This is a genomic window from Arthrobacter sp. SX1312 (assembly GCF_002929295.1).
Lineage (GTDB): Bacteria > Actinomycetota > Actinomycetes > Actinomycetales > Micrococcaceae > Arthrobacter_D.
Map to the genome: position 1 here is coordinate 855,643 of NZ_PJIM01000001.1, position 56,575 is coordinate 912,217.

Below are 56,575 nucleotides of genomic sequence, written 5' to 3' on the forward strand. Positions count from 1 at the left end.
AGGTTGATCTCCGCGGCGCTGCTCCAGGGGCCACGGTTTCCGGCCTCGGAGGTCGCGGTCAAACGGATGTACCGGGCGCTCACGGCCGGGAAGTCAACCGTCTTCTCAGCGATGGTGTCCGCCCAGGCGCCGGTGGCGACGACATTCCAGGTGGTCCCGTCGGAACTGGCTTCGATCGAGTACTTCCCGATCCGCCCGTTTCCGAGGTCGGGACGTGGCAGGTAGGCGAGGCCGCCGATGCCGCGCGCGGCCTTCGTGTCGATGGTGATGCTGTGCGGCAATGGCGCCGCCGGCGCCGGCGAGTACCTGCTGTGCCAGATCGTCGCGGTGTTGCCGTCCAGCACATTGGCCGCACCGTTGTTCGCCCGGGCGGTCTCCGCGTCACTGGCCGTAGCCGTCCACCCCGTCCGCGGCAACACCCCGGCGGGTGGGGCCGGTTCACCTCCGAAAAGGTTGATCTCCGCGGCGCTGCTCCAGGGGCCACGGTTTCCGGCCTCGGAGGTCGCGGTCAAACGGATGTACCGGGCGCTCACGGCCGGGAAGTCAACCGTCTTCTCAGCGATGGTGTCCGCCCAGGCGCCGGTGGCGACGACATTCCAGGTGGTCCCGTCGGAACTGGCTTCGATCGAGTACTTCCCGATCCGCCCGTTTCCGAGGTCGGGACGTGGCAGGTAGGCGAGGCCGCCGATGCCGCGCGCGGCCTTCGTGTCGATGGTGATGCTGTGCGGCAATGGCGCCGCCGGCGCCGGCGAGTACCTGCTGTGCCAGATCGTCGCGGTGTTGCCGTCCAGCACATTGGCCGCACCGTTGTTCGCCCGGGCGGTCTCCGCGTCACTGGCCGTAGCCGTCCACCCCGTCCGCGGCAACACCCCGGCGGGTGGGGCCGGTTCACCTCCGAAAAGGTTGATCTCCGCGGCGCTGCTCCAGGGTCCACGGTTTCCGGCCTCGGAGGTCGCCGTCAACCGGACGAACCGGGCGCTGACCGCGGTGAACGCCGCCGTCTTCTCCACGGCGGTGTCCGCCCACGTTCCGTTCGCCACCGGCTGGCTCCAGGTGACGCCGTCGATGCTCACCCGGATCTCGAAGCTCCCGATCCGCCCGTTCCCAAGATCAGTACGCGGAAGATAGCTCAGCCCCGCGATACCCCGCGCCGCCTTCATATCGATCGTGATGCTGTGCGGCAACGGCGCCGCCGGCGCCGGCGAATACCTGCTGTGCCAGATCGTCGCGGTACTACCGTCCAGCACATTAGCGGCACCGTTGTTCGCCCGGGCGGTCTCCGCATCACTGGCCGTAGCCGTCCACCCCGTCCGCGGCAGAGGGGCGGGAGCGGGCTCCACCAACGCAGCCGGAAGCACCGTGCTGTGATGCAAGGAGTTCGATGGTGAGGACTCGTTCGGTCCGGCGAGCACGCCATGATGCACGTGGGAACCGGCAGGACCGGTGCCCGTGGATGGACCCAAGGTTCCGCATCCGACGACGAGCAGAAGCACCATCAGGAGGACCGGCCCTCGACGAACACCGCTCCGTCGGACCGACCCGGCCCCGGAGCCGCCCAGCAGCTGCGTGATCCTGGTGATGTGAGCGGACGTTCGAGACTCCACGTGGTGCCATCCTGTTCCCCGGCAAATGCGACAAAAGACCTGCTTTTGACACTAGGAAGACGGCGAACAGTAATCACGAGTGGGGTCTACTGGAGGTGGGCGAACGGATCACCCGCACTCCTACCTCCGAACGAAGGCACTTACTCGGAAAGGATGGTTGCGGCTACGCAGATGAACGGGGGCACTATCCGGTCGGGTCGGCGCACGTACATCGGAACGAGCTCGGCGGGCTGGCCCGTCGCCCGCACTCCCCGAGGATGTCAGAGACACTAAGTAGACTGATGGTTCACGCTGTTCACGACGAAAGGGAACTCACATGGCAGACACACTGGGAAGTCCGGAATCCGAGCCCGAGGGCGGCTTCGAGCGCGATCCCTCCGACTGGGTCACCGGCGACGAGCCGATGACGGCGGCACAGCGGAGCTACCTCGACACGCTGGCGCGCGAAGCGGGCGAGGAGATCCCCGCCGACATCAACAAGGCCGAGGCCTCCGAGCACATCGACCGTCTGCAGGGCAAGAGCAAGAGGGTCAGCGACTCCTGACCTGATCTGGTCCCACTCCTCGGGTCGGCCGACCGGGAAAGTTCGAATACTCCCGCTCGACCGGTCCGGAGAGTGGGACCAAGCGTTGGACGTCCTCTACCTCACGCCGGCGAAATTGAACTCCGTACAAATGTCCTGACCGAAGACGAAGCGCCGCACGGGTGCCGTCCGTGCCTCGGCGAGCGCGTCGGAGCCGGTGAAGCGGATGCCGGGGACGCCGTCGCCCACGAGCACCGGCGCCGTGGTGAGGTACAGGCGGTCCAGCAGCCCGGCCTCGAGGAAGCGGGACACCGTGTTGCCGCCGCCTTCGATGAGGACCTTCTCGAGTCCGCGCGCCTGCAGGATCCCCAGGATCCGCTGCGGCGCGAAGTCCTCCGCGCCCAACCGCACCACCTCCACGGAGGGCGGCAGTCCGTCGGGGGCCATGGCGTCGGTGCCGATGATCCAAAGGGTGGGCACGCTGTCGTCGGCCAGGACCCGCGCCTCCGCTGCCACCTTCGCCGACGCATCCAGGACCACGCGCACGGGGCTGGTGCCGGGTACGTCGCGCACGGTCAGCGAGCAGTCCTCCGTGAGGACGGTCGACGCTCCGACGACGACGGCGTCGACCAGCGCGCGCAGGCGCTGGAGGTGTCCGTGGTCGCCGCGTTCCGCGTGGAGACCTGAGTCACCGGAGCGTGAGGCGATGAAGCCGTCGAGGCTCTGCCGCAGCTGTCCGACGACGAGCGTCCCGGACGCCGCCGCGAGGTAGCCGTACCGGTGGGTCAGTTCCTCCGCCTCGCCCGGCGCGGGCGCCGGGGGGACGGCGCCGTCGAGCAGGGACCTCCAGGCGTCGGCGGACGGTGGGGTGTCGTGCCGCATCCGGGCGCGCTTCGTCGCGAGGTAGCCGGCGTTCTCCGACCGGTCGGACACGGCGAGGCCGCGGCGCTCGACGACGTCGATCCCGAGGTCCTCCAGTGCCTCCTCCTTGGCGGGGTTGCCGGAGAGCAGGCGGACCGCACGGATGCCGAGGTCCTGGAGGATCTCCGCCGCCTGGTCGTAGCGCCGGGCGTCGACGGGCAGTCCCAGCTCGGTGTTCGCGTCCACGGTGTCCACGCCCTGGTCCTGCAGGGCGTAGGCCTTGAGTTTGGCGAGCAGTCCGATGCCGCGGCCCTCGTGGCCGCGGACGTAGACCAGGACGCCGCGCCCTTCCCCGGCGATGACGGCGAGCGCGGCGTCGAGCTGTTCCCCGCAGTCGCAGCGCCAGGAGCCGAAGGCGTCCCCGGTGAGGCATTCGCTGTGGACGCGGACCAGGGGCGGCGCCTCCACCGTGCCGTGCGCGCCGTCGTCGATCCCCTGAGCGAGCGCCACGTGCTCCGTGCCCGCGCCGTCCCGGTAGCCGATCATGCGGAAGGTCCCGTGCCGCGTGGGCAGCACGGTCTCGACGACCCTCTCCACGGTCGCCGGGACGGGTGCTGATGCGTGGTGTGTGGACTGCAGGGACATGGAACAACCTTAGGAGCGGAGCGTGGTGGCGCGAAAAGCAGGTCTGCTGGAATCAACGGGCTGTGGAGGCGATTTATTGCTGTTCCAGCTGCAGGGAGGAGGGACGGCGCACATCGGCGGCGGCGCGGCCGAGGACCTCGCGGACGGCGAGGACGGCGGGACGGCGGGCACCCGCTCGCCGCGCGGAGGTGAAGATGGAGCGCCGCGGGTCCTCGGCGAGATCGAGCAGCTGCACGGGCACGTCGCGGCCCGTCCAGACCAGTTCCGGCATGAGCGCGACGGCGTTACCTGATTCGATGAGCCGGATCTGCGCCTGCAGGTCCGCCGTCTCGTAGCGGACGTCGGGCTCGAAGCCGGCCCGTCGGCACGCCTGCTCGGCCCAGTGCCGCGACGCCGCTCCCCTGGGTTCCATGACCCAGGCCGCACCGGCCGCCTCCGCCACCGAGGCGATGCCGGCATGGCGGTGGCCCGCCATGGGCACGGCGAGCTGGATGGCGTCCTGCGTCAGCGCCACGTGGTCGAGTTCGGGGTGGCGCGGAGCGGCATGCCCCGGGTACTCCTCCGCGATCACGAGGTCGAAGTCCCGGGCGAACGTCTCGTAGAGGGCGGTCTCCGGCTCGCGCTGCACCATCTCGACGCGCACGTCGGGGTAGTCGAGGGTCATGGCGGTCAGGGCATCCGGCATCAGCGCGAGCGCGGCCGACTGGAACACCGCGACGCGGACCGTCCCGGACACGGTGGTCAGCGAGGCGGCGAGGTCCGCCTCGGCCCGTTCGAGGGTCTCCAGCAGCTCCGCGGTGTGCGCGACGAGGACCTCCGCCTGGGGCGTGAGGACCACGCGGCGTCCGGTCTTCCGCAGCAGCTGGACACCCACCTCCCTCTCGAGCTGGGCGAGCTGCTGCGACACGGAGGACGGGCTGTAGCTCAGGGCCGCAGCGACATCCGCGAGGGTCCCCCGGATCTTCAGTTCACGGAGCAGACGGAGCCTGCGCAGGTCGAGCATCGACTTCCTATTCCTTCGGGCCTACTGACGAATACCGTTCGGTATTCATCGCTTTTCCTAATCGTACGGTGCGGCCGATACTGGGGAGGAAGTAGCTGCTTCACCCTGCGCCCGGCGCGAGCCGTCCGACCGAAAGCCGTTGCCATGACAACCCAGATCCCGCCCCGCGAGGGCACCGCCGGCACCCCGGCGTCCACGGAGCCGTCGATCGCCGACCCGAGCGCCGACGTCGAGCCCGCCTCCTTCTCCGCCGGCCCCGGCGGCACCACGGACATCCCGGCAGCGCTGCCGGATGCTGCGATCGCCCTCGTGCGGCGGTGGCTGACCGATGCGGCGCAGGTCCCGGTCGATTCCTCGGCCAAACAGCTCGCCGGCGTCCTCAAGGACCCGGACGGACTGGCGTTCACGGTCGGCTTCGTCGACGGCGTGATCCGCCCTGAGGACCTCGCGGTCGCGGCCCGGAACCTCGGGGCCATCGCCCCGAAGGTGCCCGCCTTCCTCCCCTGGTACATGCGCTCCGCCGTGAAGGTGGGCGCCGCCGTCGCCCCCGTCCTCCCGCAGGTCGTCATCCCGATCGCCCGCCGCGTGCTGCGCGAGATGGTGGGGCACCTCATCATCGACGCCTCCGACACCCGGCTGGGCCGCTCGATCGGGAAGATCAGGCGCGACGACATCCGCCTGAACATCAACCTGCTGGGCGAGGCCGTCCTCGGCGACCACGAGGCCGACCGCCGCCTCGCCGGCACCGTCCGCCTCCTCGAGCGGCCCGACGTCGACTACGTCTCCATCAAGGTCTCCTCGACGGTCGCCCCGCACCCCGCCTGGGCCTTCGACGAGGCGGTCCGGCACGTCGCCGAGAAGCTCGCCCCCCTGTACACGATCGCGGCGCAGGCCGGGACGCCGAAGTTCATCAACCTGGACATGGAGGAGTACAAGGACCTCGACCTCACGATCGCGGTGTTCATGGACATCCTCGACCGGCCCGAGTTCACGCACCTCGAGGCGGGCATCGTCCTGCAGGCGTACCTCCCCGACTCCCTGGCCGCGATGATCCGGCTGCAGGACTGGGCCGCTGCCCGGCGGGCCCGGGGCGGAGCGGGGATCAAGGTCCGCGTGGTCAAGGGGGCCAACCTCCCGATGGAGCAGGTGGAGGCCTCCCTCCACGACTGGCCGCTGGCCACGTGGGGCTCGAAGCAGGACTCGGACACGCACTACAAGCGCGTGCTGAACTATGCCCTGCAGCCTGGGCGCATCGACAACGTGCGCATCGGCGTCGCCGGCCACAACCTCTTCGACCTCGCCTTCGCCTGGCTGCTGGCCGGCGAGCGCGGCGTCCGCCACGGCATCGAGTTCGAGATGCTCCTGGGCATGGCGCAGGGGCAGGCCGAGGCCGTGAAGCGCGACGTCGGCTCGCTGCTGCTCTACACGCCCGTGGTGCACCCGGGCGAGTTCGACGTCGCCATCGCGTACCTCATCCGCCGCCTGGAGGAGGGCGCCAGCCAGGACAACTTCATGTCCGCGGTCTTCGAGCTCACGGAGAACGAGGCCCTCTTCGAGCGGGAGAAGAACCGTTTCCTGGCCTCCCTGAAGGAGCTCGACACGGCCATCCCGGCGCCGAACCGGCAGCAGGACCGCAGCGTCCCCGCCCCGGCGCACCCCGGGACCGGGTTCTCCAACACCGCAGACACCGATCCCTCGCTCCCGGCGAACCGCGCCTGGGGCCGGGCGATCCTCGACCGGGTGGCCACCTCGGAGCTCGGCAACGACGTCGTCGCCGCGACCACCCTGACCCGCACGGAGGACCTCGAGGACACGATCGCGGGCGCCGTCGCCGCGTCGGCGTCCTGGGGCGCGCTGACCGGGGCCGAGCGCGCCGTGGTCCTGCACCGGGCCGGGGACGCCCTGGAGGCGCGCCGGGCCGATCTCATGGAGGTCATGGCCGCCGAGACCGGCAAGACGCTCGACCAGGCCGATCCGGAGATCTCCGAGGCCGTGGACTTCGCCCACTACTACGCCGAGCGTGCCCGCGAGCTCGACGACGTCGACGGCGCGTCCTTCTCCCCCGTCCGGCTCACCGTCGTGACACCGCCGTGGAACTTCCCCGTCGCGATCCCCGCAGGCTCCACCCTGGCGGCCCTCGCCGCGGGGTCCTCCGTGATCATCAAGCCGGCACCGCAGGCGCGGCGCTCGGGCTCCGTCATGGTCGAGGCCCTGTGGGCCGCGGGCGTGCCGCGCGAGGTCCTGCACCTGGCGCACCTCGACGAGGGGGATCTCGGACGGCAGCTCCTCGCCGATCCCCGCGTGGACCGGGTGATCCTCACCGGCGGGTATGAGACCGCGGAGCTGTTCCGCTCCTTCCGGCCGGACCTGCCGCTGCTCGCGGAGACCTCCGGCAAGAACGCCATCATCGTCACCCCCAGCGCGGACCTCGACCTCGCCGCGAGGGACGTGGCGCAGTCCGCCTTCGGCCATGCCGGCCAGAAGTGCTCCGCGGCCTCCCTGGTCATCCTCGTGGGCAGCGCGGCCACGTCGCAGCGCTTCCGCAACCAGCTGCTCGACGCCGTCGCGTCCCTGTCCGTGGGCTACCCCGCCGACCCGTCCACGCAGATGGGTCCCGTCATCGAGCCCGCCGCGGGCAAGCTCCTGGACGGGTTGACGACGCTCGGCGCGGGCGAGTCCTGGTTCATCGAGCCGCGGCAGCTCGACGACTCGGGCCGCCTGTGGAGTCCCGGCGTCCGCACCGGCGTGCGGCGCGGGTCCACGTACCACCTCACGGAGTACTTCGGCCCGATCCTCGGCATCATGACCGCGGCCACGCTCGAGGAGGCCATCGCACTGCAGAACGACATCGACTACGGTCTCACCTCCGGCATCCACTCCCTCGATGGCGGGGAGATCGCCACCTGGATCGACGGCGTGCAGGCCGGGAACCTCTACGTCAACCGGGGCATCACCGGGGCGATCGTCCAGCGCCAGCCCTTCGGCGGCTGGAAGAAGTCGGCCGTCGGTGCGGGCACCAAGGCGGGAGGCCCCAACTACCTGGTGGGCCTCGGCGCGTGGGCCCCGAGGCAGTCGCAGGCACAGGGCCGGCCGTTGCCCGTCGTCGAGCCCCTGCTCACGGCCGCCCGCGCGGCCGGGCTGCCCGCGGCCGACGTCGCCCGTCTCGAGCGCGCCGCGGCGTCCGATGCGGCAGCATGGACGAGCGAGTTCGGCTGCGTGAAGGACGTCTCGGGGCTCGCGGCGGAGCGGAACCTGTTCCGCTACCTCGCACACCCGGTGACGGTCCGCCTCGCCGCGGGTGCCCCGATCGCCGACCTCGTGCGCGTGCTGCTCGCGGCCCGCGCCGCCGGTGCCCCGGTGACGGTGTCGAGTGCCGTCGACCTTCCCGTCGCGCTCCGATCCGTCGTCCTGGCGCAGGCGGAGGGCGTCACCCTCGAGGACGACGACGCCTGGCTGGCCCGGGCGGCGTCGCTCACGGCGCGTCGCGTCCGGCTGATCGGCGGCGGGGCCTCGGCCCTCGCCGAGGCGACCGGCGGGCGTCCCGACCTCGCGGTGTACGCGCAGCCCGTCACCGAGTCGGGGCGGATCGAGCTGCTGCCGTTCCTGCAGGAGCAGGCGATCAGCATCACGGCGCACCGGTTCGGGACCCCCGACGCGCTGACGGACAGCATCCTCTAGCGCGTCCCTCCGCGGTGGCGGCTCCCGGCGACGGGCGGGCTAGACCGCGGCTTGCCGTGCGACGTCCTCGAGCACCTGTGCTCCCTTGCGTGCCCCCTCGGCGGCCCGGAGTCTCTCACCGATCCGGGCCGCGGCCGCAGCGTAGCGGTCCGTGCTGAGGACGGTCATGAGCGCGTCGGCGACCTGCGCCTCGGAGGACTTGCGGCTCAGGGTCAGGCCGGCGCCCGCCTCCTGGACCACCTTCCCGATCATCGGCTGGTCGAGCATCGGGTGCATGGGCAGGATGAGCATCGGCAGGCCGTGGGCGAGGGACCGCATCGTCGTGGCGTGGCCGCCGTGCCCGACCACCATCGAGCACCGGGGCATCAGTTCGGTGTGCGGGACGTACCGATGGATGGTCACGTTCGCGGGGGCGGACAGCCGGGCCGGGTCGACGGCCGGTCCCGTCGTCACTGTCACGTCGACGGGCAGGTCCGCGACGGCGTCGAGGATCCGCTGCAGCACCTCGGGCTGGCCGGGGAAGGCGATGGTGCTGAGGCTCACGAGAACATGGGGTGTGTCCGGCGGAGTCGCCGGCGCGGTCACGTCCACCGCGGCACCCGCCCACACCGCTGTGCCCGAACGAGGAGTGGAGGCCGCCGGATCGAGGACGGGGTCCGCGCAGACGAGCGTCGCGAGCGCGTGTCGTGTCACCTGTCGCGGCCCCCGTCCCTTCAACCGTGCCAGTAGCGCGACCGGGTCGCGCCGGAAAGGGCCGTCGAAGTAGGCATAGAAGCTGTGCACCAGCGACACGTAGGCGAGTTTCTGTTTCGCGGCGGTCCCGAGGGCACCGAGCAGCAGGCAGTCGATGACCAGCAGATCCGGCGGATCGCGGCGGGCTTCGCTGACCATGTCACGAGCAATGCCCGGGTCCATGATCGTGGAGAACCAGTTGATGATGTCACGCAGGGCGGAGACCTCGACCGTCGGCGTCATCGGGGCGATGGAACGGTATGCCGTGAATTCCGCACCGGTGGCTTCCACTGCCTCCGCCTGCTCCGCGTGCCCCAGGAAGCGGACAGTGTGCCCCTGGCGCATCAACTCGCGACCGATGAGGAGGGCCGGCGGAACATTGCCACCGGCGTCGAGCGTGACGAAGAGGAAAGTCGACATGGTGTCCCCCGGGAACTCGTCGGACCAGGCTGGGGGAAGAGACTACTGCTCCCTCCGCCGTGGAACAATGACCCGAAGCCCCTTCTCCCCTGCCCACCTCCGAAAGCAGCCCCGTCATGCCCCCGATCCGCCGCTCCACCCTCGCGCGGGCACGGACCGGGTCACTGCTGCCGGGGTTGGCCGTGGTCGCCGCAGGGGTGGCCGTCGCCGTCTGGGCCGGATCGGTACAGTCCGTCCTCGGCGCCCTGGTGATCGCCCTGGTGCTCGGTGTCCTGCTCGCCAACTCCTCCCTGTATGCCCCTTCTCTCCGGCCCGGCGTGACGGCGGGCACCAAGAAACTGCTGCGGGCCGGCGTCGTCCTGCTGGGTCTCCAGCTCGCATTGCCCGACATCGTGGCGCTCGGCCTCCCGGTCCTCGGCCTGATCGTCGCCTGCGTGGCACTGAGCTATGTCCTCACGCTCCAGCTGGGCCTTCGCCTCGGGCTCACCCGCGCCGGCGCCACGCTGATGGCCGCCGGCTTCTCGATCTGCGGGGCCTCCGCCATCGCGGGTCTCCAGGGCGTCGTGAAGGCCGACGACGACGAGACCGCCGGCGCCGTCGCGATGGTCACCCTCTACGGCTCGCTCATGATCGTCGTCCTCCCCGTGCTGGGCGGCCTCCTCGGGCTGAGCGAGGACCGGTTCGGGATGTGGGCCGGCCTGGCCGTCCACGAGGTGGCGCAGGTCGTGGCCGTCTCGGGTACCGCAGGAGTCACGGCGCTCGCCGTCGCGACGGTGGTCAAGCTCGGCCGGGTGCTGATGCTGGCACCCGTCGCCGCGGTGGCATCCCTCGGGGAACGACGGCGCAGCGTGGCCCGGGGCGCGGCTGCCGGACCGGAAACCGCACCACGGAGCTCGCCCCGCCCGCCCGTGGTGCCGCTGTTCGTGGTGGGCTTCCTGGTCATGGTAGCGGTGCGGTCACTGGGCGTCCTGCCGGATCACGTGCTGGAGACAGGCCGCACTGTCACCACGATCCTGCTGGCGGCCGGCATGTTCGGGCTCGGTGCGGGCATCGACGTCCGCCGCCTGCTGCGGACCGGAGGACGCTTCGCCGCCGTCGGTGCCATCTCGACGGTCCTGCTCGCGGGAGGCTCACTCCTCGGGGTGCTCCTGCTGGCCTGACCGCCGCGTCAGCGCGCCGTTCCGCCCGCCGGCCCTGCTCACCGGCCCTCCTGACCGGAGACTCAGCGCAGGCCGGTACCCCGCTCGAGCGCGAGCCCGATCAGCTCATCGATCAGCTCGGTGTACCCGAGCCCGGACTTCGCCCACATCTGCGGGTACATGCTGATGGGCGTGAAGCCGGGCATCGTGTTGATCTCGTTGATCACGAGGCGCCCGTCCGGCGTGTAGAAGAAGTCGACGCGGGAGAGCCCCTCCCCGCCGATCGCGTCGAACGCGTCGGCCGCCAGGAGCCGGACGCGGTCGATGACGTCCGCCGGGAGGTCCGCCGGGCAGGTCAGCTCGGCGGCGGCGCCGTCCACGTACTTCGCCTCGAAGTCGTACCAGGCGTGGTCGCCCGGCTGCATGGCGATCTCACCGGGCAGCGAGGTGCGCGGGGCGTCGAGCCCGCGCCCCTGCAGGACCGCCACCTCGATCTCGCGCCCGTGGATCCCGGCTTCGACGATCACCTTCGGGTCGAACACGCGGGCGGCCTCGATCGCCGCCCGGATGCCGTCGACGTCGTCCACCCGCGTGATCCCCATGGACGAGCCGGCGCGGGCCGGCTTCACGAACAGCGGGAACCCGAGCGCCGCGACGCGACGCACGGCGGCCTCGGCGTCGGTGCGCCACTGGCGGTCGGTGACGACGTCGTACGGGCCGACGTCGAGCCCGGCGGCCTCGAACACGACCTTCATGTAGTGCTTGTCCATGCCGACGGCGGAGGCCAGTACACCCGCGCCCACGTAGCGCATGTCGGCCATCTCCAGCATGCCCTGCAGGGTGCCGTCCTCGCCGAACGGGCCGTGCAGGAGCGGCAGGACGACGTCGACACCGCCGAGGCTCTCGGGCACGGACCCGGGAGCGGCGATGAGCAGTTCCTGGCCCGTTCCGCCGTCGACCGCCGAGCCCATGACCACGGCGTGCTCGGTCGCCATGACCTCGGGCAGGACATCGGAGCGCAGGGACCACGAGGCCGGATCCGCGGACACCAGGGACCACTGCCCGGAGCGCGTGATACCCACGGGCACGACGTCGTAGCGGGTGCGGTCGATCGCCTCGAGGACGCCGGCGGCGGTCACGCAGCTGACGGCGTGCTCACTCGAGCGGCCCCCGAAGAGGACGAGGACGCGGGGCTTGCCGGAGCTCGCCGGGGTCTCGGCGGGCACGGTGCTCACGGTGGTCACGAGGTGTGATCGCCTTCCGGCTTGAGGTTGCGGGCCAGCAGGCGCGGCCCGAGGTCGTTGACGGACAGCCGTCCCTGGAGGACGGCCACCACGCTCTCGGTGATGGGCATGTCGACGCCGCGCTGGTTGGCGGCGTCCAGGACGGCCTGCGCGGACTTGATGCCCTCGGCGGTCTGGTTCATCCTCGCCGTCACCTCGTCGAGGCTCAGCCCCTGTCCCAGCAGGTGCCCGGCGGTGTGGTTCCGCGACAGCGCCGACGAACAGGTGGCGATGAGGTCTCCCATCCCGGCCAGGCCTGCCATGGTCTCCCTGCGTCCCCCGAGGGAGACGGCCAGGCGGGTCGTCTCGGCGAGCCCGCGGGTGATGACGGAGGCCTTGGTGTTGTCGCCCATGCGCCGGCCTTCGCAGATGCCGACGGCGAGGGCGATCACGTTCTTCACGATGCCGCCGATCTCCACGCCGATCACATCCGTGGACGTGTAGGGGCGGAAGTAGGAGGCCGTGCAGGCCGCGGCGATCCAGGCGGCCGTGTCGTGGTCGACACAGGCGACGACGGACGCCGTCGGCTCCTCCCGGGCGATCTCCATGGCGAGGTTCGGACCGGACAGCACCGCGATCCGCCGCTCGGGCAGCGCGAGTTCCTCCGCGATCACCTCGCTCATGCGGGCGTCGGTGCCGACCTCGAGGCCCTTCATGAGGGAGACGACGACGGCATCGGGAGCGATGAGGGGACGCCACGCGGGCAGCTGGGCGCGCAGCGACTGGGCCGGCACGGCGAGGACCACGAGGCTGCTGCCGGCCAGGACGGCCCCGACGTCGGCGGACGCCGAGATGTTCGCCGGGAGCCGGGTCTCCCCGAGGTAACGCGAGTTGCGGTGCTCGGTGGTGATCTCGGCGGCCACCTCGGGCCGGCGGGACCAGAGCATCACCGGGGTGTCCGGGGAGGCATCGGCGAGGACCTTCGCGAACGTGGTCCCCCAGCTGCCGGACCCGAGGACGGCGATCTTCGCGGGCCGCATCGCGTGCGCGTCGGCCGTCATCGTTCGCCTCCCGGCACCGGTCCGGCGTCGTCGTCTCCGTCGACGCGGCCCTCGCCGTCCGCGCGGCCCTCGAAGTCGCGGCCGGTCATCTTCTGGTGCTTCAGCGCCGGATCCCAGCGCTCGGCGGGAGGTTCTTCGCCCCTCAGCTCTGCGAGCAGGGCCGTGATGGCCACGAGGATGCGGTCGGTGGCCGCGTCGAGCGTGGTCCTCGTCAGCGGGGCGTCCCGGAACTCGGAGAGGTCCACGGGATCACCGACGAGCACCCGGACACGCTTGCGGGGGAACAGGTGGAAGCGCTTCGCGTAGCGGGGGAAGACCTCCTGGGCGCCCCAGTGGGCGATGGGCACCACGGGCGCGCCGGTCTGGAGGGCCAGGCGGGCGGCTCCGGTGCGGCCCTTCATGGGCCACATCTCCGGGTCCCTCGTGAGCGTGCCCTCGGGATAGATGATGATCCCGCCACCGTCGGCGAGCGCCGCCCGGGCGGCCTCCAGCGAGCGGTTCGCCCCCGCGGAGGTGCGCTCGACCGGCACCTGCTTGATGGTGCGCAGGATGAACCCGACCACGGGCACCTCGAACAGGCTCGCCTTCGCGAGGAACCGCGGCATGACGTTCTGGTTGTAAAGGAAGTGCGAGATGACCACCGGGTCGATCTCGGTGACGTGGTTCGGGCACACGATCATGCCCGTGCCGCGCGGCAGTTTCTCCTGCCCCCGCCATTCCTTGGCCATCAGCCCGTTCATGACCGGCCTCACCCAGAGGGAAAGGAACGTGTACATGGCGCGTGAGCCCCGTGACTCCCCCATGCCGCCGGGCCTCCTACGCGAGTGCCACGGCGACAGCCGGGGCGTCCTCCGTGACATCGAAGTCCGCGCCGAGGCCCTCGAGCTTGTCCTGGAAGCGCTCGTAGCCGCGGTTGATGAGCTCGATCCCGGTGACGCGGGAGACGCCGTCGGCGGCGAGGGCCGCGATGAGGTGGCTGAACCCTCCCCGCAGGTCGGGGATGTCGATATCGGTGCCGTGCAGCTGCGTGGGTCCGGAGATCACCGCCGAGTGCAGGAAGTTGCGCTGCCCGAACCGGCACGGGATGCTGCCGAGGCACTCGCGGTGCACCTGGATGCTGGCGCCCATGCGCAGGAGGGCCTCGGTGAACCCGAACCGGTTCTCGTACACCGTCTCGTGGACGATCGAGACGCCGGTGGCCTGCGTGAGGGCGACGACGAGCGGCTGCTGCCAGTCCGTCATGAAGCCCGGGTGCACGTCCGTCTCGAGCACGAGCGGCTTCAGGGGGCCGCCCGGGTGGTAGAAGCGGATGCCGTCGTCGTCGACGTCGAAGGCGCCGCCGACCTTGCGGTACGTGTTGAGGAACGCCGTGAGGTCGAGCTGGCGCGCGCCCTCGACGTAGATGTCACCCTTGGTGACGAGAGCGGCGGACGCCCATGACGCCGTCTCGTTGCGGTCGGAGATGGCCTTGTGGTTGTAGCCCGTCAGTTCCTTGACGCCCTCGATGCGGATGACGCGATCCGTCTGCACCGTGATGATCGCGCCCATCTTCTGCAGGACGGCGATGAGGTCCATGATCTCGGGCTCGACGGCGGCTCCGGAGAGTTCGGTGATGCCGTCGGCGCGGACCGCCGTGAGGAGCACCTGCTCGGTCGCCCCGACGCTGGGGTACGGCAGCGTGAGCTTGGCACCGTGGAGGCCCCTGGGCGCGGAGATGGAGATGCCGCCCGGGCGCTTGTCGACGACGGCGCCGAAGTTGCGCAGGACCTCCATGTGGTAGTCGATCGGCCGGTCACCGATCTTACAGCCACCGAGATCCGGGATGAAGGCTTCGCCGATGCTGTGCATCAGGGGCCCGCAGAAGAGGATCGGGATGCGCGAGTCGCCGGCGTGCGCGTCGATGTCCTTGGACATCGCCATCTTGGCATCGCTCGGGTCCATCGTGAGGTCGCCGGTGATGGGGTCCTTCGTCACCGTGACGCCGTGCAGCTGCAGCAGGCTGGTGACGACGTCGACGTCCTTGATCTCCGGGACGTTGCGGAGGACGGACGGTGAGTTGCCCAGCAGCGATGCGACCATCGCCTTCGGCACCAGATTCTTCGCCCCGCGGACGAGGACCTTGCCCGTCAGCGGAATACCGCCTCGAATGGTCAGAACGCTACCCATGAATACCTGTTTCCCTCATACGTTGAACCCCCGCGGACCCGAAAATGCCCCCTCCCAGCATAGGAGCACCGTCCGGCAGACAAAAAACAAGGGTACTGGGTGCACTCCCAGCTCCCCTACAGGAACCTCGGGGAATGCGTCGGCATTCCTTCCCGGTCCCGGACAGGGCCTGTGAGCTGCGTGACAGCCGCGGGCATCCCGCGACGGCCGCGGCCGCCCGGCAAGCGGTCAGGTGCGCACGGGAAGGGTGGTCGGCTTGTGAGACGGACGGCGGGCCTCGAACGCCGTGATGTGCTCCTCCTGCCGGAGCGTGAGGCCGATGTCGTCGAGTCCCTCCAGCAGGCGCCACCGCGTGTAGTCGTCGAGCTGGAAGGGTGCGGTCACGGACCCGCACTGCACCATGCGCGCCTCGAGATCCACCGTGACGGTCGCACCCGGCTCGTTCTCCAGGACCTTCCAGATGAGCTCGATGTCGTCCTGGGCGACCTGCGCGGCGACGAGCCCCTGCTTGCCCGAGTTGCCACGGAAGATGTCCGCGAAGCGCGATGACAGGACGGCTTTGAACCCGTAGTCCTTCAGCGCCCACACGGCATGCTCGCGGGAGGACCCGGTGCCGAAATCCGGCCCGGCGACCAGGACGGACCCCCGGGCGTAGGGCTCACGATTGAGGATGAAGTCCTCGTCCTTGCGCCAGCCGGCGAAGAGCGCATCCTCGAAGCCCGTCCGGGTGATGCGCTTGAGGTAGACGGCCGGGATGATCTGGTCGGTGTCGATGTTGCTCTGGCGCAGCGGCACGCCGATGCCGGTGTGCGTGGTGATCTTCTCCATGGCGGGCTCCTAGGCTGCGGTGACGGTGGACGGGGCGGCGTGGGCGCCCGTGCCGTGGGCTTCGGTGCCGCCGGGACGCGGGGGCAGGTCCGACGGCGAACTGAGCGTGCCCCGCACCGCCGTCGCGGCGGCGACGACCGGCGAGACCAGGTGCGTCCTTCCGCCCTTGCCCTGGCGACCCTCGAAGTTCCGGTTCGACGTCGACGCGCAGCGCTCGCCCGGGGCCAGCTGGTCGGGGTTCATGCCGAGGCACATGGAGCAGCCGGCGAACCGCCATTCCGCCCCGAAGTCCTTGAAGACACGGTCCAGGCCTTCGGCCTCGGCCTGCAGCCGCACGCGGGCCGACCCCGGGACGACCATCATCCGCACGGCCGGGTCCTTCTCGCGCCCCCTGATGATGTCGGCGGCGATGCGGAGGTCCTCGATGCGGCTGTTCGTGCAGGAGCCGAGGAACACCGTGTCCACCCGGATGTCCTTCATGGGGGTGCCGGGCTGCAGCGCCATGTAGTCCAGCGCGCGGCTGCACGCGGCCTTGTCGTTCTCGTCGTCGAAGTCCTCCGGCGACGGCACGGCCTGCGAGAGGGAGACGCCCTGCCCCGGGTTGGTCCCCCAGGTGACGAAGGGCTCCAGCTCGTTCGCGTCGAGGAAGACCTCCGCGTCGAAGACGGCGTCGTCATCGGTGCGCAGCTCGCGCCACTCGGCGACCGCGGCATCCCAGTCCGCACCCTCCGGCGCATGCGGACGGCCTTTCAGGTAGGCGAACGTCGTCTCGTCGGGGGCGACCATCCCGGCGCGCGCTCCCGCTTCGATCGACATGTTGCAGATGGTCATGCGCGCTTCCATGGACAGCGCCCGGATGGCCGACCCGCGGTACTCGAGCACGTAGCCCTGCCCGCCCCCGGTCCCGATCTTGGCGATGACGGCGAGGATGATGTCCTTGGAGGTGACGCCCGGCTTCAGCGTCCCCTCGACCGTGATGCCCATGGTCCGGAACGGCTTCAGCGACAGCGTCTGGGTGGCCATCACGTGCTCCACCTCGGAGGTGCCGATGCCCATGGCGAGCGCGCCGAAGGCGCCGTGCGTGGAGGTGTGCGAATCGCCGCAGACGACGGTCAGTCCCGGCTGGGTGAGGCCGAGCTGGGGGCCGACGACGTGCACGATGCCCTGTTCGGCGTCGCCGAGCGAGTGGAGCCGTACGCCGAACTCCCGGCAGTTCGCCCGCAGGGTCTCGATCTGGGTCCGGCTGGTGAGGTCGGCGATCGGCTTGTCGATGTCCAGGGTGGGCGTGTTGTGGTCCTCGGTGGCGATCGTGAGGTCCGGGCGGCGCAGGGGCCGCCCCGCGAGGCGGAGACCCTCGAAGGCCTGCGGCGAGGTGACCTCGTGGACGAGGTGAAGGTCGATGTAGAGGAGGTCCGGCTGCGCTTCGGCGCCGACGACGTCCCCCTTGCGCACCACGTGTGCGTCCCAGACCTTCTCTGCCAGTGTCTTGCCCATGACGCTCGTCCTTTTCCGCTCCGGCCCCGGACCCCGGTAGGGGCAGCGGCCTGAACTCCTCGTTCCGTCAACTCAACCAGCGCCCGTCGACGAGTGCCAGCCCGAGAGCTTGCGTCTCAGATTATGAGACGGCAATATCATCCTATGGACAATTCTAGCGGCGTCGGAGTCATCGACAAGGCCGCCCTCGTGCTCGACGCCCTCGAGGCCGGGCCCACCACCCTCGCCCAGCTGGTCGCCTCGACCGGCCTGGCGCGCCCCACCGTGCACCGGCTCGCCCTCGCCCTGGCCCATCACCGGCTGGTGGGCCGGGACATGCAGGGCCGCTTCGTCCTCGGCAGCAGGCTCGTGGAACTGGCCTCGGCCGCCGGCGAGGACCGCCTGATCGCCTCGGCGGGACCGGTGCTCCTCGGCCTGCGGGACGCCACGGGCGAGAGCGCCCAGCTGTTCAGGCGGCAGGGCGAGTGGCGCGTCTGCGTGGCGTCCGCCGAGCGCCCCGTGGGACTGCGGGACACGATCCCGGTCGGGACCCAGCTGTCCATGAAGGCCGGGTCGGCCGCGCAGTGCCTCCTGGCGTGGGAGGACCACGACCGCCTGCTCAAGGGGCTGCAGGACGCCCGGTTCACGCCGACCGTGCTGGCCGGCGTGCGGCGCCGCGGATGGGCGCAGAGCCTCGGTGAACGGGAGAACGGCGTCGCCTCCGTCTCCGCCCCGGTGCGCGGTCCGTCCGGCCGCGTGATCGCCGCCGTGTCGATCTCCGGACCGATGGAACGCCTCACCCGCCAGCCCGGCCGCATCCACGCCGAGGTGGTCTCGGACGCCGCGCGCCAGCTGACGCTCGCCGTGGCGAAGGCATCCGACTGACATGGGCGAGCACGCCCCCGGAACCGGGCGTCGGTATGCCATCTTCCTGCGGGGCGTGAACGTCGGCGGGGTCACCATCCGCATGGCCGACCTCCGCGAACTGCTCGCCGGCCTGCCGGTGGGCGACGTCGCCACGGTCCTCGCCAGCGGCAACGCCACCTGCTCCTCCGCGCTCGCGGCCGAGCAGCTCACCGGCCGTGTGGAGGAGGCACTGCGTGCACGCTTCGGCTATCCGGCGCGCGTGATCGTCGTCGAGCGGGCCGAGCTCGCCGGCATCGCGGCGTCGGTGCCCGAGCAGGGGAACGCCGACACGCACACGTACGTCACGCTGTTCACGGGGCCGGACGAACAGTCGGCGTTCGTCGACGAGGCCCGCGGTCTCGGCGAGGAACCGGTGGCCCTCACCGGCGGCACGGCGATCGCCTGGTTCCCGCCGAAAGGCAGGTCGACCGACGTCCCTCTCGCGAAGCTGCTCGCCAGGACGCGACACGCGGCGAACTCGACGACCCGCAACCTCAACACCGTGGACAAGGTGCTGCGCCTCCTGGCGTGACGGCACGGAGGGCCGTCGCCTTGGTAGGGTTCGACCACGCCGCGCCGATGCCGCCGACCCAGCCGAAGGACACACCATGCGACTCATCGACCAGGACTGCCACGAACTCGAGCAGCAGAAGGGTTCCCATGGCTTCGTGGTGGTCGGCGCCGGCCGGGCCGCCGTGATCGATCCCGGCCTGGCGTCGGGGTTCGACGGCGTCATCGCCGAGCTGCGGGCCGACGAGGCGACGACCGGCCCGATCACCGACATCGTCCTCACCCACTACGACGCCGACCATGCCCAGGCGGCGCGGCGACTCCGGGAAGCCCTCGGCGCGAGCGTCTGGATCGGTTCCGCCGATGCCGACGTGCTGCGCCACCGGATCACACCGAGGACCCGTCTTCGGAGGGTGCTGCGGCGGATCTTCCCTGTCCGCCTTCCGGACGACGTACGGGAACTCACCGGCTCCGGCGAGATCTTCCCCGGGCTCGAGTACTTCCCGACCCCCGGTCACACCCCCGGCCACTACGCCTTCCAGTGGCGCGGGGTCCTCTTCACGGGGGATGCCGCCAGGGTGTCGGCGGACGGGGGCGTCCGGGACTTCTACGCGCCCCTCATCGATGACCGGCCCGTCGCTGCGCGCACCGTCCGGCTCCTGGCCGAGCGTATCCGTTCGGGCTCGGTGGACTGGGTCTGCTCCGGCCACAGCCCGATCACCCGGACAGCCGCGCCTACTCCGTGAAGTCCGCGCTCCCGGACCGGCCGGACCCGCACATGGCTGATCCCGTCCTCCGGGACCTGCCCGGGGAACGGGATTAGCGGGTGCACTCAGACCGAGGCCAGGGCGCGATCCTTCAGCTTCACGAATTCCGGCTCCGTGATGGTGCCGGCTTCGAGCAGTTCCTTCGCCTTCGCGATCTCCTCCGCCGACGTCGGTACGGCGACGCTGCGCACGTAGTTGTCCATCGACTCCTGAGCGGCCTGCCTGCTGGCCAGTTCGCGATCGGCCATGCCACGCCCGCGCGCCAGGAGGTAGACCACGGCGGTGATCATCGGGATGAAGATGAGGCCCACCATCCAGACCGCCTTCAACCAGCCCGAGAGCTCACGATCGCGGAAGAGATCGATGATGATCTGAAACAACACGATCAGATAGGCGAAGAACACCATGATCGAGAAGGACAACCAAATGATGTTCCAAATGTTCTCCCAGAATTCCATCTGTCCACTCCTGTCAGAATTTTAAAAGCGCCGCGAGGACAGACGGACCGGCGCGGCTTGGATATCACAAGTGTGGTGATCCGACGATGGGCGGCAAAGGGCCGAAGGTCCCGACCGCGCAACCCTCCCGCTGAACGGCGCCGGCCCCATGTGGCACCGGGAGGGGCGGCGGTACCATGAAGCATGGGTGCGAAAAGCATCGGGCAAATCAGCCCAGCGTTCTTCCGTGAACTCGACAAGGCCGGCCGTCGGCGCGCCGTCGCGAATTCGATCATACGGCTTACCATTTTCTTCACAATTCTTCTCGGCGCCTATGTCCTTTTCCCCGTCGGAGGGTTCAACGAGGAGAATCCCATCGCTGCCTGGATCCGGCTGATCGCCGTCGTCGTCGTCTTCCTCGCGGCCATGGCCCTCGAACTGCATACCATCATGGCGGCGCAGGTCCCCCAGATCCGCGCCGCCGAGGCCGTCGTCGAACTGATCCTGATCCTGCTGTGCCTCTTCGCGCTGCTCTACGTGTCCATGTCCGAGACCGACCCCGCGTCCTTCAGCGAACCCCTCGACCGGATCGATGCCCTGTACTTCACGACGTCGACCTTCGCCACCGTGGGATTCGGGGACATCACGCCGAGGAGTGAACTGGCCCGATCCCTGCTGATCGTCCAGATGCTGGCAGACCTCGGCGCCCTGGTGCTGATCGGGAAGGTCGCCTTCCTGGCAGCCTCCCGGCGGCTGACCCGCTAGCCCAGGGCGCCCGCGCTGCCCTCAGCTGCGCTGCGAGGCCGCACGCACGGCGGCGCTGAAGGCGTTGCAACGGTCCACCTCGTCCAGGACGGGATGCAGGACGACGTCGGCCGCCACGCGGGAGCAGGCGGCCAGCAGCTTCCTGCGCACCCTTGACGCGCGCCTCCCGGCCCCCCAGCGCGCGAGGAGGGCAGCAACGACGGCGAGCAGGACGCCGGCCACCAGGCCGCCGAGGATCAGCAGGGTGGGCAGGGGGAAGCCCTCCACCCGGGGCACCTCGAGGGCGGGCAGCTGCAGGAACGCGAGACCCGCCAGGAGACCGAGCCATGCGAGTCCCGCGACCAGGGCCGCGAAGGCGATCCACTGCAGGACACCGAAGACACCCCACCACCTGCTCCGACCGGTCTCCAGGTCGGTGCCGGTGACGGCCGCGTCGAGGGCGTCCGTGAGCTCCGGGGACGTGCTCAGGGCAGCATCCCGGACGGACGTACGCCACGGATCACGGAGGCCGCCGGCCGCCGCGTCCCCGAACACCCGCAGGGCCTGCCCCACCCGCGCCTGCTGCGCCGGGTCCCCGACGGGGAGCGAGGACCGGCGCAGCTCGGGGATGACGTCCTGCCGCCGCAGGTTCAACCGGCGCAGCGGATCGGGGCGGAGCCCCGCCAGCCAGCGGGTCACCGGCCAGCCCGTGGTGGCGTGCACGTCCCTTCGATAGGCGCTGCGGACGGCGTCCACCACTACCGGCACGCCTGCGGCCATGCCGAGCTCCGCGGACAGGGCCGCCCGCGCGGCGTCGGACGGCGCCGCGACGTGCTCCGCCACGAACGGGAGCAGATCACCTGCCGCACGCTCGGCATCCGCCGCGACCCTGCGCATCGCCGCAGCGCGGCTCTCGGCGAGCTCCCTGATCCCTCCGGCGAGCTCACCGACCCCCCGGCCCGTCCGCGCGGACACCGGGACGACGTCGACCCCCGGCAGCCCCTCGCCGGCGAGGATGCCCGCGAGGGAGGACAGCACGGCCTCGAGATCCTCCGGGTCCAGGCGGTCCGCCTGGTTGAGTGCCACCAGGATCACCGCCTCATGGGTCGCCAGGTCCCGCAGGAAGCCGTGGTGAAGCGCCGCATCGGCGTACTTCTGGGGGTCGACCACCCAGAGCAGCACGTCGACCATCCCGGCCAGGCGCTCGACGGTCTCCCGGTGCGCGACCGCCGTGGAATCGAAATCGGGCAGGTCCAGGAGGATCAGCCCGGCGGTGTCCGGCAGCGCGGGCAGCAAGTGCTGCGCGGGCTCCTGACCGGCCGCCGGCGTCGATCCCCTGCGGCGCCGGCGGAAGAATCCGCGGCGCGATCCACGGGCTCCCGGGTCCGGAGCGGGCGTGGCCGCCGCCCCGGCGTCGTGCCCGTCCTCGGGGCCGGGGCCGTCCAACTGGTCGGTGCCGCCGACCGGGGCATCGTGCGCGACCCGACCGTCAGGGCCCTCGGCCCCGGGGTGCGTCTCCCGTCCGCCGAGGTCGGAGCGCGCGTCGAGCGCGGCGTCGGTCCGCCCTCCGCCGGGTGCCACGACCTCGAGCACGCGCGGCTCCCGGGCCGGTCCTCCCCCGACGAGCGGCGCGCCCTCGGGCAGGGCGACACGCTGCCGGACCTCCAGCCAGTCGAGCAGTTCGTCGCTCCCGCTACTGCCCCAGACGAGGGCGAGCGGCTCCGACGTCGTGGGCCGCCGGACCGCGACCCGGGCTGCGCCGGTGCCGCTCAGCGCGTTCACGAGCGAGGACTTGCCGCTGCCGGTCGGCCCGAAGATGCCCACCACCGTGTGGTCCGCCGACAGCGACCGCCGCCGGCCCGCGCGTTCCAGCGTCCGGCGGAGACGTTCCAGTTCCTCCGGCGGGAGCCGTTCCGCACCGAGCTCGGAGGCCTCGTGCAGGTGCGCGAGCACCTCGGCCAGCGAGCCGGCGGTCTCCGTCGTGTCCTGCCCGGTACGGCTCACGCGCCGTCTCCCGCAGCGGAAGGCTCCGCCGGCAGCGCCGTGCGGAGCCGGCTCGCCAGGACGGTGAGCGCCTCGGCCGAGGTCTGGAGCGCCAGGGGTTGCAGGCACCGGCCGAAGGGCTCGCGCTCGCGGCGGAGCAGCGCGTCGACGCGCTGGTAGAGGTTCCTGCGGGCCGTGGCGGCCAGTCGTCGGACGGCGTCGTCGCCGAAGACCGCCTCCAGGAGCTTCTGGCCCGCGACCGCGGACGCCCCGGCGATGCCGATCTCCCCGCCCGTGAGTCCTCCCGTGGACGCGAAGACCACCACCATCAGGGCCACGGCGACGCCGTTGACACCGAAGGAGAGCATGCGGGCCGTGAAGCGCTTGTCCGCGCCCTCGGCCTGGACCAGCAGCAGGATGTCCTGCTGCCACTCCCGGATTTCGCGGGCCACCTCGGCCGACACGGCGGCGGCGTCCCACGCCGGCACGTCCCCGAGCAGCACCCGGCCCGCGTGGTCCCCACGCCACCGCCTGCGCGTGGTCTCGTCCGCGCGTGCCGCCTGCTCGACGATCACCGTCTGCAACCCGCTGCCGATGGCTTCGGCGACGGTCGCCGCCGGGGCCGGCCGTCCCGTGAAGAACGCACTCATCCGGTCCCGCGCGCGTCCGATCCTCGTCTCGAGGCCGCGCATGAACTCACCGGTGCCGACGAAGTCCTGCCAGCGGGCGAGGACCTCCCCGCGCAGCAGCTTGCCGTCCTCCGTGGCCGCGAGGACGTCCGCCAGGGCGTCCGCATAGGCGCCCTCCACGGCTGCGCGCAGGGCATCGGCGACGGACTGCTCCTGGCCTGCGGCTTCGGCGATGCCGTCGATGCGACCGGCGAGGGCGCGCATCGCACCGCTCACCGTCCGTCGCGCGATGTCCCGCCGCCCGTCGGCGTCGGCGGCCAGGGCCTGCAGCCATCGCGTGATCGGCTCGACGGCGTCTGCCGGCAGCATGCGCGACGGACCGAGCATCATTTCCGGGACCACGAAGATGGGCGCGTGCCCGAGGTTCTCGGCCGACAGCAGCGTCAGGAGATCGCTCCTGATCTCCTCCTCCACTCCGGCCGGCACACGGTCCAGCACGACGGCGACGAGGACGTCCCGGCGGCCGGCCTCCGCGAGCAGCCTCCAGGGGACGGCGTCCGCGTAGCGGTTGGCCGTGGTCACGAAGATCCAGAGGTCCGCCGCCGCGAGCAGCTGCCCGGCGAGCCGGCGGTTCTCGTCCGCGATGGAGTCGACGTCAGGGGCATCGAGGAGTGCAAGGCCCGGCGGGAGCGTCGACGTCGGGCGCAGGAGCAGGGTGTCAGGCCCTGAGGCCTGATGGAGCGCTGCGGGCGCGCCCGCCGTCGGCGGGTCGCCGGCACCGTCGTCGTCGGTCGCGAGGCGGACCCGGCTGAGGGTGGGCAGGATCCGCGCGTCGTCGAACCACGCGCCGTCATCCGGGTGGTGGAGCAGGAGCGGCTGGCGGGTGGTGGGGCGCACGGCGCCCGTGACCGAGACGGGACGCCCCACGAGGGCGTTGACGAGGGTGGATTTCCCGGCGCCCGTGGACCCGCCCACGACGGCGACGAGCGGGGCATCCAGGCTGGCCAGTCGCGGAAGGATGTAGTCGGTGAGCTGAGCGCGTGCGGCTGCCGCCGATTCCCGCGCAACGTCCGAGCCGGGAAGCTCCAGCGGGAACGCGAGACTGTCCAGTGCGGCACGCACTTCGCGCAGCAGCGGGGCGAGCCCGCGGGCTTCGCCGACCATGGAAGGTGCACTCATGAAACCATCATGCCAGTCCCCCGCCTCCGCGCCCCGAAGTCCTCGTCCTCTCCGCAAACGGAAAAGTCCCGGACATCGTGGTGATGTCCGGGACTTCCCGGCGTCCTGACGGACTGTGCCCTTGCGGGCAAATGTGACCCCAGCGGGATTCGAACCCGCGTTACCGCCGTGAGAGGGCAGCGTACTAGGCCGCTATACGATGGGGCCAGTACTTTCCATCTTACTATGTGTTGCCGTGTGCTTTTGCCATTCCGCCCGGGGGCGGAAGTGCGCTGGGGTACCAGGACTCGAACCTAGAATGTTGGTACCAGAAACCAGTGTGTTGCCAATTACACCATACCCCAATGGCACTTCTCGGAGTCCCGATCGTGCTGGGCTCCGGTCGCGTAACCGCTCCGCGCCGAGAAACAACTTTACCGGACAGAAGGCAGGAACTGCAAAACGGGCTCCAGACCCCTGATGCGAGGCACCTCCGGGGCGTGCCCGGCATCGGCCGCCGAGCCGCCGTCGGTGCCCGCTGCCCGGCCGGCTCCCGCGCGGTCCAGCCATACGCCGACCAGCCCGGCCGACCGCGCTCCGACGGCGTCGAGCAGCCGATTGTCGCCCACGTAGAGCGTCCGCGCGGGCGCGGTCCCGAGCAGCCGTGCACCCTCGTGGTAGATGGCCGGGTCGGGCTTGGCCACGCCGACGGTGTCGATGCCGACCAGCGTCGCGATGCGCTGCAGGCCGGCGTGGTCCAGTTTGGCCCGCTGGTAGGCGTGCACGTTGTTGCTGACCGCGCCGTACGGGATGCCACGGGCGTCCAGTTCGTCCAGAAGGGGCCCGACGTCGTCGTACGCCCGGAAGTGCAGCGGCAGGGTCTGCTCGTAGGCGCGCACCCAGGCCTCGGCCATGTGCCCCACGAACGGCTCCGGAGTGAACGCGGCACGCGCGTGCCGGACCCGGTGCACCCTCTGCTCCTCGAAGGTGACATCCCCCGCCAGGAACCGGTCGTAGTGCCGCTGGGGGTCCGTCGTGTACAGGGCCTTGTAGCGTGCCCAGTCGTCGTCGCTCAGGTGGTTCAGGGACGGGTCCGGGATGGCCTGCAGCGTGTGCCCCATGGCCCCTTCGAGGTCCACGAGCGTGTCGTCGATGTCGAACAGCACGCCGTCGACGACGCCGTGGTCCTCCGCGTCGGGCACGCCCTGCCCGGCCGCTGCCGGCCCTGCCGGGCCCCGACCGGTCACCATCACGCAGCCGTCGCGCGCAGCGCCCGGACACGGGCGATCGAGGACTCGCGCCCGAGGATCACCATCGACTCGAACAAGGGCGGGGATATCTTGCGCCCGGAGATCGCGGTCCGGACCGGGCCGAAGGCGAGCCGCGGCTTGAGGCCGAGCGTGTCGACCAGGGCGGCCCGCAGCGCGGCCTGCAGCGATTCGGCGTCCCACGTCGGGCAGCCCTCGAGGGCGGCCAGGGTGGCGTCGAGCACCTCGCCGAGATTCTCGGGCAGTCCCTTGCGGGCGTCGTCGGCGATGTCCACGGCGTCGTCGGCCTTGAACAGGAACCCCAGCATCTCGGGGGCCTCACCGAGCAGGGTGATGCGTTCCTGGACGAGCGGGGCGGCCTCGGCGACGATGCGCAGCTCCTCCTCGGTGGGATCGGCACCGAGGAGGCCTGCCGCCGCGAGATAGGGCAGCAGGCGGGAACGGAACTCGCCCGGATCCAGCAACCGCACGTGGGTGCCGTTGATCGCCTCGGCCTTCTTCAGGTCGAACCGCGCCGGGTTGGCCAGCACGTCGCGCACGTCGAACTTCTCGACGAGCTGCTCCACCGAGAAGATGTCCTGGTCCGCCGACATGCTCCAGCCCAGCAGGGACAGATAGTTGAGGAGGCCTTCGCGGATGAAGCCGCGCTCACGGTGCAGGAACAGGTTGGATTCGGGATCGCGCTTGGACAGCTTCTTGTTGCCCTGGCCCATGACGTAGGGCAGGTGGCCGAACAGCGGCATGTGCCGGGCCACTCCGATGTCGATCAGTGCCCGGTAGAGCGCCACCTGGCGGGGCGTGGAGGACAGCAGGTCCTCGCCGCGCAGGACGTGCGTGATGCCCATCAGGGCGTCGTCGACCGGATTGACGAGCGTGTAGAGGGGCGCACCGTTGGCCCGGACGACGGCGAAGTCCGGGACACTGCCGGCGCGGAACGTGATCTCCCCGCGCACGAGGTCGGTGAAGGTGATGTCCTCGTCGGGCATCCGCAAACGCAGGACCGCGGGACGTCCGGCCGACCGGAACGCGTCTTTCTGCTCCTCGGTCAGCGTGCGGTCGTGGTTGTCGTAGCCGAGCTTCACGTCCCGCCCGGCGGCACGGTGGCGCTCCTCCACCTCCTCGGGCGTGGAGAAGGACTCGTAGAGGTGGCCCGCCCCGACGAGGCGGTCGATGACGTCCCGGTAGAGCTCACCGCGCTGCGACTGGCGGTAGGGCGCGTGCGGTCCGCCCACTTCGACGCCCTCGTCCCAGTCGATGCCCAGCCAGGTCATGGCCTCCAGCAGCTGCTGGTAGCTCTCCTCGCTGTCGCGGGCGGCGTCGGTGTCCTCGATGCGGAAGATCAGCTTGCCGCCGGTGTGGCGGGCGTACGCCCAGTTGAAGAGCGCAGTCCTGATGAGGCCCACGTGGGGGGTTCCCGTCGGCGACGGGCAGAATCGGACCCGGACGGGCGTGGCATCGGAGACGGTGGGGAACTCTGCGGCAGTAGTCATGGTGGTCCCATTCTAGGTGGGACCATCAGCGGCGGCCGCGCGCCGTCGGACCCGGACTGCGGGCCCGACGGCGGAGACGCGTCAGCGGCGCGCCGGGTTGGACAGGCGTCCGATGCCCTCGATGTCGACGTCGTACCGCTGTCCGTCGGTGATCATCCCGACCCCGGCCGGTGTGCCCGTGAGGATGATGTCTCCCGGCAGCAGGGTGAAGGCCTGCGAGACGTAGGCCACGAGTTCGCGCACACCCCAGATCATGTCGCTCGTGGAGCCGTCCTGGCGGAGTTCGCCGTCGAGGCTCCCCCGGACCGTGAGGTGCTCCGGGTCGAGGTCCGTCTCGATCCAGGGGCCGATGGGGCAGGACGTGTCGAAGCCCTTGGCGCGCGCCCACTGGTCGTCGGTCTCTTGGACATCGCGTGCGGTCAGGTCGTTCGCGCAGGTATAGCCGAAGACGACGTCGTCGACCCGCTCGAGCGGGACGTCCTTGCAGATCCGGCCGATCACGACGGCGAGTTCGGCCTCGTACGAGATCTGGTCCGAGAAGGACGGCAGCATGATCGGGTCCCCGGGGCCGATCACCGAGGTGTTGGGCTTGAGGAACATGAGCGGCGCGGCCGGCGTCTCGCTCCCCATCTCCCGGATGTGGTCCGCGTAGTTCCGTCCCACGCCGACCACCTTGCTGCGGGGGATGACGGGCGCCAGGAGGCGGACGTCCTTGAGGGCGTGGCGTACTCCGGTCAGCTGGATGCCGGCGTAGAAGGGGTCGCCCTGGATGACGGCGACTTCCTCGCTGCCCTCGGTCCCTTCCACGATGCCGAACATTGGGTCATCATCTACGACAAAGCGTGCAATTCGCATGCCGCCAAGCCTAGCGCGGGCCTTCGACTCACGATGTCGGGGTATGCGGTTTCGTCGCGTGGGGCAAAAGGAGATACCGCGGGCACTCCCTTCCCAGAGAGAGGGTGCCCGCGGTATCAGTTCCGGCATACGGATGGTTCCGCGGACCTAACGGAACGCCAGCATCTGCCGATTGGTGACTAGCCGGGCCAGTTGTTGACGCGGTCCAGTGAAGAGACGGGAGCGACGACGCCTGTCTTCGCGGGAGCAGCGTTGGCCGCTGCTGCACTTCCGGTCACGAGGAGTGTTGCGAGAAGGAAAGCGGAGGTGATGCGCTTCATGATGTGGATCCTTTGGCAGGTGGTCGAGTGATGACAGGGTCCAGCTCCATACCACGAGCGGCCCAAGAATCATGGTAAGCCACACCAGTCACTTTGGTAACACATTTCCAAAATTTCTTTCTACAATTTTCGAACCTCTCGTCCGATTGCGTTGCAGCACCAATAATGGGGAGCAGTAGCTGGACCCATCCGGAAAGCCGAAGGTGAGTATGACCTATCAGGAAGCAGCGGGACAGCGTCTGCTGATCGAACTCCGGGCACGCGAGGCATGGAGTCAGCGTGACTACGTCACCGCGCAGCATCTCGCACATGAGATGGCGGCCTCCGCCCTCGACGACAGCGACGATCTGGGCTGGTGGAACGCCACCTTCTTCGTGTCCGAGACTTTGCGGAAGCAGGGTCTGATGCAGGAGTCGAGAGAAGTGGCCGAGACGCTGGCCGGCCACACGTTGACCACCGAGTCCAAAGCCCTGAGTGCGCGGGTCTCCACCATCCTCTCCCTCGCCCTCCAGGGCTGCGGAGACCTCACCGCCGCTGTCATTGCCGCTCGACAGGCCGTCGATGACGCTTCGGGCGAGGTCGACGACGTCAACGTCCTGGTCGGCGCGAGGAATGCGCTCATCGCAGCACTGGCGGACAGTGACCAGCTCGACTCCGCCTGGGAGGAATGCCGGGCTCTCGACGAGATCCTGCGCTCCGAACCCCTCAGCCAGACCACCGGGGTCGGCTACTGGGCCATCGGCAATGTGGCATTTCTCCTCAAACACATCCCGGAGGGCGTGGAGTATCACGGGCGTGCGGCCAAGGCTCTCTCCCCTACCAACGACCTCGATCTGTGGGCCCGCTTCAATCGCGCGTCGGCGTCGCTCCGCCTTACCGCCGGCGTTATCGAGCCCGAGACCCTCGAGTGCATCGAACGAGCAGAGCTCGCGAGCTCGATCGTTGGCGGGTCGGAGCGGGACCGTCTCGAACTGAGCCTCACCCGGGCACAGTGGCTCGTGTTGACCGGTCAGGTCGAGGCGGCCGTGACGCTACTCACGTCCATCGTCCAGAAGAAGCACCTCCTGGCCACGCACATGGCGGCGCAAGCCCATTTCCTGCTCGGTCAGGCTCTTTCGGAACGCGGTGGTGACTCCGGCGCCCTCGGCAACTTCGAGGCGAGTGAGGACCTCTTCCTGCAGTCGGGCGCGGAGGACCGGGCTTCCTCCGCCCGGGCCCTGATCGATTCCATCCGGGGCTGAACCGGCCAGCAGCTCGCCGGCATGCCGTCAAGCGGAATTTAGTCCCGGTACATGGGCATGCTTCCCGTCCGGTTGACGTACGCTGGTCAGCAGACCCCGGCCGGGTCGGGCGTTTTCCCCCATTACTCCCACCCCGGTCGGGGTTCCTTCGTCCCAGGACCATGGCACGGCTGTCAGGGCCGTGACAGCCACGACCCGCGCACCCCGCCCGGGTGCCCACAACGCGCCGCGCCGTCGGCCACCTCGCCGGATGTGCCGCTCGGCGGAATGTACTCTGGACCCGATGAGCGCTGACCAGAAGGACCCCCGCCTCGCGATGCTCGTCGAGAGCATCGTCCGGCTGTCGCGCGGTGAACTGAGCAGCCGCATCGAACCCTCCAGTGCGCGGGACGAGGTCGACGCCGTGATCACCGGCGTGAACCTGCTGGCCGAGGAACTGGAGCAGGTCTACGAGCAGTTCGAGAAGCGAGTCGAGAGCCGCACGGCGATGCTGCGCCAGGCGCACCTCGACATGATGAAGATGGCGATGTCCGACGCCCTGACCGGCCTCGCGAACCGCGTCGCCCTCATGGACGGCATCGAGGAGGCACTCGCCCAGGCGGCCGCCACCGACGCCGAGCCGCCGGCACTCCTGCTCCTCGACCTCGACAGCTTCAAGAACGTCAACGACCGCTTCGGGCACGACGCGGGCGACCGCGTCCTCCGGGAAGTCGCCAACCGCCTGCTCGGGGTGGTCCGCGAGAGCGACCTCGTGGCACGACTCGGCGGCGACGAGTTCGCCATCCTGCTCCCGGGCGCCACCATGGAGATCGCCATGCAGGTCGCCCGCCGGGCACTCGACGCCCTCGGGGAGCAGATCCGCCTCGACTCCCTGTACGTCCACTCCCGCGCGAGCATCGGGGTGCGGATCGGCGCCGCAGGCCAGACGGCGGACGAACTCCTCCTGGACGCGGACACCGCCATGTACGCCGCCAAACGGGAGGGCCGCAGCATCATCAAGGTCTTCGAACCCGTGATGCTGTACTCCCGGCAACTCCGCAGCCAGATGGCCACGGAACTCCGGGACGCCATCAGCTCCGACCAGCTCGTCCTGCACTACCAGCCCGTCGTCGAACTCGCCACCAACCGGATCCTCGGCGTCGAGGTGCTCGTGCGGTGGCAGCATCCCCTCCGCGGGCTGATCCCCCCGGACACGTTCATACCGCTCGCCGAGGAGATCGGCGTCATCCACGACCTGGACCGCTGGGTGATGTCCGCATCCCTGCAGCAGCTCGCGGCCTGGCGGAAGGACCTCCCGCTCGACGACGACTTCCAGCTGCGGGTCAACCTCTCCGCCGTCGAACTCAAGCAGCTCGACCTCGTCGACCACATCAGGGGACTGCTCCGGAAGCTCGAGGTCCCGGCCCACAGCCTCGTGGTGGAGATCACGGAGACGGCGATCGTGACGCGCGGAGAGGTGGAGATGTACTCCCTGCTGAGCCTGCAACAGCTCGGCGTCGGGATCGAGATCGACGACTTCGGGACGGGCTACTCCTCCATCAGCTACCTCCGGGAACTGCCGGTCAGCATGGTCAAGGTGGACCGGTCGCTCCTCGTCGAGCTCAACACGAGGACCGGTCAGCTCGACTTCGTCGCAGCCATCCTGCAGCTCATCCGGGCAGCCGGTCTCGAAGCCGTCTTCGAAGGCATCGAGACCCGCGAGCAGGCCGACCAGCTCAGGGCACTGGGATGCGCCAGCGGGCAGGGCTACTACTTCAGCCGCCCGATGCCCGCGGACGAGGCGTCGACCCTGCTCGCCACCACGCGGCACCTGCGGGTGGGCGAGGGTGTCGACGACGCGGAGACGGCGTCGTCGGTCTGACTCCCCCGCGGTCCGACGGGATCTATGCACCCGTGAACGACCACGGCGTCCCTCCCGCACCCCTGACGGGGCGGGACGGACGCCGTCGTGTTCTCCCGAGGTTCAGACCAGGCGCGTGAGCCAGCCGTGCGTGTCCTCGACGACGCCGGTCTGGATGCCGAGCAGCTCGCTGCGGATGGACATGGTCACCTCGCCGGCGGGGGCGCCCTCGGCGCCGATGAACTCGTCGCCGTCACGGAGCCGGCCGATGGGCGTGATGACCGCGGCCGTGCCGCAGGCGAACACCTCGGTGATCTCGCCGCTCGCGACCCCGTCGCGCCACTCGTCCAGCGTGATCTTGCGCTCGCTGACCTCCAGTCCCCGGTCCCGGCCGAGCTGGATGATGGAGGACCGTGTGACGCCCTCGAGGATGGTGCCGGAGAGGGCCGGGGTGACGATCGACCCGTCACGGAACACGAAGAACACGTTCATGCCGCCGAGCTCCTCGACGGCGTTGTCGTTGAACTGGTCGAGGAAGAGCACCTGCTTGCAGCCGTGGGCCTCCGCCTCGAGCTGGGCCGCGAGCGAGGAGGCGTAGTTGCCGCCGGCCTTCGCCGCCCCGGTGCCTCCGCGTCCTGCCCGCGCATAGTTGCGGGAAACCCAGATGTCTACCGGCCTCACCTCGCCGCCGAAGTAGTTCCCGGCGGGCGAGGCGATCACGCGGTAGGACACCTCGCGGGCAGGACGCACGCCGAGGAACGCCTCCGTGGCGATCATGAACGGCCGGAGGTACAGGCTCTCGCCGTCGCCGGAGGGGATCCACTCCTGGTCGACCGCGACGAGCCGGCGCAGGGACTCGAGGAAGAGTTCCTCGGGCAGCTGGGGCAGCGCGAGGCGGATCGCCGAGCGGTTCAGGCGCGCCGCATTGGCGTCCGCGCGGAAGGTCCACACCGAGCCGTCCGCGTGGCGATAGGCCTTCATGCCCTCGAAGATCTCCTGGCCGTAGTGCAGGACGGCGGCCGCAGGGTCCAGGGCGATCGGCCCGTAGGGCTCCACGCGCGCATCGTGCCAGCCGCCGACGCCCGACTCGTCGACGCTGAAGTCGACGATCGCCGTGTGGTCGGTGAAGAAGTTGCCGAAGCCGGGGTTCGCCAGCACCGCATCCCGCTCCTCGGCCGACGCCCGCTGCGTCGAGAGGTGCTGGGCGAAATGGGTATCCGTGGCTGTCATGGTTCCTCCGCGCTGGTACGGACTGTACGCGCGGCTCGGCCGCCGTCGTCCGTCGGTGGTCAGTGCTCCGGCACTGGGTTAATGATGTGTAACCACCTTAGGACACGGCCGCGGCAATAGCATCGCCGATCGCCGAGGTGCTCCGCGCACCCGAGCGGGCAGCGATGTCCTCCTCGACCGCGCGTTCGATCCGTGCCGCGCGGTCCGTGAGGCCGAGATGGTGCAGGAGGAGTGCCGCGGAGAGGATCGCGGCGGTCGGGTCGGCCACCTGCCGGCCCGCGATGTCCGGCGCCGAGCCGTGCACGGGTTCGAACATGGACGGAGCCGTGCGGTCCATGTTCAGGTTTGCCGACGCCGCGAGCCCGATGCCGCCTGTCACGGCTGCCGCGAGGTCCGTCACGATGTCCCCGAAGAGGTTGTCGGTGACGATTACGTCGAAGCGCGACGGATCGGTCACGAGGAAGATCATCGCGGCGTCCACGTGCAGGTAGTCGTGGGTCACGTCCGGGAAGTCGGCGGCGACGGCTTCCACGGTGCGCTTCCACAGGTGCCCTGCGTACACGAGGACGTTGTGCTTGTGCACCAGGGTGAGCTTCTTCCTCCGCGCGGCGGCCCGCCGGAACGCATCGCGCACCACCCGCTCGACGCCGTGCGCGGTGTTGAGGGACACCTCCGTGGCCACCTCGTGCGGCGTGCCACCGCGCAGCGTCCCGCCGTTGCCGGTGTAGGGGCCCTCGGTCCCCTCCCGGACGACGACGAAATCGATCACCCCGGGATCCGCCAGGGGACTGGGCACGCCGGGGAACAGCCGTGAGGGGCGCAGGTTCACGAAGTGGTCCAGCGAGAAGCGGAGCTTCAGCAGGAGCTCGCGCTCGATCAGCCCCGACGGGATGCGGGTATCGCCGGGGGCGGCGCCCACCGCTCCGAAGAGTATGGCATCATGCACCCTGAGCAGGTCGAGGGTGGCATCCGGCAGCGTCTCCCCCGTGGCCAGCCAGTGCTCGGCACCGAGCGGGTACTCGGTGAGGAAGAGCTCGGCGGCGTCACCCACCGCCGCGAGCAGCACCTTGACCGCCTCGGCGGTCACTTCGGGCCCGATCCCGTCTCCCGGGATGACGGCGAGGTCGAGACGGCGGGATGCATCAGTCATGGTCCCAGCGTAGGAAAGCGTTCCGGGTGGCAACAATCCGTCCGCAGGGTGAGACGGCTCCACCCTGGGTCTGATGTGCGCGGCCGAGCGCCCCGCCTAGAGTGGGACTCCATGGACATCCACCTGCGGCTGGCGCGCTGGGTCCGCACGCATCCGCGAACCGTCGATGCCTGCCTGGTACTGGCGATCCTCCTCCTGTTCGTCCTGCCCTTCGCGGCGGACGGCATCGAGGGGTACACGCTGATCGTCGTCGTATCGGCGGCGCTGACCGTCCCGCTGGTATGGCGCCGCTCGCGCATCGTCCTCTCGGCCGGGCTCGTCGCCGGCGTCTCCGTGATCCAGCTGGTCACCGGGATCGAGCCGGTGGCGGCCCAGTTCGTCATCCTCATCACGCTCTTCACCCTCGCCGCCCACGGTCCCCGGTGGGCGAGCCTCGGGGGGCTGGGACTGGCCGTCGCCGGCACATCGATCGGCCTGGTGCGGTACGGCACCCTGATCGGACTCGGCCCCGGCCAACCGGCCCTCACCACCGTGCCGCTGTTTCTGATCCTGCTGTTCCTCGTGGAATCGCTCGTGCTGCTCGCCTGGACGCTGGGCGATCTGTCGCGTTCACGTCGCCTGACCTACCAGGCCCTCGAGGACAGGACGCGCCGGCTCGAGGTCGAGCGGCAGCAGGAACGGGACCTCGCCGCGGCGGACGAACGCAGCCATATCGCCCGCGAGATGCACGACATCGTGGCCCACTCCCTGTCCGTGATCATCACCCAGGCCGACGGCGCCCGGTACGCCAGTGCGCACTCCCCGGAGGTCGCCGTCCGGACCCTCGGGACCATCGCCGACACCGGGCGGGGATCCCTCCGCGAGATGCGGCGACTGCTCGGGGTGCTGCGCGGGGACGAGAGTGCATCCACCCGCCCCCTGCCGACGCTCGACGACGTCGACTCCCTCGTCCGGTCGGTGCGCCGGTCCGGGATCCGCGTCGCGTGCCGCCGCACGGGGACGCCGCGCGGCGACCTGCCACCCGGCGCGGAGCTGACCGCCTACCGCGTGGTCCAGGAAGCGCTCACCAACGTGCTCCGCCATGCAGGGGCGGCCACCACCGCCGACGTGGTGCTCGACCACGGTCCCCGGGGGCTCAGCATCACGGTCGACGACGACGGCCGGGGCGCCGCGGCGGATCCCGCCACCGCGGGTGCGGGCCAGGGGATCCTGGGGATGACGGAGCGCGTGCGGCTCTACGACGGTTCCGTAGCTGCTGCGCCCCGGACCGGCGGCGGCTACCGGGTGGAGGCCTTCATCCCCTACACACGGACCTGAGGCACTCCGGGCCGGAGACCGGCACCACCCCAGCACGGCGATCAGAGGAGACGACACAGAGCATGGACAGCATCACCGAGACCCCCGCCGGCGACCGCCTCGCGGCAGGGACGGCCGACGCCGCCGCACCGATCCGCGTCACGATCGTCGACGACCAGCACCTCGTCCGCAGCGGCTTCGCCATGCTCATCAACTCCCAGCCCGACCTGCGGGTGGTGAGCGAGGCAGCGAACGGCGAGGCCGCGGTGAGGGCGCTCGCGAGCACGCGCGCCGACGTCGTCATGATGGACGTCCGGATGCCGGGCATGGACGGCATCGAGGCCACCCGGCGGATCCTCGCCGACCGCACCCCGTCGGCGGGTGCCGCGGCCGGCCCCCGCATCGTGGTGCTGACGACCTTCGACCTCGACGAGTACGCCCTCGCGGCGATCCACGCCGGGGCCAGCGGGTTCCTGCTGAAGGATGCACCGCCGGAGGAACTGCTCGAGGCGATCCGGACGGTGCACCGCGGGGACGCCGTGATAGCACCCTCGACGACGCGCCGGCTGCTCGACCACGTGGCACCGCTGCTGCGGCAGCCCTCCCCCGAGCAGCACGCCCACGCGGAGGCCGTGGCGCGACTCACCGTCCGCGAGCGCGAGGTGTTCGGGCTCATCGCCCAGGGCCTGTCGAATCCGGAGATCGCCGCGAAGCTCTACCTCTCGGAGGCGACGGTGAAGACGCATGTGGGACACATCCTGGCCAAGCTCGAGGCGCGGGACCGCGTGCAGGCCGTCGTCATGGCGTACGAGACAGGCATCGTCCGGCCGTGACCGGCACGTCCGCACCCCGCCTCGGCGCGAGTGCGGACCGGGGGTGGAGACCGTGCGCGTCCGGCTCATCCCACGGGAGGAGACTCCCCCCTCGATCCACGACCTGGCGGCGATCCGCCCGACGGCCGGCGTCCCTAGCGTGGAAGCATGACCTTATCGACGAATCTCCCCGGGGCGATCCCGGGCTCCTCGGCGCCGCCCTCCGGCGCCGTCGCCGCGCGCGCCGTGTCCAAGAGCTACGGCCGGGGCGAGACCGCTGTCCACGCCCTCCGCGACGTCACCCTCGACTTCGAGCCGGAACACTTCACCGCCATCATGGGACCGTCCGGGTCCGGCAAGTCCACCCTCATGCACTGCCTGGCCGGACTGGACAGCATCGACACCGGCCGGCTCTGGATCGGGGGCACCGAGATCACCGGGCTCCCCGACGCCGCCCTGACGCGGCTCCGGCGCGAGCGCGTCGGCTTCGTCTTCCAGGCCTTCAACCTCGTTCCGACCCTCACCGCCGAGCAGAACATCACGCTGCCCGTCGCGCTGGCCGGCGGCACGGTGGACACGGCCTGGCTGCAGCAGATCTCGTCGTCGCTGGGCCTCGGTGACCGCCTCACCCACCGTCCGCACGAGCTCTCCGGTGGCCAGCAGCAGCGGGTCGCCGTCGCCCGCGCCCTGCTGACCCGGCCCGATGTCATCTTCGGTGACGAACCCACCGGCAACCTCGACTCGGCCACGGGCGCCGAGGTGCTGTCCCTGCTCCGGCGGAGCTGCACCGAGATGGGCCAGAGCATCATCATGGTCACGCACGACCCCGTCGCGGCGTCCTACGCCGACCGCGTGGTCCTCATGAAGGACGGCGCACTGGTGGGCGAACTCCAGCAGTCCACCCCCGACGCCATCCTCGGCGCGCTCGCGGCGCTGGGGGGCTGACGTGCTGCAGGTAGCCCTCGCCCAGGTCCGGGTCCATGCCCGGCGCTTCCTCGCCGTCGGCCTCGCCGTGATGCTCGGCGTCGCGTTCCTCTCCGCGACCCTCATGGTGGGCGGGACGACGAAAGCCAGCCTCCAGGAGAGCATCGGTGCCTCCTACGCCGGGGCCGACCTCGTAGTGACCGCGCAGGACGGCGGCTCCGTCCCCACCGGGGTGGCAGCCGACCTCGCCGCCCTCCCCGGTGTGGACGCCGTCCACGGCCTCGAACGCGCCTACGGTCAGCTCAGCACGGGCTCCGACGACTCGCTCGCCGTCCTGACCACGACGGCCCCCTCGCGGCTCGAGACCGCGATCATGACCGCGGGGTCCTACCCGGCGGAACCCGGCCACGTGGCACTGGACGAGGACTCGGCGGCCCGCCTCGACGTCGTCCCCGGCGACACCGTGGCGCTCGACGCCGGCGCTCCCGCCACCTCGCCGGGCAACGCACTGACCGTCACCGGTCTCACGGTGCCGAGTACGGACCCCGCCCTCGCCGGCGCGGTGCAGGTCCTCGCCTCCCCGACCGTGGTGCGGGAACTGAACGACGGCGAGACCCTGTACCGCAACGTGCAGCTCGCCCTGACGCCCGGGGCCGATCCGGCCGGGGTACGCGCCGCTGCCTCCTCGGCCGTCGCCGCCGCACCCGCGGACGAACGTGGCCCGCTGGTGGTCCGGACGGCGGCGGAGCAGACCGTCGCGGAGGTCGCCGAGTTCTCGAACGGCAGCGACGTGCTCACCGGGGTCCTGCTCGCCTTCGCGGCCGTAGCCGTCCTCGTCGCCGGGCTCGTCATCTCGAACACCTTCTCGGTCCTGGTGGCCCAGCGCACCCGCGAACTCGCCCTCCTGCGCTGCATCGGCGCCGAGCGGCGTCAGGTCCGCGCCTCAGTCCTCGCCGAGGCCGCGATCGTGGGCGCCGTGTCCTCGGTGCTCGGCGTGCTGCTGGCCGCGGGGGTCATGGGCGCGCTCGTGGCCCTGGCCCGGCAGACCGAGTACGGCTCCTTCGCGGTCCTCGCCGTGCCGGTGTCCGCCGTCGTCACCGGTATCACCGTGGGCGTGCTGATGACCCTCCTGGCCGCGCTCGTCCCGGCGCGCGCCGCCACACGCGTGGCCCCCCTCGCCGCACTCCGGCCGGTGGAACCGCCGGTCCTCGGGAGCGGCAGGGGCCGGGTCCGCCTGGTCGCGGGCCTCGTGGCGGTCCTCGTGGGCGGGGGGCTGCTGCTGCTGGGCGCGGTGTCCGTCGCCCTCGTCCCGGCCGTCGCGGGCGGCGCCGCCTCCTTCCTCGGCGTCATGCTCCTCGCACCCTTCTTCGTGCCCCGCTGTGTCGCCGCCGTCGGCAGGATCGCCCGACCGCTGGGCGTGCCCGGCACCCTCGCGTCGCTGAACGCGGTGCGCAACCCCGCCCGCACGACGGCGTCCTCGGCGGCCCTGATGATCGGCGTCACCCTCGTCACCATGATGATGGCCGGCGCCCAGAGCTCCCGGACGGCCCTGGAACGGGAATTGGCCGAGAACTACGCCGTCGACCTCGCGGTCTCGGTCCCCGGCACCGCAGCGGCGACCGACGCACCGGGAGGCGAGCCACCCCGCGTCGACGGACCGACGCTGCTGGAGGTGGACGGCGTGCGGACCGCCGTCGAGCTCACGCCCGTGATGCTCACGAGCACGCAGGACGGCGGGCAGGTGGTCTACGCCGTGGACCCCGCGGAGCTCGCCGGCGTCCTGCGCGCGGAGGGCGCCGCCCTGACCGACGGGGTGGTCCTCGCCCCCCAGACGTGGACGCAGACCGACGTGACGCTCGAGGGGGGCGACGGCCCCACGACGCTCCCCGTCGCGTCCGTCGACGCCGCCTACTTCCAGCCCCTGATCACCACCGACACGGCGGAACGCCTCGGCGGTACCCCGGACGGAGCCCTCTCCGCCTACCTGGACATGACCGGGGACCCCGCGGCGGACCGGGTGCCGGGGGCGACCCTCGAGGACCATCTGGGGACGACGTACTGGCTGAAACTCGACGACGCCGCCGATGCGGAGTCGGTGACGGACATCCAGGCGCGGATCGTGGATGCCACGGGCGTGTCCGAATACCAGGTCACGGGGGCGGCGCTGGAACGGGTGGCGTACAACCAGGTCATCGACGTCCTGCTCCTGATCGTGACGGCACTGCTGGCCGTCGCGGTGCTCATCGCGCTGATCGGCGTCGCCAACACGCTCTCCCTGTCCGTGCTGGAGAGACGCCGGGAGAATTCGCTGCTGCGGGCGCTCGGCCTCACTCGGGGCCAGCTGCGTGGGATGCTCGCCGTCGAGGCCGTGCTCATGGCCGGTGTCGCGGCGCTGCTCGGGGCCGGTCTGGGCATCCTCTACGGCTGGCTCGGCGCGCAGTCCGCCCTGGGCGGGCTGGCCCCCGTCAGCCTCGCGGTTCCGGTCGGGCAGATCGCGGCGGTCCTCGCGGTGGCGGTCGGGGCGGGCCTGCTGGCCTCCGTGCTCCCGGCGCGCCGGGCGGCCCGCCTGTCACCGGTCGCCGGGCTGGCAACCGACTGACGCCCGTCGCGCCGTCCTCTCCGACTGCTCCCGTGCCACCTATATTGGGAGCAACGCAGTCGTGATCGGAGAGGACACCGTGGGGCAGGACGAAGCAGCAGGGAACGGCGGCGGGGCGCTCGCCGTCGTCGCCTCCGCGTCCGCCGAGGACGGCGCGGCCGTGCACCGGGTGCTCGCCGAGGGCGGGTGTCGGGTGAGGACCGTCGTTCCCGGGGCGTCCGTGCTCGACGAGGTCCTCGAGGCCGCCCCGGACCTCCTGCTGGTCGACCTGCCCACGGCCCTCGCCCATGCGGACGCGCTGCCGGACGTCCTCACCCGGCACCCGGCGCTCGCGAGCCTGCCCGTGATCCTCCTCCTCCCCGAGGGCTGGACCGGGGAGATACCGGGAGCCGTCGGCAGATATGCCTCCGACGTCGTCTTCCCTCCCGTGCACCCCGCCGAGCTGCTGCACCGCGCCCACGCGGCGATCGCACGACGACGGCGGCGCCGGGCGCAGCGGGCGTCCGCCGCCCGGCTGCGGGAGGCCATGCGGGCCATCTCCGCCCGCATCCGCGCCACGAACGACCCGGCGGCCATGATCGATCACTTCCTTCCCGGCGTGGGACGCGCGCTCGGCGCACACCACGTGGCACTGCAGGTCTTCGACGACGAGCGCGTCGCCGCCCACGGCAGCAGCTGGACCGACCCCGCGGAGGGCACGCGGACGCCGCTGGCCGCACCCCGGCGCGAGCACGAGCAGGACGCACTCCCCCTTGCGCTGGCCCTCTGGGAGGACAGCGCGACCGGCACCTTCAGCACCGGTCCCGGGGCCGTGCCCGACGCCGGAGAGGTCCCGGTCCCAGGGTGGCTGCGGGAGGGCGACGCCGGGCGACGCACCGTGCACGGCGTCGTCGCGGCACTGGGCGAGGGAGACACACCGTTCGGCCTCCTGTGGATCATGCGCGAGGAGCAGCCGCAGGCCTTCTCCGGGGTGGAAGGTGCCCTGACCCAGCACGTGCTCGGGAATCTCGCGCACGGACTGATCCAGGCCCAGCTCATCTCGCGTCAGCAGCAGGCGGTCCGGAAGCTGCAGGCGCTCAACCAGGCCAAGAGCGACTTCGTCGGGACCGTGAACCACGAACTCCGCACCCCGCTCGCCTCGATCGCCGGGTACCTCGAGATGATCCTCGACGGCGTCGGCGGGGAACTGCCGCCGGAAGCGAGCACCATGCTGCAGGCCGTCGAGCGCAACACCGCCAAGCTCAGCGACCTGATCGAGAACATCTCCGCGCTCTCCTCCCGGGAATCCGAGGCGCCCGAGCACGGACCCGTGGACCTCGTGCACCTCCTCTCGGAGCTCGCCGCGCGTGCCGTCCTGCAGGCCTCCGCCGGCCGCGTCGTGCTCGAGTGCACGCTGCCGGATCATCCGGTGACGGTGTCCGGGGACCGCGGACAGCTCTCGGCGGCCCTGGCGATCGTGCTGTCCAACGCCGTCAAGTTCACGCGGGAGGGAGGCACCGTCTCGATCGGGCTGGCCCACGAACCGGACCACGGACGCGTGGTCGTCGTCGTGCGGGACACCGGTATCGGGATCCCTGCGGACGACGTGCCGCGCCTCTTCGACTCGTTCCACCGGGCTGCCAACGCGGACCGGGCGCTGCCCGGGGCCGGCGTCGGGCTCTCCGTCGCCAAGAAGACGTTCGAGGCGCACCGCGGGAGCATCACGGTCGAGTCCACCTTGGATGTCGGGACCGCCGTCGCCATCACGCTACCGCTGCTGGAACACGCTGCCGTAGGGTGAGGTGCTGATCATCCGATGGAAGGAACACCCATGACGAGCGCCACGAACGGCACCCCGGGAAGCCGGCTGGACCCCGAAACGCTCCTGCCCTACCTGGACCTCCACCTCGCCGGCGCCACGAACGGCGTCCGGCTGTTCAACGCGGCCCGGATCTCCTGGGCGAACACACCGCACGAGGCGGAGTTCACCCGGTTGCGCAAGGAGATCAGCGAGGAGCGCACCTATCTGAAGAAGCTGATCAAGGGCCTGGGACACCGTCCCAGCCGCCTCAAGATGGGCCTCGCGCACGTCGCGTCCGTGGTCGCCGAGTTCGATCCCCTGAACCCCCTGCGCCGTAAGGCGACCGCCGGGGCGCAGCTGGAACTCGAGGCCCTCCAGTCCCTGCTCAGGGGCAAGGAGGCGCTGTGGTCCACACTCCTCGCCCTGCCGCCGGACGCGACCGCCGGCCCCAGGCACCAGGGCTTCGACCGCACAGAACTCGAGCGCCTGCTGGTCGCGTCGAAGCAGCAGCAGGACACCGTGGGCCGCGTCATGACGGAGACCGCCCCGGCCCGCTTCCTGCTCCAGTAGACCCCTCGGGGCCGGCGGTCACGCCGTGACGGGCTCCTCGTACTTGGGGAACACCGGCGTCGGCGCGGGGAGGGGCGTCCCCGGTTCGATCCGCTCGTCCAGGGCGGTGAAGAGCCGGCGGGCGTCGTCGCTCGCGTCCCCCTGGCCGAGGGCCGTGAGGATCCGCGCGGCGCTGGTCGGCATGACCGGCTGGGCGAGGACGGCGACCACGCGGAGCACCTCCAGCGTCACGTAGAGCACGGTCGCCATGCGCTCCGGATCCGTCTTCCGCAGCACCCACGGCTGCTGGTCGGCGAAGTACGCGTTCGTCTCGCCGAGGACGGTCCACACGGCCTCGAGGGCGCGGGAGAACTCCTGCTTCCCGTACGCGGCACGGCTCGTGTCGAGCAGTGCGTGTGCCCTGTCGAGGATCGCCGTGTCGGCGGGGGCGAACTCCCCCGGCTGCGGCACGGCGCCCCCGCAGTTCTTCGCGACCATCGACAGCGACCGCTGCGCGAGGTTCCCGAAGTTGTTGGCGAGGTCGGAGTTCATGCGCCCCACCACGGCCTCGTGGCTGTAGGAGCCGTCCGCGCCGAACGGCACCTCGCGGAGGAGGAAGAAGCGCACCTGGTCCAGGCCGTACTGGTCCACCCAGTCGGCCGGCGCCACGGTGTTGCCGAGCGACTTCGACATCTTCACGCCCTTGTTGTGCAGGAACCCGTGGATCATGACGCGCTTGGGGACCTCGAGCCCGGCGGACAGCAGGAAGGCCGGCCAGTAGATGGCGTGGAAGCGGGAGATGTCCTTGCCGATCACGTGGACGTCCGCGGGCCAGAACTTCCGGAAGCGCTCGGACGCGGTGTCGGGGAAGCCGATGCCGGTCAGGTAGTTGGTGAGCGCGTCCACCCAGACGTACATGACGTGCCGGGGGTTGCCGGGCACCGGGACGCCCCAGTCGAAGGTGGTGCGGCTGATGGACAGGTCCTCGAGGCCGCGGCGCACGAAGGAGATGACCTCGTTGAAGCGGGACTGGGGCGCACCGAACTCGGGCTGCGCCTCGTAGAGGTCCAGCAGCTTCTGCTGGTAGGCCGAGAGCCGGAAGAAGTAGCTCTCCTCCTCGGTCCAGGTGACCTCGGTGTCGGTCTCCGTCGCATACCGCACGCCGTCCTCGCGGACCTCCGTCTCGTCCTCGCCCCAGAACGATTCGTCGCGCACCGAGTACCAGCCGGCGTACTTGTCGAGGTAGATGTCGCCGTTGGCCTCCATCCGCTTCCAGATCTCGGTGGCGGCGGCGTAGTGGTCCTCGTCCGTGGTGCGGATGAAGCGGTCGTAGGAGGTGCCGACGACGTCGTTCATGTCCCGGAACGCCTGCGCGTTACGGGTGGCGAGCTCCCGGACCGGGACGCCCTCCTTGTCCGCGGACTGCTGCATCTTCAGCCCGTGCTCGTCGGTGCCCGTCAGGTACATGACGTCGTAGCCGTCGAGGCGCTTGAAACGGGCCATGGCGTCCACGGCGATCGTCTCGTAGGCGTGGCCGATGTGCGGCACGCCGTTGGGGTAGGAGATGGCCGTGGTGATGTAGAACGAGGGCTTCTCGTCGGCTGCGGGAGTCACCCTATGAAATTACCCCGCGCGGACCGCATTTGCCCAAGCGTGCAGCGCAGGCCAGGACCTCAGGCGGTTCCCACGGCGTCGAGCCCCAGCACCGCGTGGACCCCCCACGTCTGGTTCGCGATCTGCGTGACCCGGAGGTCGACGACGGCACTCGCCAGGGCCAGCGCGGCTTTCCGTTCCAGCCCGTGCAGGTGCTGCAGCCAGGTGAGCATGGCACCGAGCGCCTCCGCCGTCGCCCGGTTGAGGTCCGCGTCGAAGCCGAAGGTGATGCGTGCGGTCGGCGTCACCGCATGGATGCCGGGGACGGGGGCGTCGCGGAGGACGTCGACGGTGACCGTCGTCGTCATGCCGCACTCGATGGCGGTGCCGCCCACCTCGCCGTCGCCCTGGGCGGCATGCCCGTCGCCGAGGTGGAGAAGGGCGCCGGGCACCGTCACCGGGAGGAAGAGCGTGGATCCTGCCGTGAGTTCCCGGCAGTCGATGTTCCCGCCGCCCTCCGCGCGCGGCGGGGTGGTCGAGTGCTCGCCCGGCTCCGCCGGCGGCAGCCCCACCACGCCGAGGAAGGGCGCCAGCCGGACGACGTGCCCGTACTGGTTGGTGCCGGTCCCGGCCACCCGGTCGAGGTCCCAGAGCAGCCACGCGGGCTCCGCCCCGTCGAGGCCGAGGCTCCGCGCGAAGGCGTCGTCCCGCCGACCGGCCACCGTGAAGCCCCAGTCCGCGGGCTCCAGCGCGTCGAAGCGCACCGCGAGGACGTCGCCGGGTACGGTCCCGGCGACGTCGATCGGCCCGGTGAGGGCGTGGCCGCGCCGGTCCGGGAAGCGGTAGGGCGTCACTGCCCCCGGCGTGGCCTGCCGCTCGAGGTGGCCGGACGCGTCGAGGGACTCGACGACCACGCGGTCGCCGGGTTCGATCCTCAGCACGGGCGGGGTGTCCCGCGACAGGACCTGGCTGGCGGTCGCCTGTGTCGCCGGGAGGTGGTGGGTGGGCATGCTCGTCCTCTCGTGCCGGCCGTCGCTCAGTCCTGCAGGTCCACTTCCCGCGCCACGGTGGCACCGATCTCGGTCCGGATGGCGTCCAGGACCTCCTGCGGCACCGCGCTGTCCACGGTGAGGAGGGACAGCGCCTGGCCGCCCTCCTTGTTCCGGGCCACCTGCATGCCGGCGATGTTGATGTCCCGCTCGCCGAGGAGCCGGCCGAGGGCGCCGATCACGCCGGGGCGGTCGGTGTAGAGGAGCACGAGGAGGTGCTCGCTGATGGGGATCTCGAGGTCGTAGCCGTTGACGCCCACGAGCTTCTCCACCTGCTTCGGTCCCGTGAGCGTCCCGGCCACCGAGATCTGACTGCCGTCGGACAGCGCCCCGCGGAGGCGGAGCACGTTGCGGTACTCCTCGGACTCGGGCGTGGTGATCAGGCGCGAGGTGATGCCGCGCTGCTCGGCCAGGACGGGCGCGTTGACGTAGGACACCTGCTCGGAGACGACGTCGGTGAAGACGCCCTTGAGGGCGGCCAGTTCCAGGGCCTTGACGTCGAGGGACGCGATCTCGCCCGCCACCTCGATGTCGATCTGCGTCAGGGAGGCGTGCGTGAGGGCCGTGAAGATCCGGCCGAGCTTCTCCATGAGCGGGATGCCGGGCCGCACGGCCGGATCGATCACGCCGCCGGCCACGTTGACGGCGTCGGGCACGAGCTCCCCGGCGAGGGCGAGCCGCACCGATTTCGCCACGGAGATCCCGGCCTTCTCCTGGGCCTCCTCCGTGGACGCCCCGAGGTGGGGGGTCACCACGACGCTGTCGTGCGCGAAGAAGGGGAGGTCGGTGCTGGGCTCCCGGACGAAGACGTCGACGCCGGCTCCGGCGATCCGCCCCTGCTCCAGCGCGGTGTGGAGGGCCTCCTCGTCGACCAGCCCGCCCCGGGCCACGTTGACGACGTAGGCGGTGTCCTTCATGAGCGCGAAGGCGTCGGCGCCGAGCATCCCGACGGTCTCGGGGGTCCTGGGCATGTGGATGGTGACGAAGTCGGACTCGCGGAGCAGTTCCTCGAGGGACACGAGGCGCACCCCGAGCTGGGCGGCCCGGGCCGAGGTCACGTAGGGGTCGTAGGCGAGGATCTGCGTGCCGAAGCCCTGCAGGCGGGCCGCGACGAGGGCCCCGATCCGGCCGAGGCCGATGATGCCGATGTTCTTCTCGTACAGTTCCGTGCCCGAGTACTTCGAGCGCTTCCACTCCCCCGCCTTGAGTGCGGCGCTGGCCTGCGGGATGTTCCGCGCGAGGCTGAGGATGTGGCCGACGGTCAGTTCGGCGGCGGAGATGATGTTCGACGTCGGGGCGTTCACGACCATGACGCCGGCCTGCGTGGCGGCCTTGATGTCCACGTTGTCCAGGCCCACCCCCGCGCGGGCGATGACCTTCAGCTTCGGCGCGGCCCGGATGGCTTCCTCGTCCATGCGGGTGGCCGAGCGGACGAGGACGGCGTCGACGTCGGCCAGCGCGCCGAGCAGCTGGGAGCGGTCGGCGCCGTCGGTGCTGCGGATCTCGAAGTCGGGGCCCAGCGCGTCGACGGTGGCGGGCGAGAGTTCTTCGGCGAGGAGGACGACGGGCTTGGTCACTGGGGGTTCCTTCGGGGTGGGCGGGAGTGCGGACGGGGCGGGACGGACCGTGCCCGGAGGCGGACACAGGTCCGGCAGGACACCTGCTCGTCGCTGAGCATCGAACACGTGTCCTGCCGGGACGGGGGCGGGCGGCGCTAGCGCGCTACGGAGCCCTCGGTGTAGTCGTCGTTCGTCTTGATCCATGAGAAGAGCTTGCGGAGCTCCCGGCCCGTGCTCTCGATCGGGTGGTCCTCGCCCTTCTTGCGGAGTGCGGTGAACTCGGGCGCACCGGCGTCCTGGTCGTCGATGAACCGCTTGGCGAAGGCACCGTTCTGGATGTCCGCGAGGACGGCCTTCATGTTCTCCTTCACCTCGGGCGTGATGACACGGGGCCCGGAGACGTAGTCGCCGTACTCGGCGGTGTCCGAGACGCTCCAGCGCTGCTTGGCGATGCCGCCCTCGACCATGAGGTCGACGATGAGCTTGAGCTCGTGCAGCACCTCGAAGTACGCGACCTCCGGCTTGTAGCCGGCCTCGGTCAGCGTCTCGAACCCGTACTGGATGAGCTGCGAGGCGCCACCGCAGAGCACGGCCTGCTCGCCGAAGAGGTCCGTCTCCGTCTCCTCGGTGAACGTGGTCTCGATGACGCCCGCGCGGGTGCCGCCGATCGCCTTCGCGTAGGACAGCGCCAGGTCGCGGGCCTTGCCCGAGGCATCCTGCTCGACCGCGATGAGGTCGGGGACGCCGCGGCCGGCCTCGAACTCGCGGCGGACGATGTGCCCGGGGCCCTTGGGTGCCACGAGGGCGACGTCGACGTCTGCCGGCGGCTGGATGTAGCCGTAGCGGATGTTGAAGCCGTGCCCGAAGAACAGGGCGTCGCCGGCCTGCAGGTTCGGCGCGATCTCGTCCTTGTACACGTGCCGCTGCACCTGGTCAGGGGTGAGGACCATGATGAGGTCCGCCTCCGCGGTCGCCTCGGCCACGGAGAGCACCCGCAGGCCCTCGGCCTCGGCCTTCGCACGCGACGCCGAGCCCTCCTTCAGTCCGACGCGCACATCGACGCCGGAGTCCCGCAGGCTCAACGCGTGGGCGTGGCCCTGGCTGCCGTAGCCGATGACGGCCACGGTGCGGCCCTGGATGATCGAAAGATCTGCGTCGTCGTCATAGAACATCTCGGTCACGGGTGTTTTCTCCTTGGGGTGGGTGCTGCTGGAAAGGTCTGGTGGGTCGGGGGTCAGGCGCTGCGCAGCGCGCGGTCGCTCATCGACTTGGCGCCCCGGCCGATCGCGAGCGTGCCCGACTGCACGATCTCGCGGATGCCGAACGGCTCGAGGACGGACAGGAGCGCCGCGAGCTTCTCGGCCGTGCCCGTCGCCTCGATGATCAGCGAGTCGATCGCCACGTCGACGACGGACGCGCGGAACAGGTCCGCGGCCTGGGTCACCTGGAGGCGCGTGGCGGCGTCGGCCCTGACCTTGATCAGGACGTGGTCGCGCTGCACGGACTGCTCGGTGGTCAGCTCGACGATCTTGATGACGTTGATGAGCTTGTTCAGCTGCTTGGTGACCTGCTCGAGGAGATCGCCCTCGGCTTCCACCACAACGGTGATGCGGGACATGCCCGCGACCTCGGTCGGTCCGACGGCGAGGGAGTTGATGTTGAACGCGCGCCGCGCGAACAGGCTCGCGACGCGGGTCAGGACGCCGGGGACGTCCTCGACGAGCACGGACAGGGTATGGCGTGCCATGGTCAGTCCTCCTGTTCCCAGGTCGGGGTCATGTTGCGGGCGATCTGGATGAGGTCGTTGCTGACGCCCGAGGGCACCATCGGCCACACCATGGAGTCGCGGCTGACCACGAAGTCGATGACGACGGGGCGGTCGTTGATCGCCAGCGCCTGCTCGATGGTGGCGTCGATGTCCTCGTCCCGCTCGCACCGCAGTCCCACGCAGCCGTACGCGTCGGCGAGCTTCACGAAGTCCGGCACGCGGACGGTGTCATGGCCCGTGTTGAGGTCGGTGTTGGAGTAGCGGCCCTCGTAGAAGAGGGTCTGCCACTGCCGGACCATGCCGAGCGAGGAGTTGTTGATGACCGCGACCTTGATGGGGATGTTGTTGATGACGCAGGTGGCCAGCTCCTGGTTGGTCATCTGGAAGCAGCCGTCGCCGTCGATGGCCCAGACCACGCGGTCCGGATTGCCCACCTTGGCGCCCATGGCGGCCGGGACGGAGTAGCCCATGGTGCCGAGGCCGCCGGAGTTGAGCCAGGCGTGCGGGCGCTCGTACTGGATGAACTGTGCGGCCCACATCTGGTGCTGGCCGACGCCGGAGACGAAGACGCCCTCGGGTCCGGTCAGCTCGCCGATGCGCTTGATGACCTGCTGCGGGGCCGACAGGCCGTCGTCGGGCCGGGTGAAGCCCACCGGGTAGGTCTCCCGGAGGTGGTCGATGGTCCTCCACCAGGCGGAGATGTCCGGGCGCTCCTGCGCCGCGAAGGACTCGCGGACGGCGGCGGTCAATTCGGGGATGATCTCCTTCACCGAGCCGACGATCGGCACGTCGGCCGCGCGGTTCTTGGAGATCTCGGCCGGGTCGATGTCGGCGTGGATCACCTTCGCGTGCGGCGCGAAGCTCGCGAGCACGCCGGTCACGCGGTCGTCGAACCGCGCACCGAGCGTGATCAGCAGGTCCGCCTGCTGGAGCGCGGTGACGGCCGAGACCGAGCCGTGCATGCCCGGCATGCCGACGTGCTGCTGATGGGAGTCGGGGAAGACGCCGCGGGCCATGAGGGTGGTGACCACGGGCGCGCCGACGAGCTCGGCGAGCTCCCGCAGTTCCTGGGAGGCGTGCCCCTTGACCACGCCACCGCCCACGTAGAAGACGGGACGCTGCGATCCGCTGATCAGCCGTGCGGCCTCACGGACCTGCTTGGCGTGTCCGCGCAGCACGGGCCGGTAGCCGGGGATGTCGATCCGGGGCGGCCAGGAGAAGGTCATCGACGACTGCTGGGCGTCCTTGGCGATGTCCACGAGCACCGGGCCCGGGCGGCCGGTGGTGGCGATGTGGAACGCCTCGGCGAGCACGCGGGGGATGTCCTGGGCGTTGGTGACGAGGTAGGAGTGCTTGGTGATCGGCATGGTGATGCCGACGATGTCCGCCTCCTGGAAGGCGTCGGAGCCGATGAAGGCGCTCGAGACCTGGCCGGTGATGGCCACCATGGGGACGGAGTCCATGTGCGCGTCCGCGATGGCGGTCACGAGATTGGTGGCACCCGGTCCCGAGGTCGCGATGCACACGCCGGGACGGCCGGTGACCATGGCGTAGCCCTGGGCCGCGTGGCCGGCTCCCTGCTCGTGCCGGACGAGGATGTGCCGGAGCTTCGTGGACGCCAGGAGGGGATCGTAGGTGGGGAGGATGGCTCCGCCGGGAAGGCCGAAGACGTCGTCGACGCCGAGTTCCTCGAGGGAGCGGACGATCGCCGCCGATCCGAGCATCTCGGTGGGGGCCACGACCCGGTTGGGGCCGCGGACGGAGCTCGCCGGAGCGACGGGCGCCGACTCGCGCGCGGGTGCTGCGGGAGGTGCTGGCCTTGCTGCCAACAGCGCTGGGCTGATGGGCGATCCCTTGGACATCTCAGACTTCCTTTGGAACGTTCGCTGCACTGCTGCAGCTGTGACTGCGGGCTTCCGCGCACTCTTCTGTATTGACGGGTTGTGTCAACAAAAAAACCCCTCAGCCTGGTGGGGCTCTACGAGGGGTTGCGCGTGACTGCAGTCGTCTACAAGACGGGCTTCAGGCCACGCGCTGCATAAGAATGACGACTACGGGTTCGGGCTGCATACCTGTAGTTTCCACGCCCCCGGGAAAGGGTGTCAACCGGACCCCTTCCCGTCTCACATGATGGACAAGCAGTCCAGTTAGTGGACATTAACCCCTGGGCCGGGGGCCGCCGGGAGGTCGCGACTTCCCGGCGGGTGGGGCCTCAGCCGCAGTAGGCCCCTTCGGAGGCCGAGTGGACGAGCTTGGCGTACTTCGCCAGGACGCCCTTGGTGTAGCGGGCGGGAAGGGGCTCCCAGCCGATCCTGCGCTCCTCGAGCTCGGCCTCGTCGACGAGGAGGTCGAAGCTCTTCGCGGCGATGTCGACGCGGATGCGGTCGCCGTCGCGCACGAAGGCGATGGGTCCGCCGTCCACGGCCTCCGGCGCCACGTGCCCGATGCAGAGGCCCGTGGTGCCGCCGGAGAAGCGGCCGTCGGTCAGCAGCAGCACGTCCTTGCCCAGGCCGGCGCCCTTGATCGCGCCGGTGATGGCGAGCATCTCCCGCATGCCGGGGCCGCCCTTCGGGCCTTCGTAGCGGATGACGACGACGTCCCCTGCGTGGATCTGCCCGGCGTCGAGCGCGTCCAGGGCGCCCTGCTCGCGCTCGAACACGCGTGCCGTTCCCTCGAAGATGTCGGCGTCGAACCCGGCGCTCTTCACCACGGCGCCCTCAGGGGCCATGGACCCGTGCAGGATGGTGATACCGCCAGTCTTGTGCAGCGGGTTGTCGAGGGCCCGGAGGATCTTGCCGTCGAGATCCGGCGGATCGATGTCCGCGAGATTCTCCGCGAGCGTCTTGCCGGTAACGGTGAGGCAGTCGCCGTGCAGCAGTCCGGCGTCGAGCAGTGCCTTCATGATCACGGGGACGCCGCCCACCTTGTCGACGTCGAACATGACGTAGCGGCCGAACGGCTTGAGGTCGCCGAGGTGCGGGATCGTGTCGCCGATCCGGCTGAAGTCGTCGAGGCTCAGGTCCACCTCGGCCTCGCGGGCGATCGCCAGGAGGTGCAGGACGGCGTTCGTGGAGCCGCCGAAGGCCATGGTGACGGCGATGGCGTTCTCGAAGGCCTTCTTGGTCATGATGTCGCGCGCCGTGATGCCGAGGCGCAGGAGGTTGACGACAGCCTCGCCGGACTTCTGAGCGAATGCGTCGCGTCGGCGATCGACGGAGGGAGGGGCAGCGGACCCGGGCAGTGACATTCCGAGGGCCTCGCCGATGCAGGCCATGGTGTTGGCGGTGTACATACCGCCGCACGCGCCTTCCCCGGGACAGACAGCGCGTTCGATGCTGTCGAGGTCCTTCAGGCTCATCGTGCCTGCTGCACAGGCTCCCACGGCCTCGAAGGCGTCTATCAGGGTGACTTCCTTCTCGGTGCCGTCCTCGAGCTTGGCGAAGCCCGGCATGATGGTGCCCGCGTAGAGGAACACGGAGGCGAGGTCGAGGCGGGCGGCCGCCATGAGCATGCCCGGCAGGGACTTGTCGCAGCCGGCAAGGAGCACGGACCCGTCGATGCGCTCGGCCTGCATGACGGTCTCGACCGAGTCCGCGATGACCTCCCGGGAGACGAGGGAGAAGTGCATGCCCTCGTGTCCCATGGAGATGCCGTCGGAGACGGAGATGGTGCCGAACTGCATGGGAAACCCGCCCGCGGAGTGGACGCCCTCCTTCGCCCCCTGCGCCAGACGGTTCAGGGAGAGATTGCAGGGGGTGATCTCGTTCCAGGAACTCGCGACGCCGACCTGCGGTTTCGCGAAGTCGTCGTCGCCCATGCCCACCGCACGAAGCATCCCGCGTGAGGGGGCCGCGTGGATGCCGTCGGTGACGATACGGCTTCTTGGCTTGATGTCTGGGGTTGTGTCCGCGCTCATAGGGGAGAGTCTAGGCCCGCGTCGCGGGCAGGTTTCGCCATGTGACCGGCCTGTTACAGCCGTCCGCGGGCCCGGTGGCGGCGGGCCCGCACGTGCGCGCCGTGCCTCGTCCGGCAGGCGTCCGCTCCGGTACAGTGTGGACTTCGCGGGCGAATCGACAGCCCGCCGGGCGCACCGCGAGCAGTCCCGTGAGGGGCCGAGTCCGACAGCCTCCTACCGCAATGGCCGTGATATGACCCCCGATGAGCCCTCCTCCAGCCGACCGCTCGACGGCGGGCAGGGCCTGAAGAACGCCCTGCGCCGGGTCTTCGACTCGCAGATCCCCAATTACGGCGATTACAACCTCGTGTTCGCGGTGCAGGCCGCCGCGCCCGGCGCCCGGACGGCCTACGTCGTGGGGTACCGGTGGAAGCCGGCCGAACTGATGATCGCCCCGGTGGACCTCGCCGGCATCACGGGCGCCGGCGTACCCGTCGAGGTCAACATGACCAACCTGGCGCACGCGCTGCAGTGGGACGAGGACGGCAGCTTCGAGGTGGGGACCAGCACCGGTCGGATCTTCCGGTTCGGCGTGACGGCGGCTCCCGTGCTCGACGTCGGCCCCGGCACGGCCCTGCTCCTCGCCCAGCACGACGACGTGACGGACTTCACATCCTTCATGGCGGCCTTCATCAGCATGGCCTGAGCGCCTGCCGGCACGCCGCAGGGCGGCTGGCCCGTCCTGTCCGTCAGGGGCGTCAGGTCCAGGGCCCGCGCCGCACGAGGTTGGCCGGTTCCGCACCCCGGCCGAGCAGCTCGACCTGCCGGCGGAGCAGCGCGAGGATCCGGGGCGGGAAGGCCCCGGTGTTGCCGCCGACGTGCGGGGTGATGATCACCCCCGGCGCGCTCCACAGCGGGTGCCCCGCGGGCAGCGGTTCCGGGTCGACGACGTCCAGCGCCGCCCGTAGCCGGCCCGCCAGCACCTCACGGGTCAGCGCCGCGGTGTCGACGACGGCGCCGCGGGCGACGTTGACGACGAGTGCGCCGTCGGGCAGGGCCGCGAGCACCTCCGCCCCGATCAGCCCGCGTGTGGCGTCCGTGAGCGGCGTGATCACGATGACGACGTCGTGCTCCGGTGCGAGCCGGACGAGTTCGTCGCTGCCGTGGACGTGGCCCAGGGCGTCGTCGCGCGCCGAACTGCCGACGCGCGTGACGATCGCCTCGAACGTCTCGAGCCTCCGGCGGATCTCCTCGCCGATCCCGCCGACGCCCACCAGCAGGACCCGCCGGTCCGCGAGGCCCGGGTAGCGTGCGCTGTGCCAGCGACCCTCGGCCTGCTGCCGCACGGCGTCGTCGATCCCGCGCAACGACGCGAGGGCGAGGCCGACGGCGAGTTCGGCCGTGGCCGCCGCATGGACGCCGGCAGCCGTGGCGATGGCGACGCCGGGGCCGACGAGGTCCGCCACGCCGTCGTAGCCCGTGGACTGTGTCTGCACGATCTTGACGTTCGGGGCGGTGTCGAGCGCCCCGTCGAGGTGCGCGCGGCCCGTGTACGGGAGGACGACGGCGTCGAGGTCGGCCGGGTCGCAGCCCTCGGGCGGCGTGTGGAAGTCCCAGAGCACGACGTCGACGCCCGGCGAGACGCCGGACAGGGCGTCCCGCAGATCGGCGGACGGGACGCTGAGGATGCGGACGGTAGGGGGCGCCGTGGCGGCGGGGGTCGTCATGGCGCCAGCCTAGCGCCGCCCCGGCGCCGGGATCCGCCGGACCCTCCGGTGCGGCATCGATCCCCCGGTTTCAGGTTTCGGGCAAAGTGCTGGTAGAGTTTCATGCTGTTGCGGATGACCCGGACGGCATGAGGAAGCCGGGAAAACGCCACGCACCTCTAGCTCAATTGGCAGAGCAATTGACTCTTAATCAATGGGTTTCGGGTTCAAGTCCCGAGGGGTGCACATCGAAGCCCCGCCCTTCAGGTCTCGCCGCCTGGAGGGCGGGGTTTCGTTTCTTTAAGCGGCTCCCTCGTCCTCGTGGGGCAGCAACGGCCGGGCCTACGATGGACGCGTGAACGATATCCTCTCCTTCGCCGGGAGCTACTGGTGGCTGGTTTTCCCGCTCTCGGGTGTTTTCGCCATCTGGGGCAAGTCCTTCTCCGAGGCGACGGAGCGGCGGCACCAGCGCAAGATGGAGCTGTACCGGTTGAAGCATCCCGCCGGCCTTCCGGCGCCGCTCGAGGCCCCGACGCCCGCGCCGAGGAAGGCCGTCCCGACGAGGAGCCAGGGCGACCACGTACGGCGCATGCACGACGAGGTCGACCGCAAGTGGCTGGCCTACGAACTCGATGCCGCGAAGCTCATCGACTACCCGATGATGACCGACGTCCGCGAGCCGCTCACCGTGGCGTTCCTCCGGGCCAAGCGGGAGGCGGACTCGCTGCGGCCGGAGGACCCCGCCTCGATGACGCCCGAGGACCTCGCGGCGTACCGTTCCGCCGTCACCTCCTACGACGTCGCCTTCCAGATCGCCGAGACCGAGGCCCGGCGGGTCCGTGCCAGTGGATTCACCACCGAGGAGCGGCAGCGGCTGGAGACGGCGCGCCGGCTCGTGACCGTGGCCATCGACGACGCCGCCACGGCGGCGGAGCGTCAGACCGCCTACCGCCGTGCCCGCCGTGAGCTCGACGGCCTGATCGTGCTGCCGGACGCCACGGTCAGCTCACTGGAGGAGAAGGTCGCCGGGGCGATCGGCCAGCGGCCGGAGCCCCCACTGCCCTGAGGTCCGTGGGGCCCTTCCCGGTTCCGCTCCCGGGGACGATAATCGGTCCGTCCAGCACAAGGGAGTGGCCGGCGAGCCACCCGACGAGAGGCGACCTCATGGCAGCGACGATCAACACGTATCTCAGCTTCAAGGACACGGCGAGGGAGGCCATGGCCTTCTACCAGTCCGTGTTCGGCGGCGAGCTCACCAGCAGCACCTTCGCGGACTATCAGGTGAGCGAGGATCCGGGAGAGCAGGACAAGATCATGCACTCCATGCTCACCACCCCGTCGGGGCAGGTCCTGATGGCGGCCGACACCCCCAACAGCATGGAATACACCGCTCCCGCCGGACACTCGCTGTCGATCAGCGGCGACGACGAGCAGGAGCTCCGCGGCTACTGGGACGCCCTCGCGGGCAGCGGCACCGAGGTGATGCCCCTCGCGCCGTCGCCCTGGGGCGACAGCTTCGGCATGTGCGTGGACCGCTTCGGGATCAGCTGGATGGTGAACATCGCCGGGGCGTCCGGGAACGACGGCGCGCAGGCGGCGGGCCAGGGATCGGCACGGGAGACGGTACAGGGCTAGCCCCGTGAATCGGCCCGCATAGGCACGCCCGGCGGCGGTGCCCCCGCAGGGACACCGCCGCCGGATCCGGCCTACCTGGACGCTTCCTTGTTCACGTCCGTCGGCGAGTCGTACTCGCGGTCGGGCAGGTTCCCGAGGGTGTCGAGGACCGTGTCATCGGCCCCCTTGTCCTTCGCGTGCTTCACGAGGTCGTCCTTGGACGCCGGGTAGTCCATGCCGCCCAGGGCCTTCTGGATGTCGATCGGGCTCGGATCTGCCATGTGGTGCTCCTTCGGTTCGGGTGTGTCCGGTCGGGTTTCTGGTGGTGCCTGCCGGTGCCGAAGCACCGTCACTGGTCCAGGATCTCCTGGGCAGCGTCTGTGTCACGGTGGACCACCGTGGTGGGGGCCTCCAGGTGCACGGCCCCGGAGGGGATGATGCCGGCGCCGCCGTAGCGCTCCATGACGCGCCACTGGGCGGCCACGTCCTCCCCTGCGTGCTCGGACGGCAATCGGTCCCAGAAGTCGAATCCGCCGCAGTCCACGAGGGCGCGGCGGTCGAAGAGCACGCAGCCGCCCACCCACGCGACACGGTAGAGCCGCCACTGGCCGGGCGGGATGGCGAGCTCGGCGGCGGCGTGGGCCAGGTTGGCCGCGTTGTGCAGCGGCCAGCGGTCGAAGCCGTCGGTCCCCGGGCGGACGCGTTCGGGCTGCACCTCGTTGTCCGGCCAGAGGACGAGCTCGCCCCGCTCGTGCGGCCGGGGGTCGTCGAGGTAGGACAGGCCCTGCACCGCGGAGCCCACGAACCCGCACCCGGCGGCCCGCAGCGCCCGGTTCATGCGGTCCAGCGCTCCGGGCTCGAGCCAGATGTCGTTGTCCAGGAGAAGGACGGACGGGGCCTCGGCCAGTCCCAGCAGGTAGCTCCGGTGCTCGGCGAGTCCCCGGCGCGGCAGATGGCGTTCCAGCCGGACCGGCCGGCCCTGCGCCTCGAGGACCCGCACCATCGCGCGGACGGCCGGCTGGTCGAGGGCGGCGGCCCCCTCGGTCTGGTCGCTGAGGATGACGCGGAACGCCGGCCCCGCCTGCGCGGCGAGGCCCGCGAGCGTCACCGCGAGTTCCGCGGGACGCCCGAACGAGGGGATCAGCACGTCCACCTCGGGATCCTCCCCCGGAGGCTTCAGCGCCCACTCCCCCGACCGCTGCGACGTCACGGCGCCTCTCCCGCCGAGGGCGTGGCGCGGATCCGGCGGACCACCTCCGCGGTGGAGCGTTCGGGGACGTAGTCGAGGATGCTGACGCGTCCGCCGCAGGCCTCCACGGCGGGCGCTTCCTCCAGCATCTGCGCGGTGTAATCACCGCCCTTGGCGTAGACGTCGGGCTTCAGCAGTTCGATCAGCGGGACGAGGGTGTCCGTCGCGAAGACCGTGACGTAATCGACGCAGCTGAGGGAGGCGATGACGCCCGCGCGGTCGGCGATCGGGTTGATGGGGCGGTCCGGACCCTTGAGCCGGCGCACGCCGTCGTCGTCGTTCAGGGCGACCACGAGGA

Annotated in this window: 48 protein-coding genes and 3 tRNA genes (1 of these 51 cut by a window edge); 19 read left to right on the forward strand and 32 right to left on the reverse strand. The window is 70.6% G+C overall.

Annotated features, from left to right (window positions below; genetic code table 11):
* Positions 1-1,247 (reverse strand): discoidin domain-containing protein (locus CXQ92_RS18045; RefSeq protein WP_258069698.1); only part of this gene is annotated, 1,247 nt, incomplete at its 3' end.
* A gap of 673 nt (positions 1,248-1,920) precedes the next feature.
* On the opposite strand from CXQ92_RS18045, the gene CXQ92_RS04080 reads away from it, so the two are divergent.
* Positions 1,921-2,148: a DUF3072 domain-containing protein gene (locus tag CXQ92_RS04080; RefSeq protein ID WP_104165473.1), complete on the forward strand. Its 228-nt coding sequence runs from the start codon at positions 1,921-1,923 to the stop codon at positions 2,146-2,148.
* A 96-nt stretch (positions 2,149-2,244) separates the two neighbouring features.
* Here the strand turns inward: CXQ92_RS04080 and ribA are convergent, their stop codons facing one another.
* Together ribA and CXQ92_RS04090 are read right to left on the reverse strand one after the other, a co-directional pair.
* A complete protein-coding gene (gene ribA / locus CXQ92_RS04085; protein ID WP_104165475.1) occupies positions 2,245-3,633 on the reverse strand; it encodes a GTP cyclohydrolase II in 1,389 nt (462 codons plus the stop codon).
* A gap of 73 nt (positions 3,634-3,706) precedes the next feature.
* Positions 3,707-4,636, reverse strand: a complete 930-nt coding sequence (locus CXQ92_RS04090; protein WP_104165477.1) for a LysR family transcriptional regulator — start codon at positions 4,634-4,636, stop codon at positions 3,707-3,709.
* 144 nt (positions 4,637-4,780) lie between these two features.
* Here CXQ92_RS04090 and CXQ92_RS04095 point away from each other — a divergent pair, with 144 nt between their 5' ends.
* Positions 4,781-8,314 carry a bifunctional proline dehydrogenase/L-glutamate gamma-semialdehyde dehydrogenase gene (locus CXQ92_RS04095; protein WP_104165479.1) on the forward strand — a complete coding sequence of 1,178 codons (3,534 nt, stop codon included), beginning with the start codon at positions 4,781-4,783 and terminating at the stop codon, positions 8,312-8,314.
* Between the two features lie 39 nt (positions 8,315-8,353).
* Here CXQ92_RS04095 and CXQ92_RS04100 read toward each other — a convergent pair whose 3' ends face one another.
* Positions 8,354-9,466, reverse strand: a complete 1,113-nt coding sequence (locus CXQ92_RS04100) for a glycosyltransferase (protein ID WP_104165481.1) — start codon at positions 9,464-9,466, stop codon at positions 8,354-8,356.
* Positions 9,467-9,582: 116 nt separating this feature from the next.
* Between CXQ92_RS04100 and CXQ92_RS04105 the strand changes: the two genes are divergently transcribed.
* Positions 9,583-10,626: a YeiH family protein gene (locus tag CXQ92_RS04105; protein WP_104165482.1), complete on the forward strand. Its 1,044-nt coding sequence runs from the start codon at positions 9,583-9,585 to the stop codon at positions 10,624-10,626.
* Between the two features lie 62 nt (positions 10,627-10,688).
* Here CXQ92_RS04105 and CXQ92_RS04110 read toward each other — a convergent pair whose 3' ends face one another.
* The 6 genes from CXQ92_RS04110 to leuC all read right to left on the reverse strand — a co-directional run bounded on the left by CXQ92_RS04110 (position 10,689) and on the right by leuC (position 17,377).
* Positions 10,689-11,840 carry a D-alanine--D-alanine ligase family protein gene (locus CXQ92_RS04110; RefSeq protein WP_181033581.1) on the reverse strand — a complete coding sequence of 384 codons (1,152 nt, stop codon included), beginning with the start codon at positions 11,838-11,840 and terminating at the stop codon, positions 10,689-10,691.
* Between the two features lie 5 nt (positions 11,841-11,845).
* Positions 11,846-12,889 (reverse strand): NAD(P)H-dependent glycerol-3-phosphate dehydrogenase, encoded by a 1,044-nt coding sequence (locus CXQ92_RS04115; protein ID WP_258069699.1) that lies wholly within the window; start codon positions 12,887-12,889, stop codon positions 11,846-11,848.
* The gene (locus tag CXQ92_RS04120) at positions 12,886-13,692 is read right to left on the reverse strand and encodes a 1-acyl-sn-glycerol-3-phosphate acyltransferase (protein WP_104165484.1); all 807 of its coding nucleotides are present in this window, start codon (positions 13,690-13,692) and stop codon (positions 12,886-12,888) included. Before CXQ92_RS04120 ends, CXQ92_RS04115 begins: the two co-directional genes overlap by 4 nt.
* A 13-nt stretch (positions 13,693-13,705) precedes the next feature.
* A complete protein-coding gene (gene murA / locus CXQ92_RS04125; RefSeq protein ID WP_104165486.1) occupies positions 13,706-15,055 on the reverse strand; it encodes a UDP-N-acetylglucosamine 1-carboxyvinyltransferase in 1,350 nt (449 codons plus the stop codon).
* A 228-nt stretch (positions 15,056-15,283) separates the two neighbouring features.
* Positions 15,284-15,883: a 3-isopropylmalate dehydratase small subunit gene (gene leuD, locus CXQ92_RS04130; RefSeq protein WP_104165487.1), complete on the reverse strand. Its 600-nt coding sequence runs from the start codon at positions 15,881-15,883 to the stop codon at positions 15,284-15,286.
* Positions 15,884-15,892: 9 nt separating this feature from the next.
* Positions 15,893-17,377, reverse strand: a complete 1,485-nt coding sequence (gene leuC / locus CXQ92_RS04135; protein WP_104165489.1) for a 3-isopropylmalate dehydratase large subunit — start codon at positions 17,375-17,377, stop codon at positions 15,893-15,895.
* A gap of 144 nt (positions 17,378-17,521) precedes the next feature.
* On the opposite strand from leuC, the gene CXQ92_RS04140 reads away from it, so the two are divergent.
* The 3 genes from CXQ92_RS04140 to CXQ92_RS04150 all read left to right on the forward strand — a co-directional run bounded on the left by CXQ92_RS04140 (position 17,522) and on the right by CXQ92_RS04150 (position 19,518).
* Positions 17,522-18,241 carry an IclR family transcriptional regulator gene (locus CXQ92_RS04140; protein WP_104119862.1) on the forward strand — a complete coding sequence of 240 codons (720 nt, stop codon included), beginning with the start codon at positions 17,522-17,524 and terminating at the stop codon, positions 18,239-18,241.
* A 1-nt stretch (position 18,242) separates the two neighbouring features.
* Complete coding sequence (locus tag CXQ92_RS04145; RefSeq protein WP_104165491.1) at positions 18,243-18,794, forward strand: DUF1697 domain-containing protein; 552 nt, start codon at positions 18,243-18,245, stop codon at positions 18,792-18,794.
* Between the two features lie 76 nt (positions 18,795-18,870).
* The gene (locus tag CXQ92_RS04150; RefSeq protein ID WP_104165493.1) at positions 18,871-19,518 is read left to right on the forward strand and encodes an MBL fold metallo-hydrolase; all 648 of its coding nucleotides are present in this window, start codon (positions 18,871-18,873) and stop codon (positions 19,516-19,518) included.
* An 86-nt stretch (positions 19,519-19,604) separates the two neighbouring features.
* Here the strand turns inward: CXQ92_RS04150 and CXQ92_RS04155 are convergent, their stop codons facing one another.
* Positions 19,605-19,997, reverse strand: a complete 393-nt coding sequence (locus CXQ92_RS04155) for an SHOCT domain-containing protein (protein WP_104165495.1) — start codon at positions 19,995-19,997, stop codon at positions 19,605-19,607.
* Positions 19,998-20,180: 183 nt separating this feature from the next.
* Here CXQ92_RS04155 and CXQ92_RS04160 point away from each other — a divergent pair, with 183 nt between their 5' ends.
* A complete protein-coding gene (locus CXQ92_RS04160; RefSeq protein WP_104165497.1) occupies positions 20,181-20,741 on the forward strand; it encodes a potassium channel family protein in 561 nt (186 codons plus the stop codon).
* A 21-nt stretch (positions 20,742-20,762) separates the two neighbouring features.
* Here the strand turns inward: CXQ92_RS04160 and CXQ92_RS04165 are convergent, their stop codons facing one another.
* From CXQ92_RS04165 to CXQ92_RS18050, 8 genes are all read right to left on the reverse strand, one after another.
* Entirely contained in the window at positions 20,763-22,673 is a 1,911-nt protein-coding gene (locus CXQ92_RS04165) for a GTPase (protein ID WP_258069794.1), read from the reverse strand.
* A 47-nt stretch (positions 22,674-22,720) separates the two neighbouring features.
* Positions 22,721-24,511 (reverse strand): dynamin family protein, encoded by a 1,791-nt coding sequence (locus CXQ92_RS04170; RefSeq protein ID WP_104165499.1) that lies wholly within the window; start codon positions 24,509-24,511, stop codon positions 22,721-22,723.
* Positions 24,512-24,645: 134 nt separating this feature from the next.
* Positions 24,646-24,718: transfer RNA gene (locus tag CXQ92_RS04175), tRNA-Glu, on the reverse strand.
* A gap of 65 nt (positions 24,719-24,783) precedes the next feature.
* A tRNA-Gln gene (locus CXQ92_RS04180) sits at positions 24,784-24,855 on the reverse strand.
* 69 nt (positions 24,856-24,924) lie between these two features.
* On the reverse strand, positions 24,925-25,740 hold the full coding sequence (locus tag CXQ92_RS04185) for an HAD family hydrolase (RefSeq protein ID WP_104166712.1): 816 nt from the start codon (positions 25,738-25,740) through the stop codon (positions 24,925-24,927).
* Positions 25,740-27,248 (reverse strand): glutamate--tRNA ligase, encoded by a 1,509-nt coding sequence (gene gltX, locus CXQ92_RS04190; protein ID WP_104165501.1) that lies wholly within the window; start codon positions 27,246-27,248, stop codon positions 25,740-25,742. The genes CXQ92_RS04185 and gltX overlap by 1 nt, the downstream gene beginning before the upstream one ends.
* 81 nt (positions 27,249-27,329) lie before the next feature.
* Entirely contained in the window at positions 27,330-28,103 is a 774-nt protein-coding gene (locus CXQ92_RS04195; protein ID WP_104165503.1) for a fumarylacetoacetate hydrolase family protein, read from the reverse strand.
* Positions 28,104-28,282: 179 nt separating this feature from the next.
* Positions 28,283-28,423 (reverse strand): hypothetical protein, encoded by a 141-nt coding sequence (locus CXQ92_RS18050; protein ID WP_156135178.1) that lies wholly within the window; start codon positions 28,421-28,423, stop codon positions 28,283-28,285.
* Positions 28,424-28,632: 209 nt separating this feature from the next.
* On the opposite strand from CXQ92_RS18050, the gene CXQ92_RS04200 reads away from it, so the two are divergent.
* Complete coding sequence (locus CXQ92_RS04200) at positions 28,633-29,664, forward strand: hypothetical protein (protein ID WP_104165504.1); 1,032 nt, start codon at positions 28,633-28,635, stop codon at positions 29,662-29,664.
* A 283-nt stretch (positions 29,665-29,947) separates the two neighbouring features.
* On the forward strand, positions 29,948-31,525 hold the full coding sequence (locus CXQ92_RS04205; protein ID WP_104165506.1) for a bifunctional diguanylate cyclase/phosphodiesterase: 1,578 nt from the start codon (positions 29,948-29,950) through the stop codon (positions 31,523-31,525).
* Between the two features lie 102 nt (positions 31,526-31,627).
* On the opposite strand, the gene CXQ92_RS04210 is transcribed toward CXQ92_RS04205, so the two are convergent.
* On the reverse strand, positions 31,628-32,734 hold the full coding sequence (locus tag CXQ92_RS04210) for a branched-chain amino acid aminotransferase (protein WP_104165508.1): 1,107 nt from the start codon (positions 32,732-32,734) through the stop codon (positions 31,628-31,630).
* A gap of 97 nt (positions 32,735-32,831) precedes the next feature.
* Positions 32,832-33,884 carry a 3-isopropylmalate dehydrogenase gene (locus CXQ92_RS04215; protein ID WP_104165510.1) on the reverse strand — a complete coding sequence of 351 codons (1,053 nt, stop codon included), beginning with the start codon at positions 33,882-33,884 and terminating at the stop codon, positions 32,832-32,834.
* A 111-nt stretch (positions 33,885-33,995) separates the two neighbouring features.
* Here CXQ92_RS04215 and CXQ92_RS04220 point away from each other — a divergent pair, with 111 nt between their 5' ends.
* From CXQ92_RS04220 to CXQ92_RS04245, 6 genes are all read left to right on the forward strand, one after another.
* Positions 33,996-35,201, forward strand: a complete 1,206-nt coding sequence (locus CXQ92_RS04220) for a sensor histidine kinase (protein WP_104165512.1) — start codon at positions 33,996-33,998, stop codon at positions 35,199-35,201.
* A 62-nt stretch (positions 35,202-35,263) separates the two neighbouring features.
* Positions 35,264-36,013: a response regulator transcription factor gene (locus CXQ92_RS04225; protein WP_104165513.1), complete on the forward strand. Its 750-nt coding sequence runs from the start codon at positions 35,264-35,266 to the stop codon at positions 36,011-36,013.
* Between the two features lie 147 nt (positions 36,014-36,160).
* A complete protein-coding gene (locus CXQ92_RS04230; protein ID WP_104165515.1) occupies positions 36,161-36,937 on the forward strand; it encodes an ABC transporter ATP-binding protein in 777 nt (258 codons plus the stop codon).
* A 1-nt stretch (position 36,938) separates the two neighbouring features.
* Positions 36,939-39,515 (forward strand): ABC transporter permease, encoded by a 2,577-nt coding sequence (locus CXQ92_RS04235; RefSeq protein ID WP_104165516.1) that lies wholly within the window; start codon positions 36,939-36,941, stop codon positions 39,513-39,515.
* A gap of 61 nt (positions 39,516-39,576) precedes the next feature.
* Positions 39,577-41,295 (forward strand): ATP-binding protein, encoded by a 1,719-nt coding sequence (locus CXQ92_RS04240; RefSeq protein ID WP_104165518.1) that lies wholly within the window; start codon positions 39,577-39,579, stop codon positions 41,293-41,295.
* A 30-nt stretch (positions 41,296-41,325) separates the two neighbouring features.
* Positions 41,326-41,865 carry a hypothetical protein gene (locus tag CXQ92_RS04245; protein WP_104165520.1) on the forward strand — a complete coding sequence of 180 codons (540 nt, stop codon included), beginning with the start codon at positions 41,326-41,328 and terminating at the stop codon, positions 41,863-41,865.
* Between the two features lie 18 nt (positions 41,866-41,883).
* Here the strand turns inward: CXQ92_RS04245 and metG are convergent, their stop codons facing one another.
* From metG to ilvD, 7 genes are all read right to left on the reverse strand, one after another.
* Positions 41,884-43,458 carry a methionine--tRNA ligase gene (gene metG, locus CXQ92_RS04250; protein ID WP_104165522.1) on the reverse strand — a complete coding sequence of 525 codons (1,575 nt, stop codon included), beginning with the start codon at positions 43,456-43,458 and terminating at the stop codon, positions 41,884-41,886.
* 59 nt (positions 43,459-43,517) lie between these two features.
* The gene (locus tag CXQ92_RS04255) at positions 43,518-44,447 is read right to left on the reverse strand and encodes an acetamidase/formamidase family protein (RefSeq protein WP_104165524.1); all 930 of its coding nucleotides are present in this window, start codon (positions 44,445-44,447) and stop codon (positions 43,518-43,520) included.
* A 26-nt stretch (positions 44,448-44,473) separates the two neighbouring features.
* On the reverse strand, positions 44,474-46,063 hold the full coding sequence (gene serA, locus CXQ92_RS04260; protein ID WP_104165526.1) for a phosphoglycerate dehydrogenase: 1,590 nt from the start codon (positions 46,061-46,063) through the stop codon (positions 44,474-44,476).
* 137 nt (positions 46,064-46,200) lie between these two features.
* Complete coding sequence (gene ilvC / locus CXQ92_RS04265; protein WP_104165528.1) at positions 46,201-47,226, reverse strand: ketol-acid reductoisomerase; 1,026 nt, start codon at positions 47,224-47,226, stop codon at positions 46,201-46,203.
* A gap of 53 nt (positions 47,227-47,279) precedes the next feature.
* Positions 47,280-47,792 (reverse strand): acetolactate synthase small subunit, encoded by a 513-nt coding sequence (gene ilvN / locus CXQ92_RS04270; protein ID WP_104165529.1) that lies wholly within the window; start codon positions 47,790-47,792, stop codon positions 47,280-47,282.
* Positions 47,793-47,794: 2 nt separating this feature from the next.
* Complete coding sequence (locus tag CXQ92_RS04275) at positions 47,795-49,675, reverse strand: acetolactate synthase large subunit (protein WP_104165531.1); 1,881 nt, start codon at positions 49,673-49,675, stop codon at positions 47,795-47,797.
* Between the two features lie 350 nt (positions 49,676-50,025).
* Positions 50,026-51,729, reverse strand: a complete 1,704-nt coding sequence (ilvD, locus tag CXQ92_RS04280; RefSeq protein ID WP_104165532.1) for a dihydroxy-acid dehydratase — start codon at positions 51,727-51,729, stop codon at positions 50,026-50,028.
* A gap of 232 nt (positions 51,730-51,961) precedes the next feature.
* On the opposite strand from ilvD, the gene CXQ92_RS04285 reads away from it, so the two are divergent.
* On the forward strand, positions 51,962-52,414 hold the full coding sequence (locus CXQ92_RS04285; RefSeq protein ID WP_104165534.1) for a hypothetical protein: 453 nt from the start codon (positions 51,962-51,964) through the stop codon (positions 52,412-52,414).
* 52 nt (positions 52,415-52,466) lie between these two features.
* On the opposite strand, the gene CXQ92_RS04290 is transcribed toward CXQ92_RS04285, so the two are convergent.
* A complete protein-coding gene (locus CXQ92_RS04290; protein WP_104165535.1) occupies positions 52,467-53,435 on the reverse strand; it encodes a 2-hydroxyacid dehydrogenase in 969 nt (322 codons plus the stop codon).
* Positions 53,436-53,587: 152 nt separating this feature from the next.
* Between CXQ92_RS04290 and CXQ92_RS04295 the strand changes: the two genes are divergently transcribed.
* The 3 genes from CXQ92_RS04295 (at position 53,588) to CXQ92_RS04305 (ending at position 55,049) form a co-directional block, all read left to right on the forward strand.
* Positions 53,588-53,660: transfer RNA gene (locus tag CXQ92_RS04295), tRNA-Lys, on the forward strand.
* A 109-nt stretch (positions 53,661-53,769) separates the two neighbouring features.
* Positions 53,770-54,480 carry a hypothetical protein gene (locus tag CXQ92_RS04300; protein ID WP_104165537.1) on the forward strand — a complete coding sequence of 237 codons (711 nt, stop codon included), beginning with the start codon at positions 53,770-53,772 and terminating at the stop codon, positions 54,478-54,480.
* 98 nt (positions 54,481-54,578) lie between these two features.
* Positions 54,579-55,049, forward strand: a complete 471-nt coding sequence (locus CXQ92_RS04305; RefSeq protein WP_104165539.1) for a VOC family protein — start codon at positions 54,579-54,581, stop codon at positions 55,047-55,049.
* 71 nt (positions 55,050-55,120) lie between these two features.
* Here CXQ92_RS04305 and CXQ92_RS04310 read toward each other — a convergent pair whose 3' ends face one another.
* The 3 genes from CXQ92_RS04310 to CXQ92_RS04320 form a co-directional block, all read right to left on the reverse strand.
* Complete coding sequence (locus CXQ92_RS04310) at positions 55,121-55,309, reverse strand: DUF2795 domain-containing protein (RefSeq protein WP_104165541.1); 189 nt, start codon at positions 55,307-55,309, stop codon at positions 55,121-55,123.
* A 68-nt stretch (positions 55,310-55,377) separates the two neighbouring features.
* Positions 55,378-56,238 (reverse strand): glycosyltransferase family 2 protein, encoded by an 861-nt coding sequence (locus CXQ92_RS04315; RefSeq protein WP_219815679.1) that lies wholly within the window; start codon positions 56,236-56,238, stop codon positions 55,378-55,380.
* Positions 56,235-56,575 carry the final stretch of a PfkB family carbohydrate kinase gene (locus CXQ92_RS04320; protein ID WP_104165543.1) on the reverse strand. It continues 1,219 nt past the right edge of the window, so only the last 341 of its 1,560 coding nucleotides appear in the window; its start codon lies off the right edge, out of view — the gene reads right to left on this strand; its stop codon occupies positions 56,235-56,237. The genes CXQ92_RS04315 and CXQ92_RS04320 overlap by 4 nt, the downstream gene beginning before the upstream one ends.

What these genes read in the sequence shown, in the direction of transcription:
- CXQ92_RS04080 (WP_104165473.1), top strand. Translation starts at nt 1,921, where the DNA reads ATGGCAGACACACTGGGAAGTCCGGAATCCGAGCCCGAGGGCGGCTTC.
- ribA (WP_104165475.1), bottom strand. Translation starts at nt 3,633, where the DNA reads ATGTCCCTGCAGTCCACACACCACGCATCAGCACCCGTCCCGGCGACC.
- CXQ92_RS04090 (WP_104165477.1), bottom strand. Translation starts at nt 4,636, where the DNA reads ATGCTCGACCTGCGCAGGCTCCGTCTGCTCCGTGAACTGAAGATCCGG.
- CXQ92_RS04095 (WP_104165479.1), top strand. Translation starts at nt 4,781, where the DNA reads ATGACAACCCAGATCCCGCCCCGCGAGGGCACCGCCGGCACCCCGGCG.
- CXQ92_RS04100 (WP_104165481.1), bottom strand. Translation starts at nt 9,466, where the DNA reads ATGTCGACTTTCCTCTTCGTCACGCTCGACGCCGGTGGCAATGTTCCG.
- CXQ92_RS04105 (WP_104165482.1), top strand. Translation starts at nt 9,583, where the DNA reads ATGCCCCCGATCCGCCGCTCCACCCTCGCGCGGGCACGGACCGGGTCA.
- CXQ92_RS04115 (WP_258069699.1), bottom strand. Translation starts at nt 12,889, where the DNA reads ATGACGGCCGACGCGCACGCGATGCGGCCCGCGAAGATCGCCGTCCTC.
- CXQ92_RS04120 (WP_104165484.1), bottom strand. Translation starts at nt 13,692, where the DNA reads ATGGGGGAGTCACGGGGCTCACGCGCCATGTACACGTTCCTTTCCCTC.
- murA (WP_104165486.1), bottom strand. Translation starts at nt 15,055, where the DNA reads ATGGGTAGCGTTCTGACCATTCGAGGCGGTATTCCGCTGACGGGCAAG.
- leuD (WP_104165487.1), bottom strand. Translation starts at nt 15,883, where the DNA reads ATGGAGAAGATCACCACGCACACCGGCATCGGCGTGCCGCTGCGCCAG.
- leuC (WP_104165489.1), bottom strand. Translation starts at nt 17,377, where the DNA reads ATGGGCAAGACACTGGCAGAGAAGGTCTGGGACGCACACGTGGTGCGC.
- CXQ92_RS04140 (WP_104119862.1), top strand. Translation starts at nt 17,522, where the DNA reads ATGGACAATTCTAGCGGCGTCGGAGTCATCGACAAGGCCGCCCTCGTG.
- CXQ92_RS04145 (WP_104165491.1), top strand. Translation starts at nt 18,243, where the DNA reads ATGGGCGAGCACGCCCCCGGAACCGGGCGTCGGTATGCCATCTTCCTG.
- CXQ92_RS04150 (WP_104165493.1), top strand. Translation starts at nt 18,871, where the DNA reads ATGCGACTCATCGACCAGGACTGCCACGAACTCGAGCAGCAGAAGGGT.
- CXQ92_RS04155 (WP_104165495.1), bottom strand. Translation starts at nt 19,997, where the DNA reads ATGGAATTCTGGGAGAACATTTGGAACATCATTTGGTTGTCCTTCTCG.
- CXQ92_RS04160 (WP_104165497.1), top strand. Translation starts at nt 20,181, where the DNA reads ATGGGTGCGAAAAGCATCGGGCAAATCAGCCCAGCGTTCTTCCGTGAA.
- CXQ92_RS04170 (WP_104165499.1), bottom strand. Translation starts at nt 24,511, where the DNA reads ATGAGTGCACCTTCCATGGTCGGCGAAGCCCGCGGGCTCGCCCCGCTG.
- CXQ92_RS04185 (WP_104166712.1), bottom strand. Translation starts at nt 25,740, where the DNA reads ATGGTGACCGGTCGGGGCCCGGCAGGGCCGGCAGCGGCCGGGCAGGGC.
- gltX (WP_104165501.1), bottom strand. Translation starts at nt 27,248, where the DNA reads ATGACTACTGCCGCAGAGTTCCCCACCGTCTCCGATGCCACGCCCGTC.
- CXQ92_RS04195 (WP_104165503.1), bottom strand. Translation starts at nt 28,103, where the DNA reads ATGCGAATTGCACGCTTTGTCGTAGATGATGACCCAATGTTCGGCATC.
- CXQ92_RS18050 (WP_156135178.1), bottom strand. Translation starts at nt 28,423, where the DNA reads ATGAAGCGCATCACCTCCGCTTTCCTTCTCGCAACACTCCTCGTGACC.
- CXQ92_RS04200 (WP_104165504.1), top strand. Translation starts at nt 28,633, where the DNA reads ATGACCTATCAGGAAGCAGCGGGACAGCGTCTGCTGATCGAACTCCGG.
- CXQ92_RS04205 (WP_104165506.1), top strand. Translation starts at nt 29,948, where the DNA reads ATGAGCGCTGACCAGAAGGACCCCCGCCTCGCGATGCTCGTCGAGAGC.
- CXQ92_RS04210 (WP_104165508.1), bottom strand. Translation starts at nt 32,734, where the DNA reads ATGACAGCCACGGATACCCATTTCGCCCAGCACCTCTCGACGCAGCGG.
- CXQ92_RS04215 (WP_104165510.1), bottom strand. Translation starts at nt 33,884, where the DNA reads ATGACTGATGCATCCCGCCGTCTCGACCTCGCCGTCATCCCGGGAGAC.
- CXQ92_RS04220 (WP_104165512.1), top strand. Translation starts at nt 33,996, where the DNA reads ATGGACATCCACCTGCGGCTGGCGCGCTGGGTCCGCACGCATCCGCGA.
- CXQ92_RS04225 (WP_104165513.1), top strand. Translation starts at nt 35,264, where the DNA reads ATGGACAGCATCACCGAGACCCCCGCCGGCGACCGCCTCGCGGCAGGG.
- CXQ92_RS04230 (WP_104165515.1), top strand. Translation starts at nt 36,161, where the DNA reads ATGACCTTATCGACGAATCTCCCCGGGGCGATCCCGGGCTCCTCGGCG.
- CXQ92_RS04245 (WP_104165520.1), top strand. Translation starts at nt 41,326, where the DNA reads ATGACGAGCGCCACGAACGGCACCCCGGGAAGCCGGCTGGACCCCGAA.
- CXQ92_RS04255 (WP_104165524.1), bottom strand. Translation starts at nt 44,447, where the DNA reads ATGCCCACCCACCACCTCCCGGCGACACAGGCGACCGCCAGCCAGGTC.
- ilvN (WP_104165529.1), bottom strand. Translation starts at nt 47,792, where the DNA reads ATGGCACGCCATACCCTGTCCGTGCTCGTCGAGGACGTCCCCGGCGTC.
- CXQ92_RS04275 (WP_104165531.1), bottom strand. Translation starts at nt 49,675, where the DNA reads ATGTCCAAGGGATCGCCCATCAGCCCAGCGCTGTTGGCAGCAAGGCCA.
- ilvD (WP_104165532.1), bottom strand. Translation starts at nt 51,729, where the DNA reads ATGAGCGCGGACACAACCCCAGACATCAAGCCAAGAAGCCGTATCGTC.
- CXQ92_RS04285 (WP_104165534.1), top strand. Translation starts at nt 51,962, where the DNA reads ATGACCCCCGATGAGCCCTCCTCCAGCCGACCGCTCGACGGCGGGCAG.
- CXQ92_RS04290 (WP_104165535.1), bottom strand. Translation starts at nt 53,435, where the DNA reads ATGACGACCCCCGCCGCCACGGCGCCCCCTACCGTCCGCATCCTCAGC.
- CXQ92_RS04305 (WP_104165539.1), top strand. Translation starts at nt 54,579, where the DNA reads ATGGCAGCGACGATCAACACGTATCTCAGCTTCAAGGACACGGCGAGG.
- CXQ92_RS04310 (WP_104165541.1), bottom strand. Translation starts at nt 55,309, where the DNA reads ATGGCAGATCCGAGCCCGATCGACATCCAGAAGGCCCTGGGCGGCATG.